The sequence below is a fragment of the Streptomyces sp. NPDC096136 genome (genome assembly GCF_044763325.1).
Lineage (GTDB): Bacteria > Actinomycetota > Actinomycetes > Streptomycetales > Streptomycetaceae > Streptomyces.
The window spans coordinates 223,186-277,997 of sequence record NZ_JBIWFZ010000005.1 but is presented as its reverse complement, the minus strand read 5'-3'; the positions used below and the strand labels follow the sequence as shown (position 1 = coordinate 277,997).

52 protein-coding genes (2 of these 52 only partly in view) are annotated in these 54,812 nt (G+C 74.5%); 23 read left to right on the top strand and 29 right to left on the bottom strand.

All coding sequences use genetic code 11. The features are described from left to right. The 3 genes from ACIRBY_RS13160 to ACIRBY_RS13150 form a co-directional block, all read left to right on the top strand. Positions 1 to 916 carry the 3' portion of a DUF2252 domain-containing protein gene (locus ACIRBY_RS13160; RefSeq protein ID WP_403900121.1) on the top strand. 533 nt of this gene lie to the left of the window's left edge, so 916 of the gene's 1,449 nt are visible here — the last part of the coding sequence; its start codon lies off the left edge, out of view; the stop codon is at positions 914 to 916. 60 nt (positions 917 to 976) lie between these two features. Further along, the gene (locus tag ACIRBY_RS13155; RefSeq protein ID WP_403900119.1) at positions 977 to 1,807 is read left to right on the top strand and encodes a hypothetical protein; all 831 of its coding nucleotides are present in this window, start codon (positions 977 to 979) and stop codon (positions 1,805 to 1,807) included. Positions 1,808 to 1,869: 62 nt separating this feature from the next. Continuing rightward, entirely contained in the window at positions 1,870 to 2,214 is a 345-nt protein-coding gene (locus tag ACIRBY_RS13150; RefSeq protein WP_403900117.1) for a rhodanese-like domain-containing protein, read from the top strand. A gap of 100 nt (positions 2,215 to 2,314) precedes the next feature. Here the strand turns inward: ACIRBY_RS13150 and ACIRBY_RS13145 are convergent, their stop codons facing one another. The 6 genes from ACIRBY_RS13145 to paaA form a co-directional block, all read right to left on the bottom strand. Beyond that, positions 2,315 to 3,457, bottom strand: coding sequence for an acyl-CoA dehydrogenase family protein (locus tag ACIRBY_RS13145; protein WP_403900115.1), 1,143 nt, complete (start codon positions 3,455 to 3,457; stop codon positions 2,315 to 2,317). Positions 3,458 to 3,569: 112 nt separating this feature from the next. After that, the gene (locus ACIRBY_RS13140; RefSeq protein ID WP_403900113.1) at positions 3,570 to 4,673 is read right to left on the bottom strand and encodes a 2Fe-2S iron-sulfur cluster-binding protein; all 1,104 of its coding nucleotides are present in this window, start codon (positions 4,671 to 4,673) and stop codon (positions 3,570 to 3,572) included. Further along, a complete protein-coding gene (gene paaD, locus ACIRBY_RS13135) occupies positions 4,674 to 5,180 on the bottom strand; it encodes a 1,2-phenylacetyl-CoA epoxidase subunit PaaD (RefSeq protein WP_403900111.1) in 507 nt (168 codons plus the stop codon). Beyond that, a complete protein-coding gene (gene paaC / locus ACIRBY_RS13130; protein ID WP_403900109.1) occupies positions 5,174 to 5,908 on the bottom strand; it encodes a 1,2-phenylacetyl-CoA epoxidase subunit PaaC in 735 nt (244 codons plus the stop codon). The genes paaD and paaC overlap by 7 nt, the downstream gene beginning before the upstream one ends. Beyond that, positions 5,905 to 6,189: a 1,2-phenylacetyl-CoA epoxidase subunit PaaB gene (gene paaB, locus ACIRBY_RS13125; protein WP_351877754.1), complete on the bottom strand. Its 285-nt coding sequence runs from the start codon at positions 6,187 to 6,189 to the stop codon at positions 5,905 to 5,907. Before paaB ends, paaC begins: the two co-directional genes overlap by 4 nt. After that, on the bottom strand, positions 6,186 to 7,190 hold the full coding sequence (gene paaA, locus ACIRBY_RS13120) for a 1,2-phenylacetyl-CoA epoxidase subunit PaaA (RefSeq protein ID WP_403900106.1): 1,005 nt from the start codon (positions 7,188 to 7,190) through the stop codon (positions 6,186 to 6,188). The genes paaB and paaA overlap by 4 nt, the downstream gene beginning before the upstream one ends. A 147-nt stretch (positions 7,191 to 7,337) precedes the next feature. Between paaA and ACIRBY_RS13115 the strand changes: the two genes are divergently transcribed. From ACIRBY_RS13115 to ACIRBY_RS13105, 3 genes are read left to right on the top strand one after another with little or no spacing between them, the layout of a single operon-like run. Beyond that, a complete protein-coding gene (locus ACIRBY_RS13115) occupies positions 7,338 to 8,006 on the top strand; it encodes a DUF5819 family protein (protein ID WP_403900104.1) in 669 nt (222 codons plus the stop codon). Then, positions 7,991 to 9,199, top strand: coding sequence for an HTTM domain-containing protein (locus ACIRBY_RS13110; protein ID WP_403900102.1), 1,209 nt, complete (start codon positions 7,991 to 7,993; stop codon positions 9,197 to 9,199). Before ACIRBY_RS13115 ends, ACIRBY_RS13110 begins: the two co-directional genes overlap by 16 nt. Before the next feature lie 26 nt (positions 9,200 to 9,225). Further along, entirely contained in the window at positions 9,226 to 9,963 is a 738-nt protein-coding gene (locus ACIRBY_RS13105; RefSeq protein WP_403900100.1) for a TrmH family RNA methyltransferase, read from the top strand. A gap of 23 nt (positions 9,964 to 9,986) precedes the next feature. Here ACIRBY_RS13105 and paaN read toward each other — a convergent pair whose 3' ends face one another. Next, entirely contained in the window at positions 9,987 to 11,669 is a 1,683-nt protein-coding gene (gene paaN, locus ACIRBY_RS13100; protein WP_403900557.1) for a phenylacetic acid degradation protein PaaN, read from the bottom strand. A gap of 168 nt (positions 11,670 to 11,837) precedes the next feature. On the opposite strand from paaN, the gene ACIRBY_RS13095 reads away from it, so the two are divergent. Beyond that, complete coding sequence (locus tag ACIRBY_RS13095; protein ID WP_403900098.1) at positions 11,838 to 13,379, top strand: 3-hydroxyacyl-CoA dehydrogenase; 1,542 nt, start codon at positions 11,838 to 11,840, stop codon at positions 13,377 to 13,379. Beyond that, positions 13,376 to 13,963: a TetR/AcrR family transcriptional regulator gene (locus ACIRBY_RS13090; protein WP_366454148.1), complete on the top strand. Its 588-nt coding sequence runs from the start codon at positions 13,376 to 13,378 to the stop codon at positions 13,961 to 13,963. The genes ACIRBY_RS13095 and ACIRBY_RS13090 overlap by 4 nt, the downstream gene beginning before the upstream one ends. Before the next feature lie 58 nt (positions 13,964 to 14,021). On the opposite strand, the gene ACIRBY_RS13085 is transcribed toward ACIRBY_RS13090, so the two are convergent. After that, positions 14,022 to 14,504 carry an Lrp/AsnC family transcriptional regulator gene (locus ACIRBY_RS13085; protein ID WP_403900096.1) on the bottom strand — a complete coding sequence of 161 codons (483 nt, stop codon included), beginning with the start codon at positions 14,502 to 14,504 and terminating at the stop codon, positions 14,022 to 14,024. Between the two features lie 293 nt (positions 14,505 to 14,797). On the opposite strand from ACIRBY_RS13085, the gene pdhA (ACIRBY_RS13080) reads away from it, so the two are divergent. From pdhA (ACIRBY_RS13080) to ACIRBY_RS13070, 3 genes are read left to right on the top strand one after another with little or no spacing between them, the layout of a single operon-like run. Next, positions 14,798 to 15,934 (top strand): pyruvate dehydrogenase (acetyl-transferring) E1 component subunit alpha, encoded by a 1,137-nt coding sequence (gene pdhA / locus ACIRBY_RS13080; protein ID WP_403900094.1) that lies wholly within the window; start codon positions 14,798 to 14,800, stop codon positions 15,932 to 15,934. After that, on the top strand, positions 15,931 to 16,938 hold the full coding sequence (locus ACIRBY_RS13075; protein ID WP_366454151.1) for an alpha-ketoacid dehydrogenase subunit beta: 1,008 nt from the start codon (positions 15,931 to 15,933) through the stop codon (positions 16,936 to 16,938). Before pdhA (ACIRBY_RS13080) ends, ACIRBY_RS13075 begins: the two co-directional genes overlap by 4 nt. Further along, a complete protein-coding gene (locus tag ACIRBY_RS13070; protein ID WP_403900091.1) occupies positions 16,938 to 18,272 on the top strand; it encodes a dihydrolipoamide acetyltransferase family protein in 1,335 nt (444 codons plus the stop codon). The genes ACIRBY_RS13075 and ACIRBY_RS13070 overlap by 1 nt, the downstream gene beginning before the upstream one ends. A 438-nt stretch (positions 18,273 to 18,710) precedes the next feature. Here the strand turns inward: ACIRBY_RS13070 and ACIRBY_RS13065 are convergent, their stop codons facing one another. The 10 genes from ACIRBY_RS13065 to ACIRBY_RS13020 all read right to left on the bottom strand — a co-directional run bounded on the left by ACIRBY_RS13065 (position 18,711) and on the right by ACIRBY_RS13020 (position 30,634). Next, complete coding sequence (locus ACIRBY_RS13065) at positions 18,711 to 19,688, bottom strand: NAD(P)H-quinone oxidoreductase (protein WP_403900089.1); 978 nt, start codon at positions 19,686 to 19,688, stop codon at positions 18,711 to 18,713. A gap of 22 nt (positions 19,689 to 19,710) precedes the next feature. After that, on the bottom strand, positions 19,711 to 20,811 hold the full coding sequence (locus ACIRBY_RS13060; RefSeq protein ID WP_403900087.1) for a potassium channel family protein: 1,101 nt from the start codon (positions 20,809 to 20,811) through the stop codon (positions 19,711 to 19,713). Continuing rightward, positions 20,799 to 22,103: a molybdopterin molybdotransferase MoeA gene (locus ACIRBY_RS13055; RefSeq protein WP_403900085.1), complete on the bottom strand. Its 1,305-nt coding sequence runs from the start codon at positions 22,101 to 22,103 to the stop codon at positions 20,799 to 20,801. The genes ACIRBY_RS13060 and ACIRBY_RS13055 overlap by 13 nt, the downstream gene beginning before the upstream one ends. Next, positions 22,100 to 22,990, bottom strand: a complete 891-nt coding sequence (locus ACIRBY_RS13050; protein WP_403900083.1) for an NTP transferase domain-containing protein — start codon at positions 22,988 to 22,990, stop codon at positions 22,100 to 22,102. Before ACIRBY_RS13050 ends, ACIRBY_RS13055 begins: the two co-directional genes overlap by 4 nt. Positions 22,991 to 23,221: 231 nt before the next feature. Then, on the bottom strand, positions 23,222 to 23,761 hold the full coding sequence (locus tag ACIRBY_RS13045) for a bacterial proteasome activator family protein (protein WP_366454159.1): 540 nt from the start codon (positions 23,759 to 23,761) through the stop codon (positions 23,222 to 23,224). Positions 23,762 to 23,843: 82 nt separating this feature from the next. After that, positions 23,844 to 26,603 carry an FtsX-like permease family protein gene (locus ACIRBY_RS13040; protein ID WP_403900555.1) on the bottom strand — a complete coding sequence of 920 codons (2,760 nt, stop codon included), beginning with the start codon at positions 26,601 to 26,603 and terminating at the stop codon, positions 23,844 to 23,846. Between the two features lie 101 nt (positions 26,604 to 26,704). Beyond that, positions 26,705 to 27,514, bottom strand: coding sequence for an ABC transporter ATP-binding protein (locus ACIRBY_RS13035; protein ID WP_403900081.1), 810 nt, complete (start codon positions 27,512 to 27,514; stop codon positions 26,705 to 26,707). A gap of 25 nt (positions 27,515 to 27,539) precedes the next feature. Further along, complete coding sequence (locus ACIRBY_RS13030) at positions 27,540 to 28,205, bottom strand: PadR family transcriptional regulator (RefSeq protein ID WP_403900079.1); 666 nt, start codon at positions 28,203 to 28,205, stop codon at positions 27,540 to 27,542. A gap of 69 nt (positions 28,206 to 28,274) precedes the next feature. Further along, on the bottom strand, positions 28,275 to 28,820 hold the full coding sequence (locus ACIRBY_RS13025; protein WP_403900077.1) for a hypothetical protein: 546 nt from the start codon (positions 28,818 to 28,820) through the stop codon (positions 28,275 to 28,277). Between the two features lie 152 nt (positions 28,821 to 28,972). Next, a complete protein-coding gene (locus tag ACIRBY_RS13020; RefSeq protein ID WP_403900075.1) occupies positions 28,973 to 30,634 on the bottom strand; it encodes a protein kinase in 1,662 nt (553 codons plus the stop codon). Positions 30,635 to 30,860: 226 nt separating this feature from the next. On the opposite strand from ACIRBY_RS13020, the gene ACIRBY_RS13015 reads away from it, so the two are divergent. Beyond that, a complete protein-coding gene (locus ACIRBY_RS13015) occupies positions 30,861 to 32,489 on the top strand; it encodes a protein kinase (RefSeq protein ID WP_403900073.1) in 1,629 nt (542 codons plus the stop codon). A 120-nt stretch (positions 32,490 to 32,609) separates the two neighbouring features. On the opposite strand, the gene ACIRBY_RS13010 is transcribed toward ACIRBY_RS13015, so the two are convergent. Together ACIRBY_RS13010 and ACIRBY_RS13005 are read right to left on the bottom strand one after the other, a co-directional pair. Beyond that, positions 32,610 to 33,029 (bottom strand): pyridoxamine 5'-phosphate oxidase family protein, encoded by a 420-nt coding sequence (locus ACIRBY_RS13010; protein ID WP_403900071.1) that lies wholly within the window; start codon positions 33,027 to 33,029, stop codon positions 32,610 to 32,612. Positions 33,030 to 33,260: 231 nt separating this feature from the next. Continuing rightward, a complete protein-coding gene (locus tag ACIRBY_RS13005) occupies positions 33,261 to 33,920 on the bottom strand; it encodes a response regulator (RefSeq protein WP_403900069.1) in 660 nt (219 codons plus the stop codon). 325 nt (positions 33,921 to 34,245) lie between these two features. Here ACIRBY_RS13005 and pdhA (ACIRBY_RS13000) point away from each other — a divergent pair, with 325 nt between their 5' ends. From pdhA (ACIRBY_RS13000) to ACIRBY_RS12985, 4 genes are all read left to right on the top strand, one after another. Beyond that, the gene (gene pdhA, locus ACIRBY_RS13000) at positions 34,246 to 35,463 is read left to right on the top strand and encodes a pyruvate dehydrogenase (acetyl-transferring) E1 component subunit alpha (protein ID WP_366454168.1); all 1,218 of its coding nucleotides are present in this window, start codon (positions 34,246 to 34,248) and stop codon (positions 35,461 to 35,463) included. After that, the gene (locus tag ACIRBY_RS12995) at positions 35,463 to 36,443 is read left to right on the top strand and encodes an alpha-ketoacid dehydrogenase subunit beta (RefSeq protein WP_403900067.1); all 981 of its coding nucleotides are present in this window, start codon (positions 35,463 to 35,465) and stop codon (positions 36,441 to 36,443) included. Before pdhA (ACIRBY_RS13000) ends, ACIRBY_RS12995 begins: the two co-directional genes overlap by 1 nt. A gap of 13 nt (positions 36,444 to 36,456) precedes the next feature. Continuing rightward, entirely contained in the window at positions 36,457 to 37,923 is a 1,467-nt protein-coding gene (locus ACIRBY_RS12990) for a dihydrolipoamide acetyltransferase family protein (RefSeq protein WP_403900065.1), read from the top strand. A 147-nt stretch (positions 37,924 to 38,070) separates the two neighbouring features. Next, complete coding sequence (locus tag ACIRBY_RS12985) at positions 38,071 to 38,835, top strand: hypothetical protein (protein ID WP_403900063.1); 765 nt, start codon at positions 38,071 to 38,073, stop codon at positions 38,833 to 38,835. Positions 38,836 to 38,860: 25 nt separating this feature from the next. Here the strand turns inward: ACIRBY_RS12985 and ACIRBY_RS12980 are convergent, their stop codons facing one another. Next, positions 38,861 to 39,553, bottom strand: coding sequence for a TetR/AcrR family transcriptional regulator (locus tag ACIRBY_RS12980; RefSeq protein ID WP_403900553.1), 693 nt, complete (start codon positions 39,551 to 39,553; stop codon positions 38,861 to 38,863). Between the two features lie 130 nt (positions 39,554 to 39,683). On the opposite strand from ACIRBY_RS12980, the gene ACIRBY_RS12975 reads away from it, so the two are divergent. After that, on the top strand, positions 39,684 to 41,096 hold the full coding sequence (locus ACIRBY_RS12975; protein WP_403900061.1) for a DHA2 family efflux MFS transporter permease subunit: 1,413 nt from the start codon (positions 39,684 to 39,686) through the stop codon (positions 41,094 to 41,096). Positions 41,097 to 41,143: 47 nt separating this feature from the next. Here ACIRBY_RS12975 and ACIRBY_RS12970 read toward each other — a convergent pair whose 3' ends face one another. The 4 genes from ACIRBY_RS12970 to ACIRBY_RS12955 form a co-directional block, all read right to left on the bottom strand. Beyond that, positions 41,144 to 42,298, bottom strand: a complete 1,155-nt coding sequence (locus ACIRBY_RS12970) for a hypothetical protein (protein ID WP_403900059.1) — start codon at positions 42,296 to 42,298, stop codon at positions 41,144 to 41,146. Between the two features lie 211 nt (positions 42,299 to 42,509). After that, complete coding sequence (locus ACIRBY_RS12965) at positions 42,510 to 42,923, bottom strand: PPOX class F420-dependent oxidoreductase (RefSeq protein ID WP_403900057.1); 414 nt, start codon at positions 42,921 to 42,923, stop codon at positions 42,510 to 42,512. Positions 42,924 to 42,997: 74 nt separating this feature from the next. Then, complete coding sequence (locus ACIRBY_RS12960) at positions 42,998 to 44,203, bottom strand: DUF1266 domain-containing protein (RefSeq protein ID WP_403900055.1); 1,206 nt, start codon at positions 44,201 to 44,203, stop codon at positions 42,998 to 43,000. A gap of 9 nt (positions 44,204 to 44,212) precedes the next feature. Further along, the gene (locus ACIRBY_RS12955) at positions 44,213 to 44,647 is read right to left on the bottom strand and encodes an ATP-binding protein (protein ID WP_403900053.1); all 435 of its coding nucleotides are present in this window, start codon (positions 44,645 to 44,647) and stop codon (positions 44,213 to 44,215) included. A 202-nt stretch (positions 44,648 to 44,849) separates the two neighbouring features. Here ACIRBY_RS12955 and ACIRBY_RS12950 point away from each other — a divergent pair, with 202 nt between their 5' ends. Together ACIRBY_RS12950 and ACIRBY_RS12945 are read left to right on the top strand one after the other, a co-directional pair. Beyond that, positions 44,850 to 45,740 (top strand): helix-turn-helix domain-containing protein, encoded by an 891-nt coding sequence (locus ACIRBY_RS12950; protein ID WP_403900051.1) that lies wholly within the window; start codon positions 44,850 to 44,852, stop codon positions 45,738 to 45,740. Beyond that, the gene (locus ACIRBY_RS12945; RefSeq protein ID WP_403900049.1) at positions 45,737 to 45,919 is read left to right on the top strand and encodes a DUF397 domain-containing protein; all 183 of its coding nucleotides are present in this window, start codon (positions 45,737 to 45,739) and stop codon (positions 45,917 to 45,919) included. Before ACIRBY_RS12950 ends, ACIRBY_RS12945 begins: the two co-directional genes overlap by 4 nt. A gap of 14 nt (positions 45,920 to 45,933) precedes the next feature. On the opposite strand, the gene ACIRBY_RS12940 is transcribed toward ACIRBY_RS12945, so the two are convergent. The 3 genes from ACIRBY_RS12940 to ACIRBY_RS12930 form a co-directional block, all read right to left on the bottom strand. After that, positions 45,934 to 46,602 (bottom strand): hypothetical protein, encoded by a 669-nt coding sequence (locus ACIRBY_RS12940; RefSeq protein ID WP_403900047.1) that lies wholly within the window; start codon positions 46,600 to 46,602, stop codon positions 45,934 to 45,936. A 55-nt stretch (positions 46,603 to 46,657) separates the two neighbouring features. Next, positions 46,658 to 47,902: an MFS transporter gene (locus tag ACIRBY_RS12935; RefSeq protein ID WP_403900045.1), complete on the bottom strand. Its 1,245-nt coding sequence runs from the start codon at positions 47,900 to 47,902 to the stop codon at positions 46,658 to 46,660. Between the two features lie 120 nt (positions 47,903 to 48,022). Beyond that, positions 48,023 to 48,334: a hypothetical protein gene (locus tag ACIRBY_RS12930; RefSeq protein WP_403900043.1), complete on the bottom strand. Its 312-nt coding sequence runs from the start codon at positions 48,332 to 48,334 to the stop codon at positions 48,023 to 48,025. Between the two features lie 178 nt (positions 48,335 to 48,512). On the opposite strand from ACIRBY_RS12930, the gene ACIRBY_RS12925 reads away from it, so the two are divergent. The 3 genes from ACIRBY_RS12925 (at position 48,513) to ACIRBY_RS12915 (ending at position 52,296) form a co-directional block, all read left to right on the top strand. After that, on the top strand, positions 48,513 to 49,727 hold the full coding sequence (locus tag ACIRBY_RS12925; RefSeq protein WP_403900041.1) for an FAD-dependent monooxygenase: 1,215 nt from the start codon (positions 48,513 to 48,515) through the stop codon (positions 49,725 to 49,727). A 356-nt stretch (positions 49,728 to 50,083) separates the two neighbouring features. Beyond that, positions 50,084 to 51,967: a C1 family peptidase gene (locus tag ACIRBY_RS12920; RefSeq protein WP_403900039.1), complete on the top strand. Its 1,884-nt coding sequence runs from the start codon at positions 50,084 to 50,086 to the stop codon at positions 51,965 to 51,967. Continuing rightward, the gene (locus tag ACIRBY_RS12915; RefSeq protein ID WP_403900037.1) at positions 51,964 to 52,296 is read left to right on the top strand and encodes a hypothetical protein; all 333 of its coding nucleotides are present in this window, start codon (positions 51,964 to 51,966) and stop codon (positions 52,294 to 52,296) included. Before ACIRBY_RS12920 ends, ACIRBY_RS12915 begins: the two co-directional genes overlap by 4 nt. Here the strand turns inward: ACIRBY_RS12915 and ACIRBY_RS12910 are convergent. Next, positions 52,280 to 53,455 carry a DUF418 domain-containing protein gene (locus tag ACIRBY_RS12910; protein WP_403900035.1) on the bottom strand — a complete coding sequence of 392 codons (1,176 nt, stop codon included), beginning with the start codon at positions 53,453 to 53,455 and terminating at the stop codon, positions 52,280 to 52,282. The two genes, ACIRBY_RS12915 and ACIRBY_RS12910, sit on opposite strands and share 17 nt — an antisense overlap. Positions 53,456 to 53,636: 181 nt before the next feature. Between ACIRBY_RS12910 and ACIRBY_RS12905 the strand changes: the two genes are divergently transcribed. After that, positions 53,637 to 54,812 carry the 5' portion of a nitrate/nitrite transporter gene (locus tag ACIRBY_RS12905; RefSeq protein WP_403900033.1) on the top strand. The gene runs 174 nt beyond the window's last position, so only the first 1,176 of its 1,350 coding nucleotides appear in the window; its start codon is at positions 53,637 to 53,639; the stop codon falls past the right edge of the window.

The following is a 54,812-nucleotide window of genomic DNA, read 5'->3' as shown; positions in this document are numbered from 1 at the left end:
GGACACCTGCCGGGCGGCGGCGCAGGACGCCGTGGGCGCCTACCGGCGCACCATGCGGCTGCTGGCCAAGCTCCCCGCGCTCGACGCCTGGAACGCCATCGCCGACGAGGAGCTCGTCTCCCACACCGACGCCCGCGACCTGCTGGGCACCCTGGAGCGGGTCTCGGCGAAGGCCCGCAACAACACCTCCGCCCGGTTCGCCGCCAAGTCGACCGAGGCGGTCGAGGACGGCGGCCGCCGCTTCGTGGACGCGCTGCCCGTGCTGCGGCGCGTCGGCGACCAGGAGGCCGCCGCCGTGGCCGCCTCGCTGGGCCCCTACCTGGGGACGCTGTCGGGGGACCGGCTGCCGCTGCTGGCCCGCTACGCGATCCACGACGTGGCCTTCCGCGTCGTCGGCACCGGCAGCGTGGGCACCCGCTCGTACGTGGTGCTGCTGCTGGACCACCGGGGCGAGCCCCTGGTGCTCCAGGTCAAGGAGGCGCGGCCCTCCGTGCTGCTGCCGCACCTGCCCGCGCTGGGCTTCCACTCCCCGGAGGAGGAGCACGAGGGCCGCCGGGTGGTGCTCGGGCAGAAGCGCATGCAGGTGGTCTCCGACATCCTGCTGGGCTGGACGACCGTCGAGGGGCGTCCCTACCAGGTGCGCCAGTTCCGCAACCGCAAGGGCAGCGTGGATCCGGCGGCGCTGACCGCCGACCAGCTCGACGACTACGGGCGGATGACCGGCGCCCTGCTGGCCCGTGCGCACGCCCACAGCGCCGACCCGCGGCTGCTGGCCGGGTACTGCGGCAAGAACGAGGAGCTGGACGAGGCGATGGCCGCCTTCGCCGTCGCCTACGCCGACCGCAGCGAGGCCGACCACGCGGACCTGGTGGCGGCGGTGCGCTCCGGCCGGATCGCCGCCGAGTTCGGGGTCTGAGCGGCGGCCCGCGGGGCCGGGGGAGGAACGGCTCCCCCGGCCGGGCCGTAGGCTGGCCGGGTGAGCGAGCAGAGCGGACAGACAGCCCCCGAAGAGCAGGCCGCCTCCGGTGACGAGCGCCCCGAGGCCCGCCTGGAGCGTGCCGTGCGGGCCGCCGAGCAGGCACTGATCGAGTTCGAGATCGCGGTGGAGACCTTCCGGGTGGAGGTCGAGAACTTCTCCCGGCTCCACCATCAGAAGCTCGGGCCGATGTACTCGCGGCTCGACGAGCTCGACGCGCTGATCGCGGAGGCGAAGGCCGACCGCAGCGGCGATCCCGAGGACCTGCGGCGGGCCCGTGACGCCCGCGCGCTGGTCATGCCGATGCCCGGGGTGGACGAGCTGTTCCACGACTGGCTGGGCTCGGACGGGATCTCCGACGACGCGGCCGCGATGCTCACCGACCGGCCGGTGCGCCCGCCGGAGCGGGTGCGCCCCTCGGAGGAGGTCCGCCGGCTCTACCGCGAGCTGGTCCGCCGGGCCCACCCGGACCTGGCCCAGGACGAGACGGAGCGGGAGCGGCGCGACGCGTTCATCGCCCGGGTCAACGCCGCCTACGGGCGCGGCGAGGAGCAGCTGCTGCGCGAGCTGGCCGAGGAGTGGGACGCGGGCCCGGTGCCGCAGGACGCGGCGCCGAGCGAGAGCGAGGAGCTGTACGCCCGGCTGGAGTGGCTGTCGCAGCGCAAGGAGCTGCTGTCGATGGTGGCCAAGGAGCTGGAGGACAGCGCGATCGGCGCGATGCTGCGGATGGCCCCCGACGACCCGGACCGGCTGCTGGAGGAGATCGCCGAGCAGCTGCTGGCGCAGGTCTCCGAGCGCGAGGCGGAACTGGCGTCCTTCGCGACTCCGTGAGCCCGGGCGCCGGGGTCGGATAGGTTGGCAGGCCAGATCCGTGAAGAGAGAAGGCGACTGTCATGAACTTCGGACCGCTCCCCTCGGTGGAGGCCGCCGCGGTGCCCGCCGAAGGCCTCGTCCTGGACGTCCGTGAGGACGACGAATGGGCGGCCGGTCATGTCGAGGGCGCGCTGCACGTCCCGATGAGCGACTTCGTCGCGCGCTTCGGCGAGGTGACGGAGGCGGTCTCGGACGGCCGCACGGCGTACGTGATGTGCCGCGTGGGCGGGCGCAGCGCCCAGGTCACCCAGTACCTGGTGGGCCAGGGCATCGACGCCGTCAACGTGTCCGGCGGGATGCAGGCCTGGGACGGCGCCGGGCGCCCGATGGTGACGGAGCACGGGAACCCGGCCTTCGTCCTCTAGCCTCCGCCCTCCGGGGCCGGTCGGGCCCGGGGCCGGTCGGGCCCGGGGTGGTCGGGCCCGGGGTGGTCGGGCCCGGGCCGGCTCCGGCACGGCTCCCGGCTCAGCCGAGGGGGTGGGCGGCCAGCAGGTCGCCCAGGGCCTCCTCGTGCGCGGCGGCCGGGCCGAGCTGGAGCTCCAGCTGCTTGGCCCAGGCGTGGTAGCGGTGCAGTGGGTAGTCCGTGTCGGCGCCGAAGCCGCCGTGCAGGTGCTGCGCGGTCTGCACCACCCGGCGTACGCCCTCGGAGGCCCAGATCTTGGCGACGGCCACGTCCCCGGAGGCGGGCAGCGGGCCGCCGGCCGCTGCGGTCGCGGCGTCGAGCCGCCACGCCGCCTGCCAGAGGGTGACCTCCATGGCGCGCAGGTCGATGTAGCGGTCGGCGGCCTGGACCGCGACGGCCTGGAAGGTGGCCACGGGGAAGCCGAACTGCTCGCGCTTGCTCGTGTAGCCGCTGGTCATGGCCAGGACGCGCTCGCCGAGGCCGAGCGCGAGGGCGCAGGTGCCGGTGGTCAGGACCTGGCGCAGCCGCTCCCAGGCGCCGGGGGCGTCGATCACGTGGGCCGCCGGGACCCGGACCCCGTCCAGGGTGAGTTCGGCGAGCTTCTCCCCGCTGGTGGAGTACTGGTCGGCGAGGGCGAGGCCCTCGGTGGCGCGGGGGAGCAGCGCGAGCACGGCGTGGCCGTCGCCGGTGTGCGCGGGGACCGCGATCCAGTCGCTGCAGTGCGCCCAGGGGACGGCGGTCTGCACCCCGTCCAGGGTCCAGGAGCCGTCTTCGCGGCGTGCGGTGACGGCCAGTTCGGCGGGGTCGTGGCCGGTGCGGCCCTGCGCGGCGGCGGTGAGGACGAGCGTGCCGCGCGCGGCGCCGGGCAGCAGGGCGGCGGCCAGTTCGGGGCCGCCGTGGGACTGGACGGCCATGGCGGTCGCGCAGTGCTCCAGCAGCGGCACCCGGGCCAGCGCCCCGGCCGCTTCGCGCAGCACCAGGCAGAGCGCGATGGTGTCCAGGCCCGCCCCGCCGTGCTCCTCGGCGAGCACGAGGCCCAGCAGGTCGGAGCGGGCGAGCGTGGCCCACAGGGGCCGGTCGAACTCCTCGGCGACGGCTCCCGGCGTGAGCGCCGGGCTGGGGACGCCGTCGGGGGCGACGTCGGCGAACACCGCCTTCGCCGCCTCGACGGCCGCCCGCTGTTCCTCGGTGAAGGTGAAGTCCACTGCCTGTCCTCCCGCGCGCACCGGTGCTGTGGTCCAGCGGGCTCGGCCACTGGACCTGACGGGGCGTCAAGATAGAGCAGGAGACGGCAGAAGCACAGCCCGCCGGGGAGGCTCAGCGGTCGAAGTCGATCTCCACTTCCTCCGTCACGGGGTGGGACTGGCAGGCCAGCACGAACCCGGCCTCCGTCTCCTCCTCCTCCAGCGCGAAGTTGCGGTCCATGCGCACCTCGCCCGAGACCACGAACGCCCGGCAGGTGCCGCAGACCCCGCCCTTGCAGGCGTAGGGGGCGTCCGCGCGGTTGCGCAGCACGGCGTCCAGCAGGGACTCCCCGGCCTGCACCGGCCAGGTGCCCGAGCGGCCGTCGAGCCGGGCGGTGACCCGGCCGTGGGCCGCGACCGGTGCCGAGGACCGCACGGGGTCCTGCGGGGCGGTCTCCTCGACGTGGAAGATCTCCTCGTGCACCCGGGTGCGTACGACGCCCAGCGCGCCCAGGGCCCGCTCCGCACCCGTCACCAGCCCGTACGGGCCGCACAGGAACCAGCCCGCGACCTCTGCGACCGGCAGCAGCGCGGGCAGCAGGGACGTGAGGCGGGCCTCGTCGAGGCGCCCGGACGGCAGGCCGGCCTCCTGCTCCTCGCGGGAGAGGACGGTGACCAGCTGGAAGCGGTCCGGGTAGCGGTCCTTGAGGTCGGCCACCTCCTCCAGGAACATCGTGGAGGCCGCCGTGCGGTCGCTGCGCACCAGGCAGAACCGGGCGTCGGGGCGGGCCGCGAGCAGGGTGGCCGCGATCGACAGGACCGGGGTGATGCCGCTGCCGCCGACGATCGCCGCGTAGTGCGCCGAGGCCGGGGCGGCGGCCGGGTCCAGGGTGAACCGCCCGGCCGGGACCATCACGTCCAGTACGTCGCCGGCGCCGACCTCCTTGTGGGCGAAGGTGGAGAACTCGCCGCCCTCCACCAGGCGCACCCCCACGCGCAGCTCGGCCGGGCCCGGGCCGTCGGCGGCCGGGGCGGGGGAGCAGATCGAGTAGGTCCGGCGGACCTCGGCGCCCTCGGCGGGCCTGCGGCGGAGCGTCAGGTGCTGTCCGGGGGCGTGCCGGTACTCGGCGCGCAGCTCCTCGGGCACCGACAGGGTCAGCGCCACCGAGTCGTCCGTGAGCCGGTCGACCGCCGCCACCGTCAGGGGGTGGAACGCGCCGTGGCGGGGTGCGGCCATCTACAGCTCCTTGAAGTGGTCGAACGGTTCGCGGCAGGCGGCGCACCGGCGCAGCGCCTTGCAGGCCGTGGAGGAGAACCGGCTGAGCAGCTCGGTGTCGGTCGAGCCGCAGTTCGGGCAGCGCACCGACAGGGTGAGCGGGACCGGTCCGCCGGCGGAGTGCGGGCGCGGCGGGGCGATGCCGAACTCGGCGAGCTTGCGGCGGCCTTCGGCGCTGATGTCGTCGGTGGACCAGGCGGGGGCGAGCACCGTGGTGACCCGCACCCGGGGTATGCCGTGGTCGGTGAGGACGCGCTCGATGTCGGCGGACATGGCCTCGATGGCCGGGCAGCCGGTGTAGGTGGGGGTCAGGAGCACCTCGGCGTACCCCTCGGCATGCATCCGCACGCCGCGCAGGACGCCCAGCTCGGCGAGGGTCAGGACGGGCAGCTCCGGGTCCGGGACGGTGCCGGCCAGCTCGGCCAGCTCCGCCTCCAGACGGCTCGTCCCGGCCGCGGCGGTCACCACGACGCTCCCGGGTGGCTGCGGTGCAGGTGCTGCATCTCCGCGAGCAGCCGCCCGAAGGACTCGGTGTGCAGGCCCTGGCGGCCGGCTCCGGCGGTCCAGGCGCCCGTGCGCGGGCCCTCGGGCAGGTCGAGTCCGGCCTGCTCCAGGACGCCGCCCAGCGCGGCCAGCCAGCGGGCCTCCAGGGCGGCGGGGTCCACGTCGAGGCCCTCGACGGGGCGGAACATCTCCCCGGTGTACTTCCACAGCCCGTCCAGGGCCGCGCGCATGCGCCGGCGGCTCTCCCCGGTCCCGTCGCCGAGCCGCAGCGTCCACTGCTCGGCGTGGTCGCGGTGGTAGGCGGTCTCCTTGACGGCCTTGGCCGCCAGCGGGGCGAACGGGCCGTCGCCGGAGGCCAGTTCCGCGTACAGCTCGTGCTGGTACAGGGAGAAGTACAGCTGGCGGGCGATGGTGTGGGCGAAGTCCCCGTTGGGCTGCTCGACCAGCTGGAGGTTGCGGAAGGCGCGCTCCTCGCGCAGGAAGGCCAGCTCGTCCTCGTCGCCCGCCATGGAGAGCAGGACGCGGGCCTGCCCGAGCAGGTCGAGCGCGATGTTCGCGAGGGCGACCTCCTCCTCCAGGACGGGGGCGTGGCCGGCCCATTCGCCGAGGCGGTGGGAGAGGATCAGCGCGTCGTCCGCGAGGGCGAGGACGGCGGCCGTGGCCGCCGGCGGGGTGGCGGTGTCGGTGCTCACAGGTGGCGCACCCCCTCGGGGATCTCGTAGAAGGTCGGGTGCCGGTAGGGCTTGTCGGCGGACGGGGCGAAGAACGGGTCCCGCTCGTCCGGGGAGGAGGCCGTGATCTCCGCGGAGGGCACCACCCAGATGGAGACGCCTTCGCTCCGCCGCGTGTAGAGGTCGCGTGCGTTGCGCAGGGCCATCTCGGCGTCGGGGGCGTGCAGGCTGCCCGCGTGCGTGTGCGAGAGGCCGCGGCGCGAGCGCACGAACACCTCCCACAGGGGCCAGTTCTGCGTCATGCCTGTACCTCTCGTCCGGTGCCGGTGTGCTTCTGCGCGTACGCCGTGGCCGCTTCGCGGACCCAGGCGCCTTCCTCGTGGGCCTTGCGCCGCTGGTCGATGCGCTGCTCGTTGCAGGGGCCGTTGCCCTTGAGCACGTCCCAGAACTCGGCCCAGTCGATGGCGCCGAAGTCGTGGTGCCCGCGCTCCTCGTTCCACCGGATGTCCGGGTCGGGCAGGGTCAGGCCCAGGGACTCGGCCTGCGGGACGGCGATGTCGACGAAGCGCTGGCGCAGCTCGTCGTTGGAGTGCCGCTTGATCCGCCAGGCCATCGCCTGGGCGCTGTGGACGGACTCGTCGTCCGGCGGGCCGAACATCATCAGGGAGGGCCACCACCAGCGGTTCACGGCGTCCTGGGCCATGGCGTGCTGGGCCTCGGTGCCCTGGGAGAGGGCGAGGAGCAGCTCGTAGCCCTGGCGCTGGTGGAAGGACTCCTCCTTGCAGATCCGGACCATCGCGCGGGCGTAGGGGCCGTAGGAGCAGCGGCAGATCGGCACCTGGTTGGTGATCGCCGCGCCGTCCACGAGCCAGCCGATGGCGCCGACGTCCGCCCAGGTCAGGGTCGGGTAGTTGAAGATCGAGGAGTACTTCTGCTTGCCGGAGTGGAGCTTGTCGAGCAGCTCGTCGCGGCTGGTCCCGAGGGTTTCGGCGGCGCTGTAGAGGTAGAGGCCGTGCCCCGCCTCGTCCTGGACCTTGGCCATCAGGATCGCCTTGCGGCGCAGCGAGGGCGCGCGGGTGATCCAGTTGGCCTCGGGCTGCATGCCGATGATCTCGGAGTGGGCGTGCTGGGCCATCTGCCGGACCAGGGAGGCGCGGTACTCCTCGGGCATCCAGTCGCGCGGCTCCACGCGCTCCTCCGCCGCGACGGCGGCGTCGAAGTCCGCCCTCAGCTGCGCGCCGAGGCCGGCGGACCCTCCGTCCACCCCGCCCGACGTCCCCGTCTCCGGAGTCACTGCGACCATCACGGCTCCCTGTCCGAATCTGCGTCCGAGTCTGCCGTCCGCCCGACCGACCGATCGTTCGGTTCATCCTCTTCAATGGTGAGACGGCGGCCCGTAGGGTGTCAACCTCTGTGGGCAACCCTGTGGACGCCGGATGATCGGGGCGGGATGGACGCGAACGAGCGCGAGCGCGGGGACGGGCCCGGTGCGGCTCCTGCCCGGGCGCCCGGGATCGCCGGCCTGTCCCTCCCCTACCGGGTCCTCGCGGCGCTGGTCACGGCCGCGCTGGCCGTCGCCGCCGGCCTGCACCTGGGGCTGGTCTTCCTGCACGTCGCCCCCTCCAACACGCTGAGCAAGCGGCACGCGGGCCTGGTCGACGGCTGGGTCTACCCCGAGTTCGAACAGAACTGGAAGCTCTTCGCCCCCAACCCGCTCCAGCAGAACATCGCCGTGGAGGCCCGCGCCCAGGTCCGCACCGCCGCCGGCGCCCTCGTCACCACGGACTGGCGGGACCTGTCCGCCGAGGACGCCGCCGCCATCCGGCACGGCCTGCTGCCGAGCCACACCCGGCAGAACGAGCTCCGCCGCGCCTGGGACTTCTTCACCGGCTCCCACGACGACGAGGACAAGGCGACCGACGCCGAGCGCGGCGAGCTGTCCGAGGCCTATCTGAAGCGGATCGCCGGCGCCCGGCTGGGGGCCGGACTCCCCGGCGGCGACCGGATCGTACGGGTCCAGCTGCGCTCGGCGACGCGCTCCGTGGCCGCGCCGGCCTGGAGCGGGGAGAAGACGGACACCCAGACGTACTACCGGGAGCTGCCGTGGTGGACCGTCTGAGGCGGGCGCTCGCCCAGGTCAGCGGCCAGGCCCTCGGCCCGTACCAGAGCGCCGTCGTACGCATCGGCTTCGCCGGGACCTGGCTGTTCTTCCTGCTGCGCGAGTTCCCGCACCGCCAGGAGCTGTACGGGCCCGACGGGCCGTGGAGCTGGCAGCTCGCCGAGCGGCTGGTCGCCGGGAACCACGCCTTCACGGTGCTGCTGTGGTCCGCGTCCGGGTGGTGGTTCGAACTCGTCTACGGCCTCGCCGCGGCCGCGAGCGCGCTGCTGGCGCTGGGCTGGCGGACGCGGGCGACGTCCGTGCTGTTCATGGTCGGGGTGCTGTCGCTGCAGAACCGCAGCGTGTTCATGGGCGACGGCGGTGACAACGTCATCCACCTGATGGCCGTCTACCTGGTGCTCACGCGCTGCGCGCAGGTCTGGTCGCTGGACGCGCGGCGGGCCAGGCTGCGCGGCAGCGCCGCGGCGGGGCCGGCCGGGCCGGCGCTGTGGGGCGTGCTGGGCGCGGTCCTCGCCTACGGGGCGCTGGCCGGACGGCTGAGCGGCGGCTGGACGGCCGTGTTCGCGGCGCTGTGGGCGGGGGCCGCGCTGTGGTGGGCGGCCGAGCGGTACGAGCCGGAGGGCGAGCGGCGGGCCGCCCTGGACGTACTGGCGAACCTGCTGCACAACGCCGGGATGCTCGTGATCATGGCGGAGGTCTGCCTGATCTACGCCACGGCGGGCTGGTACAAGATCCAGGGCTCGCGCTGGCAGGACGGCACCGCGCTGTACTACCCGCTGCGGCTGGACTACTTCACCCCGTGGCCGGCGCTGTCGGGCGTGCTGGCGGGCAGCGGGGTGACGGTGATGCTGCTGACCTACGGGACCGTGGTGGTGCAGGTCGCGTTCCCGTTCACGCTCTTCAACCGGCGGGTCAAGAACGGGCTGCTGGCGGTGATGATGCTGGAGCACGCGGGGATCGCGGTGCTGCTGGGGCTGCCGTTCTTCTCGCTGGCGATGATCGCCGCCGATGCGGTGTTCCTGCCGACCGGGTTCCTGGTGTGGGTGGGGGCGCGGGCCGGCGCGCTGCTGCCGCTGCGCGGAGCGGCTCCCCGCCCCGCCCTTCCGCCGTTCCCCGGGGCGCGGCCCCGGCCCCCGCTCCCGGGGGCTGCGCCCCCGGACCCCCGGGCCTCGCACGCCGGCGAGGCGGGATAGCCGCCGGCGGGTCGTAGGGTCGGGGCATGAGTGCTGTGGTGCGGGAGTGGGCCGGGATCGCCGGACGGGACGACGTGGTGTTGCTGGACGGGTTCCATGCCCTCAAGCACGCCCTGCGGTTCGGGGCCGAGGTGCTGCTCGTCGTGGCCGAGGAGCCGGACGGCGTACGCTCCCTCGCCGCCGAGCTGGCTCCCGACGTGGAGGAGGAGGTGGCCCGGCTGCTGCGCCGGGGGCCGCTCAAGGAGCTGCTGCCGCGCGTGCACCCCACCGGGGTCGCGGCCCTCGCCGTCCGGCCCGACCGGGACGCCGGGCGGGCCGCCCTGGCGCGCACGCCCCGGCCCGCGCCGATCGTCCTGCTCGACAACCCCCGCAACCTCGGCAACGTCGGCGCCGTCGTCCGCCTCGCCGCGGGCTTCGGCGCCACCGGCGTGGTGACCCGGGGCGACCTCGACCCCTGGCACCCCAACGTGGTCCGCGCCGGGGCCGGGCTGCACTACGCGACCACCGTGGACCGGCTGGAGCTGGAGGAGCTCCCGCCCGGGCCCGTGTACGCGCTGGACCCGGAGGGCGAGGACATCCGCGCCCTCACCCTCCCGGACGACGCCCTGCTGGCCTTCGGCTCCGAGCGCCACGGGATCTCGCCCGGGCTGCGCGCCCGGGCGGACCACCTGGTCTCCCTGCCGATGCGGCCCCAGGTCTCCAGCTACAACCTGGCGACCAGCGTCGCGATGACCCTCTTCCACTGGGGCGGCCCCCGGCCCTGAGGCCCGGGCCCGGGCCCCGGGGGCTACGCCTGGCGGCGGACCTCCACCACGCGGAAGCGGTTGGAGACGAACGCCCCGTCGCACAGTGCGGCGTTCGCCGCCGGGTTGCCGCCCGAGCCGTGGAAGTCGGAGAAGGCGGCGGTCTGGTTCACGTAGACCCCGCCCGTCAGGTTCAGCGACAGCTGCGCCGACTCCTCCAGGCAGACCTCCTCGATCGCCCGCTCGGTGTCCGCCGAGGTGGTGTAGGCGCCCACCGTCATCGCGCCCTTCTCCCGCACCGTGCGGCGCAGCAGCTCCAGGGCGTCGGCGGTGGAGTCCACCGCCACCGCGAAGGAGACCGGGCCGAAGCACTCCGACAGGTACGCCGCCTCCGGGTCCGGCTTGCCGGCGTCCAGCTTCACGATCACCGGGGTGCGCACGACCGCGTCCGGGAACTCGGGGTTGGCCACCTCGCGGGAGGCCAGCGCGACCTCGCCCAGGCCCGCCGCGGCCTCCAGGCGCGCCTTGACGTCCGGGTTGACCAGCGCGCCCAGCAGGGCGTTGGCCCGGGCGTCGTCGCCCAGCAGGCCGCCGACCGAGGCGGCGAGGTCGGCGACGACCTCGTCGTAGGACTTGTGGCCGGCGTCCGTCCCGATGCCCTCGCGCGGGATCAGCAGGTTCTGCGGGGTGGTGCACATCTGGCCGCTGTAGAGGGACAGCGAGAAGGCCAGGTTGGACAGCATGCCCTTGTAGTCGGAGGTCGAGTCGACGACGACCGTGTTGACGCCGGCCTTCTCGGTGTAGACCTGCGCCTGGCGGGCGTTGGCCTCCAGCCAGTCGCCGAACTCCGTCGAGCCCGTGTAGTCGATCAGCTTGATCTCGGGGCGGACCGCGAGGGTCTTGGCGATGCCCTCGCCCGGCCGCTCGACGGCCAGCGCCACCAGGTTCGGGTCGAAGCCGGCCTCGGCGAGCACCTCGCGGGCCACCTTGACGGTCAGCGCCAGCGGGAGGACGGCGCGCGGGTGCGGCTTGACCAGGACGGCGTTGCCGGTGGCCAGGGAGGCGAACAGGCCGGGGTAGCCGTTCCAGGTGGGGAACGTGTTGCAGCCGATCATCAGCGCGATGCCGCGCGGCACCGCCGTGAAGGTCTTGCCGAGCTCCAGCGGGTCGCGCTTGCCCTGCGGCTTGGACCAGTCCGCCTGGCCGGGGACCCGGGTCTGCTCCTCGTACGCGTAGGCGACGGCCTCCAGGCCGCGGTCCTGCGCGTGGGGGCCGCCCGCCTGGAACGCCATCATGAACGCCTGGCCGCTGGTGTGCATCACCGCGTGCGCGAACTCGTGGGTGCGGGCGGAGATGCGGGAGAGGATCTCGACGCAGACCGCGGCGCGGGCCTCGGGCCCGGCGTCGCGCCAGGCGCCCATGCCGGCCTTCATGGCGGGCAGCAGGACGTCCACGTCGGCGTGCGGGTACTCCACGCCCAGCTCCGGGCCGTACGGGGAGACCTCGCCGCCGGTCCAGCCGTCGGTGCCGGGCTGGTCGAGGTCGAAGCGGGTGCCGCGGACGGCCTCGAAGGCGGCGAGCCCGTCGGCCGGGGCGGTCTCCCCGTAGGCCTTGGGGTGCTCGGGGTGCGGGGACCAGTAGGCGCGGCTGCGGATGGCAGCCAGCGCCTGGTCCAGGGTGGGCCGGTGCTTCTCGGTGAGCTGGGAGAGGGTGAGCTCGGCGGCCATCAGGGACCAACTCCTCGTTGAGCCGGGCAGGATCAGGCTGGTTCTCAGCATGAGATCAGGCAGGGGCGGGTGAAGAAGAGCAGACTGGAGTTAGAGTAACCGAACGATCGGTCGGGACAAGAGGGCCCGGCAGGACCTGTGGACAACCCGGTGCGGGAGGATCAGGACATGACAGCAATCGAGCGGTCCCGCACTGTGGCGGTCGTCGGCGCCGGCACCATGGGACAGGGCATCGCCCAGGTGGCCCTCCTCGCGGGCCACCGCGTGCTGATCCACGACATCGACCGCGCCCTCGCCGCCACCGGGGCCGCCCTCGTGCGCGACCGCGTCGAGCGGATGGCCGCCAAGGGCCGCCTCGACCGCGCCGAGGCCGAGGAGGCCGCCGGCCGGATCCGGGCGGCCGACGGCCTGGCCGACCTCGCCGACGCCGCCCTCGTCGTCGAGGCCGTCGTCGAGGACGTCACCGTCAAGCACGCCCTCTTCGCGGCACTCGAAGAGGTGGTTTCGCCGGACGCCCTGCTGGCCACCAACACCTCCTCCCTCTCCGTCACCGAACTCGCCGCCGGCCTCGCGCACCCCGGCCGCTTCCTCGGCCTGCACTTCTTCAACCCGGCCCCGCTGCTCCCCCTCGTCGAGGTGGTGAGCGGCTCCGCCACGGACCCGGCCGCCGCCGAACGCGCGTACCGCACGGTCCTGGGCTGGGGGAAGACCCCGGTCCGCTGCGCCGACACCCCCGGCTTCATCGTCAACCGGATCGCCCGCCCCTTCTACGCGGAAGCCTTCGCCGTGTACGAGGAGCAGGGCGCCGACCCCGCGACCATCGACGCCGTCCTGCGCGAGAGCGGCGGCTTCAAGATGGGCCCGTTCGCCCTGACCGACCTGATCGGCCAGGACGTCAACGAGGCCGTGACCCGCTCGGTGTGGGAGTCCTTCTTCCGCAGCCCCAAGTTCACCCCCTCGCTCGCGCAGCGCCGGCTGGTCCAGTCGGGCCGCCTCGGCCGCAAGTCCGGGCACGGCTGGTACCCGTACGGCGAGGGCGCGCAGCCGCCCGCCCCGCGCACCGCCGAGCCGCAGGAGGCGCCGGAGAAGGTGTCCGTCGTCGGCGACCTCGGACCGGCCGCCGCCCTGGCGGGGCTCATCGAGGAGGCCGGCATCGCGGTGACCTCCACCGCGCACGGCGGCCCGTACATCCAGCTGCCCGGCGAGGGCCAGCTGGTGCTCGCCGACGGGAAGACCGCGGTCGAGTTCACCGACGTCGTCTACTTCGACCTCGCGCTGGACTACCGCCGGGCCACCCGGATCGCCCTGTCGGTCAGCGAGGACACCAGCGAGCGCACCCTCGCCGAGGCCGTCGGCCTCTTCCAGCGGCTCGGCAAGGAGGTCTCCGTCATCGGGGACGTCCCCGGCATGATCGTCGCCCGGACCGTGGCCATGCTGATCGACCTCACCGCCGACGCCGTGGCGCGCGGGGTGGCCTCCGCGGAGGACATCGACACCGCGATGCGGCTCGGCGTCAACTACCCGCTGGGCCCCTCCGAATGGCACGCGCGGGTCGGCCGGGACTGGGCGTACGACCTCCTGCACCACCTCGACGAGCGCTGCCCGGGCGGCCGCTACGCCCCCTCGCTGGCCCTCTTCAAACTGGGCTACGCGGACGACGGCGAACCGGAGGAGGCCGCCGCAGGGGCGGCGGAGGAGGGCACCGGATGACCACGGCCAGGCGGGACACCTACACCCCCGAGACGCTGCTGTCGGTGGCGGTGCAGGTCTTCAACGAGCGCGGCTACGACGGCACCTCCATGGAACACCTCTCCAAGGCCGCCGGCATCTCCAAGTCCTCGATCTACCACCATGTGGCGGGCAAGGAGGAGCTGCTGCACCGGGCCGTCAGCCGGGCGCTGGACGAGCTCTTCGCGGTCCTGGAGGAGCCGGGCGCCCTGCGCGGCCGCGCGGTGGCGCGCGTCGAGTACGTCACCCGCCGCACGGTCGAGGTGCTGGTCGCGGAGCTCCCCTACGTCACCCTCCTGCTGCGGGTGCGCGGCAACACCCGCACCGAGCGCTGGGCGCTGGAGCGCCGCCGCGAGTTCGACCACCAGGTCGCCGAGCTGCTCAAGGCCGCCGCCGCGGACGGGGACCTGCGGGCGGACGTGGACATCCGGCTGGCCACCCGCCTGCTGTTCGGCATGGTCAACTCGCTGGTCGAGTGGTACCGCCCGCACCCGGGCACGACCCCCGACCAGCTCGCCGACGCCGTGGTCAGCATGGCCCTGGACGGCCTGCGCGCGAAGTCCTAGAAGTCCTAGCGGGAGCACCGAGGGGGGAGGGGGCCGGATTCCGGCCCCCTCCCCCCTTTCAGTCCTCCGTGAGCGCCGGGCCGCCGGCCGGGCCGGGGTCCAGCAGGTCCGTCTCCTCGAAGACCAGCAGCGTGCGGGTGGACAGCACCTCCGGGATGGACTGCAGACGGGTCAGCACCAGCTCCCGCAGCGTGCGGTTGTCCGCCGTGTGGACCAGCAGCAGGACGTCGAAATCCCCGCTGACGAGCGCGATGTGGGCGGCTCCCGGCAGCTCGCGCAGCTTCTCGCGCACCGTCCGCCACGAGTTCTGGACGATCTTCAGGGTGATATAGGCGGATGCCCCCTGACCTGCTCGTTCGTGGTTCACCCGGGCAGTGAACCCGCGGATCACCCCGTCGTCGATCAGCCGGTTGATCCGGGCGTACGCGTTCGCGCGCGAGACGTGCACCTGCTCGGCCACCGACCGTATCGACGCACGGCCGTCCGCCTGGAGCAGGCGCATGATCGACCGGTCGATCGGGTCGAGGGGGCGGGGCGGCACGGGCGGCGCCGGCGCCGCCGGCGGGACGGGAACCGGCGGTGCCGCCGGGGCGGCCGGGGCACCTCCCGGTGTAGCCGGTACGGAGCCCGTTCCGGCCATTTGTTCATCCGGCATTGCCCACTGCCTCCCTCTCCTGGACGTCCTGCACCCATCCCAGGGCCCCGTCGCCAGTTTGTCCACAGCCTGAAGGTGCCTGTAGCCAAATTGCGCCGACGACCGAACAATCGGTAGGTGAGGCACCCCACAACCGGGGGCCCGCCCTGCCCGCTTCCCACGAGGAGGTGTACGCCGCCATGACGGTCCAAGAGCTGCCCGGTGCCGGTGCGTCCCACCGAGTCACCCCGCCGCCCGCCTGGAGGCCCCGCACGGAGGCCGCTCCGCTGCTGCCGGACCCGGAGCCCTACCGGGTCCTGGGCACCGCGGCCGCCGAGCACCTCGACCCCGCGCTGATGCGCCGCTACTACGCCGCGCTGGTGCGGGGCCGCCGCTACAACGCCCAGGCCACCGCGCTGACCCGGCAGGGCCGTCTCGCCGTGTACCCCTCCACCGTCGGGCAGGAGGCCGCCGAGATCGCGGCCGCGCTGGTCCTGGAGGAGCAGGACTGGCTCTTCCCGAGCTACCGCGACACCCTCGCGGCCGTGGCGCGCGGACTGGACCCCGTCCAGGCGCTCACCCTGCTGCGCGGCGACTGGCACACCGGCTACGACCCGCGCGAGCTGCGCATAGCCCCGCTGTGCACCCCGCTCGCGACCCAGCTCCCGCACGCGGTCGGCGTGGCGCACGCCGCGCGGCTGCGCGGGGACGAGGTCGTCGCGCTTGCCATGGTCGGCGACGGCGGCACCAGCGAGGGCGACTTCCACGAGGCGCTGAACTTCGCGGCCGTCTGGCAGGCCCCGGTGGTCTTCCTGGTCCAGAACAACGGCTTCGCCATCTCCGTCCCGCTCGCCAAGCAGACGGCCGCCCCGACCCTGGCCCACAAGGCCGTGGGGTACGGGATGCCCGGCCGGCTGGTCGACGGGAACGACGCCGCCGCGCTGCACGAGGTCCTCACCGAGGCCGTGAAGCGGGCGCGCTCGGGCGGCGGCCCGACCCTGATCGAGGCCGTCACCTACCGGATGGAGGCCCACACGAACGCCGACGACGCGACCCGCTACCGGTCCGACTCCGAGGTCGAGGCCTGGAAGGCGCACGACCCGCTGGAGCTGCTGGAGCGCGAGCTCACGGCACGCGGCTGGCTGGACGAGTCCGGCGTCCGGGAGGCGCGCGACGCGGCCGAGGCGATGGCGGCGGACCTCCGCGAGCGGATGAACGCCGAACCCGTACTGGACCCGATGGACCTCTTCGCGCACGTCTACGCCGAGCAGACCGGCCGGCTGCGCGAGCAGGCGGCCATGCTGCGCGCGGAACTGGAAGCGGAAGGTGACGCATGACCACGGTGGCTCAGCAGGGGGTCAAGCCCGCGACGATGGCGCAGGCGCTGACCCGGGCCATGCGGGACGCGATGGCGGAGGACCCGACCGTCCACGTGATGGGCGAGGACGTCGGGACGCTCGGCGGGGTCTTCCGGATCACCGACGGGCTCGCGAAGGAGTTCGGCGAGGACCGTGTCACGGACACCCCGCTCGCGGAGGCCGGGATCCTCGGCACCGCGGTCGGCATGGCCATGTACGGGCTGCGGCCGGTCGTGGAGATGCAGTTCGACGCGTTCGCCTACCCGGCGTTCGAGCAGCTCATCTCGCACGTGGCGAAGATGCGCAACCGCACGCGGGGCGCCATGCCGCTGCCGATCACCATCCGCGTGCCGTACGGCGGCGGCATCGGCGGCGTCGAGCACCACTGCGACTCCTCCGAGGCCTACTACACGGCCACGCCGGGCCTGACGGTCGTCACCCCGGCGACCGTCGAGGACGCGTACGGGCTGCTGCGCGCCTCGATCGCCAGTGACGACCCCGTGGTCTTCCTGGAGCCGAAGCGGCTCTACTGGTCCAAGTCGCCGTGGTCGCCGGAGGCCCCCGCGGCCGTCCCGGGCATCGGCGAGGCCCTGGTCCGCCGGGCCGGTACGAGCGCCACCCTGATCACCTACGGGCCCTCGCTGCCGGTCTGCCTGGAGGCGGCCGAGGCGGCCCGCGAGGAGGGCTGGGACCTGGAGGTCGTGGACCTGCGCTCCCTCGTCCCCTTCGACGAGGAGACGGTGGTCGCCTCCGTGCGCCGCACCGGGCGCGCGGTCGTGGTCCACGAGGCCGGCGGCTTCGGCGGCCCCGGTGCGGAGATCGCGGCCCGGGTGACCGAGCGCTGCTTCCACCACCTGGAGGCGCCGGTGCTGCGCGTGACGGGCTTCGACATCCCGTACCCGCCGCCGATGCTGGAGAAGCACCACCTCCCCGGTGTGGAGCGGATCCTGGACGCGGTGGCCCGCCTGCAGTGGGAGAACTGATGCCGCAGGTCATGGAATTCAAGCTGCCCGACCTCGGCGAGGGCCTCACCGAGGCCGAGATCGTGCGGTGGCTGGTGGCGGTGGGCGACGTCGTCGCCATCGACCAGCCGGTCGTCGAGGTCGAGACGGCCAAGGCGATGGTGGAGGTGCCCTGCCCGTACGGCGGCGTTGTCACCGCCCGGTTCGGCGAGGAGGGCGAGGAGCTGCCGGTCGGCGCCCCGCTGATCACCGTGGCGGTGGGTGCGGAGTCGGCGCCCGCCGGGGCCGCTCAGGTCCCGGTCGCCGAGGCGGATGCCGAAGGCTCCGCCAACGCGCCCCGGCCGCTGATCGGGTACGGCTCGGACCACTCGCGCCCGGCGCGTCGGCGACGGGTGCGACCCGTCACCAGCGCGGTGTCGGCGCCCGTCGCGGTCCCGGCTCCGGTCGCGGCTCCGGTCCCGGTCCCGGCGGCTCCCGCCGGGCCGGTGCCCGTCATCTCGCCGCTGGTGCGCAAGCTGGCCCGGGACAACGGGGTCGACCTGCGGGCGCTGCGCGGGTCCGGGCCGGAGGGCCTGATCCTGCGGTCCGACGTGGAAGCCGTGCTCCGGACCCCCGCGCCCGTGGCCGCTCCCGCGGCGTCGGCCGCTCCCGCGGCGGTGGCCGCGCGGGGCGAGCGCATCCCGCTCAAGGGGCTGCGCGGCGCCGTGGCGGAGAAGCTCTCGCGCAGCCGGCGCGAGATCCCCGAGGCCACCTGCTGGGTCGACGCGGACGCCACCGAGCTGATGGCGGCGCGGGCCGCGATGAACGCGGTGGACGGCCCGAAGATCTCGGTGCTCGCGCTGCTGGCCCGGATCTGCACGGCCGCGCTGGCGCGTTACCCGGAGCTCAACTCCACGGTGGACCTCGCGGCGAACGAGATCGTCCGGCTCCCCGAGGTGCACCTGGGCTTCGCCGCCCAGACCGAGCGCGGGCTGATGGTCCCCGTCGTCCGCGACGCCCACACGCGCAGCCCCGAGTCCCTGTCGGCGGAGTTCGCCCGGCTGACGGAGCTGGCCCGGGCCGGGAAGCTGGCCCCGTCCGACCTGACGGGCGGGACGTTCACCCTGAACAACTACGGGGTCTTCGGGGTGGACGGCTCCACGCCGATCATCAACCACCCGGAGGCGGCCATGCTGGGCGTCGGGCGGATCATCCCGAAGCCGTGGGTGTACCGCGGCGAGCTGGCCGTCCGCCAGGTCGTCCAGCTGTCGCTGACGTTCGACCACCGGGTCTGCGACGGGGGTGCGGCGGGCGGCTTCCTGCGCTACGTCGCGGACTGCGTGGAGAACCCGGCGGTCCTGCTGCGCGGTCTGTAGCCGCGCGGGCGGGCGGCCCCCGTCAGGCCGGGGGCGGGGGCGGCGGGGGCCAGGCCGTCGGACGCAGGACGGCCCGGACGGTGGACCCGGACGGGGGCGGGGCGCAGCGCCGTGTCGCGGGCCGCGACCGCCGGCGGGTGCGTCAGGGCGTGGCCCCTGCGGCCCGCCCGGCGCGCCGCCCGGGCCACGGACCCGGCCCGCGGCCTGCGCACCGCGTCGTGGCGGGCCAGGGCGGGCCCCGCCGGCCCCCGCCGGCCGGCTCTGCCGCCAGGACCACCGCGTCCTCCAGCGCCTGGCACGCGCCCTGGCCCGGGTTCGGGGTCATGGCGTGCGCCGCGTCCCCCAGGGAGGCGCTGGAGGGGCTGGTCGCCTCCGCCGACCGCGCGGGACCCGGGCCGAGGGTTTCCCGTGGAGGCTCCCGGGGACCTCGGGAGGGCCTCAGACCGTCAGGAGGATCTTGCCCACGTGCGCGCTCGACTCCAGGACCCGGTGGGCCTCCGCCGCCTCCGTGATCGGATAGGTGGCGTGGACCACCGGCCGGACGCGGCCCGCGCCGATCAGGGGCCAGACGTGCTCCCGTACCGCCGCGATGATGGCCGCCTTCTCCTCCAACGGGCGGGCGCGCAGCGAGGTCGCCGTGATGGCGCCCCGCTTCGCCAGGAGCTTGCGCAGGTCGAGTTCCGCCGTCACCCCGCCCTGGAAGCCGATCACGGCCAGCCGGCCGTTCATGGCCAGGGCCTCCAGGTTCCGGCCCAGGTACTTCGCGCCCATGATGTCCAGGATCACGTCCGCCCCGGCGCCGTCCGTCGCCGTCCGCAGCTCCTCCACGAAGTCCTGCTCGCGGTAGTCGATCAGGACGTCCGCGCCCAGCTCCGCGCAGCGCTCCAGCTTCTCCTTGCCGCCCGCCGTCACCGCCACCCGCGCGCCCACGGCCTTGCCCAGCTGGATCGCCATGGTGCCGATGCCGCTCGAACCGCCGTGCACGAGCAGGGTCTCGCCCGGCCGCAGCCCCGCGACCATGAACACGTTGGACCACACCGTCGCGACCACCTCCGGCAGCGCGGCCGCCGCCACCAGGTCCACGCCCTGCGGGACCGGCAGCAGCTGGCCCGCCGGAACGGCGACCTTCTGCGCGTACCCGCCGCCCGACAGCAGGGCGCACACCTCGTCGCCCACCGCCCAGCCGGACACCCCCGGCCCCACGGCGGCGATGCGTCCGGAGCACTCCAGGCCGGGATGGGGCGAGGCCCCCGGCGGCGGATCGTAGAAGCCCTGCCGCTGCAGGACGTCGGCGCGGTTCACGGCGCTGGCCGCGACCTCGACGAGCACCTCGCCCTCGCCCGCCACCGGATCGGGTACGTCGGCCCAGACGAGGGCCTCGGGGCCGCCCGGCTGCTCGATGGTGATCGCATGCATGGCCCGGAATCTACCGCGCCGGCTACTCCGCCGGGCCGAGAGTGACCTGAGGGGTCGTCGGCGGGGTGGCCCGCACGATGGTGATCACCCGGTCGGTCAGCCGGAGCGGGCCGGCCTGCGGATCGTCGTAGGCGAGCAGCCGGTGCCCGCGCACCACGCTGACCACCAGGTCACCGGTCTCCCGCACCCCCAGACCGACCTCCGACCGGTTGACGGGCCGTTCGACCAGGTCCAGGCCGCTGCCCTGGTGGATCAGGTCCTCCATCACGGCGCCCGCCCTCGGGCTCAGCACGGACAGCCCCAGCAGCCGCCCGGCGGCGCTCGCGCTGGTGATGACGGCGTCGGCGCCGGACTGCTTCAGCAGCGGTGCGTTCTCCTCCTCACGGACCGCCGTCACGATCCGCGCGCCCCGGTTGAGCTGCCGGGCCGTCAGCGTGACGAGGACCGCGGTGTCGTCCCGCTGCGTGGCGATGATGATCTGACGGGCCTTCTGGAGCTCGGCGCGCAGCAGGACGTCCGAGCGGGTGGCATCGCCGACGACCCCCGTGAACCCCTCCGCGTTGGCCATGTCGACGACCTTGGCGCTGGGGTCGACGATGACGACCTGCTCCTTCTGGAGGCCGGTCGCCAGCAGCGTCTGGAGCGCCGAGCGGCCCTTGGTGCCGAAGCCGACGACGACCGTGTGCTCGCGCAAGTTCTTCCTCCAGCGGTTCAACCGCCACTCTTCCCTGGTGCGTTCGGTCAGGACCTCCAGGGTGGTGCCGACCAGGATGATCAGGAACAGCACGCGCAGCGGGGTGATCAGCAGGATGTTGACCAGCCGCGCGCTGTCGCTGTACGGGACGATGTCGCCGTATCCGGTCGTCGACAGGGTGACCGTCGCGTAGTAGACGCAGTCGAGGAGGTCGACCTGGTCGTTGGCGTTGTCGTGGTAGCCGTCCCGGTCGAGCCAGACGATCAGGACCGTCAGGCAGAGCACGAACAGCGCCATCAGCAGCCGTTTGGCGACCTGGCGCAGCGGCCTTTCCACCACCCGCTTGGGCAGTTTGATGCGGCGTGAGACGAGCCTCTCGTCGGCGCCGCGCGCCATCGCGTCCTGACCGTGGAGTTTCACGTGAAACATCCCCCGGCGGCCCACGGCAGGTCGAGGACCTCCAGTTCCTGCCCGTTCCGCGCGCCGTGCGGCGGTACGACGGCCAGCGCGTCGGCGCCGGCCACCCCGCGCAGCATCGCCGGGCCGTTGTAGCGCAGCGGTACCGCGTGCTCGTCGGTCAGCAGGACCGGCACCAGCCGGGTGTCGTACGGGTGCCCCGGCACCTCGCCCTGGACCGGTACGGCGTAGCGGGGGCGCTGGCGGCGGCCGGCGAGGGCGCGCAGCAGCGGCTCGGCGAGGGTCAGCAGGCCGGACACGGCCGCGAGGGGGTTGCCGGGCAGGCCGACCACGTGGCGGCCCTCCGCGCGGTCGCCGAGGCGGGCCAGCAGCATCGGGTGTCCGGGGCGCACGGCGACCCCGTCCACGAGCAGCTCGGCGCCGGCCCGCTCCAGCACGGGGTGGACGTGGTCGACGGGGCCGGAGGCGGTGCCGCCGGTGGTGACGACCACGTCGGCGGTGGAGCCGGTGATCGCCTCGAAGAGGGCCTCGGCCCCGGCCGGGTCGTCCCCGAGCCGGCGGGTGGAGACCACCTCGGCTCCGATGCGGGTGATCCACGGGCCCAGCATGGGGCTGAGCGCGTCGCGGATCAGCCCGTCGTGCGGGAGGCCCTCCGTGAGCAGCTCGTCCCCGAGGACGAGGACCTCCACGCGCGGCCGGGGCCGGGTGACGAGCTCGTCGTACCCGGCGGCCGCGGCCAGGCCCAGGACGGCGGGGGTGACCAGGGAGCCGGCCGGGAGCAGCGGGTCGCCGGAACGGCACTCCTGGCCGCGCGGGCGGATGTCCTGACCGGTGCCCACGGGGCGGGTGGCGTGCAGCTGGGTGCCCGACTCGCGGGCGTGTTCGCTGCGGATCACGGCGGTGGTGTCGGCGGGGATCCGGGCGCCGGTGGCGATCCGGACGGCCTCGCCGTCGGCGAGGGGCGCGGGCGAGGCGTCCGAGGTCCCCCCGGCCAGGATCCCGTCGCCGGGGCGGATCGCCCAGGGGCCGGGCCCGGCGACGGCCCAGCCGTCCATGGCGGAGGTGTCGAAGGACGGGAGGTCGCCGAGGGCGTCCAGGGAGCCGGTCAGCACCTCGCCGAGCGCGTCCGCGAGGGCCACCCGGTGGCTGCGGGCCCGGATGGTCGTGCCCGCCAGGGCGGCGTTCTCCCGGGCGCGCTGCCAGGCACTGGCGCGGTGCCCGCCACCCCCGCCGTCGGCGGCGGGGGTACGGCTGACCAGGGCGAGCGCCTCGTCCAGGGCGCCGTCGGCGTCGGTACGGGTCATGGAGAGCCGTTCCCCTCGGGGTCGGTGGGCCGGGCGTCGAGGGATTCGGCTTCCGCCGCCCAGCGCAGGGCCAGGGCGGCCGCCTTCCGGGAGGCCTCGGCGACGGCCTCGGCGGGGTCGGCGCCGGCCGCCTCGGCGCGTGCGGCCGCGTAGCCGACCAGGAAGGTCGTCAGCGGGGCCGCGGGCCGGGCGACACCGTGCGCGGCGTCACGGGCGAGGTCGAGCAGGGTCTTGGTGTCGACGTCGACGTCGATGCCGAGCTCGTTCTTGGCGGCGTTGATCCATTGCTCCAGCACGTTCCCATGCTCCCTGATCCGGGCACGGGCCGTCGCCAGGTCCTCCCAGGTGTCGCAGTCGAAGGAGGCGAGTGGCGCAGCGGCCGTGACCCTGGCCAGGTCCAGCTCGGCGGTGAGCGTGCGCAGGGGGAGGCCGTGGAGGGTGCCGTGCTCGGTCGCGAGCAGGGCGATCTCGCGGCGCAGGGGTTCGGCGCGATAGGCGGCGACGAGGGGCTGGTCGCGGCCCTCGGGGTCGCTGAGCAGGGCCCCGTCCCCGGGGCCGGCGGCGGCCGAGGAGAGGAGGGCGCGGACGGTGTCCCGGTCGAGGAAGGGCAGGTCGGCGGAGAGCACGAGGACCAGCCCGGCGGTCGTCCGCCGCAGCCCGGCCTGGAGCGCGGCCACCGGGCCGCCGCCGGGCGGGGCCTCCAGGGTCCAGTCGACCGGGCGGGCGGTGGGCCTGCGGCCGCCGACGACGACGGTCGCGGCGGCGTCCTGGCAGGCCGCCAGGACGCGGTCGAGGAGGGTGCGGCCGCCCACCGGGAGGGTGGGCTTGTCGGCCCCGCCGAGGCGCCGGGCGGCGCCGCCGGCGAGGACGATGGCGTCGTAGCTCATGCCCTTGAGTATGCGCGGGCCAAGCCGACTCCGTGGGGGCGCACTTAACCCCCGCTTACGCTGCGGCCGGCGGCCGGGTGCGGGTGCCGCTGCGCGGAGCCGTCTCCCCGCCCCGCCCTTTCTCCGTTTCCCGGGGCGAGCCCCGGACCCCCGTTCCCCGGGCCTCCGCCCCAGGCCCACCCCGGCCACCGCTCGAACGTCGGCGGGGCTGTGAACGGCCCCGCCGGAGGCCTAGAGGTACGGGCCCGAGCGGATGGCGCCGTGGGGGCCTTCCTCGTCGTCGTCGTGGGGGCCGCCGGGGGGCAAGGCGCGGCGCATCTGCTCCAGTTGGGCCCGCGCCGCCATCTGCTGCGCGAACAGGGCCGTCTGGATGCCGTGGAAGAGGCCTTCCAGCCATCCCACCAACTGCGCCTGGGCGATCCGCAGTTCGGCCTCGGACGGAACGGCCTCCTCCGTGAACGGCAGGGAGAGGCGCTCCAGTTCCTCGACCAGCTCCGGGGCCAGGCCGTCTTCCAGTTCCTTCACCGACGCCGCGTGGATGTCCTTGAGACGGACCCGGCTGGCCTCGTCCAGAGGAGCCGCGCGGACTTCTTCCAGAAGTTGCTTGATCATGCTGCCGATCCGCATGACCTTGGCGGGCTGTTCGACCATCTCCGTCACCGGGACCTCGCGCGACTCGTCATCGGCGCCGCCGACCGCCTTCCCGTCCTGTCCCACGATCAGGACGTGCGGGGGACTGTCCTGCGACCGTTCACTCCTCGGCATCTCCATGCCGCCATTCTCTCGCACACCTTCGTTCTCACACGGTGTGCCCCCGCACGGGCGTGATCCACCCTGTGCGGGGGCGGCAACGTCATCCCGCGGCCCGCCGGGCCAGGGCGCCGCTCGACTTCGTGACCAGTGCGGCCAGTACGGCCGCGCCCAGGGGGACGAGGACCAGGAGGCCGGCCAGGGTGTCCCAGGGGACGGCGATCGGGACGTAGAGGGGCTCGTCCGGGGTGGAGTAGCCCATCTCGACGGCGCGCTGGAGCAGGCTCCGCTGCTCGCGCTCCTGGGTGAGGCGCAGGCCGACCGCGGGCAGGATGCCCGCCGCCGAGCCGAGGACGACGCCCATCAGGGCGACCACCCCGCACTGGAAGCCGCTGAGCGTGCGCCGCACGCGCGGGGCCGCGCCCACCGCCGCCAGGGTCTTCAGATCGGCCTCGGAGTCCGCCTGGGCCAGGCCGGTGGCGATGCCGGCCGCGCCGATGGTGACCAGGCCGGCGAAGACGGCCAGGGCCAGCATCCCGATGGTGCTGTCCTCCTGGTACCCGCGTTCGATCGAGACGCGGACGTCGGCGCCCGTGCGGTCGATCTCCCCGTCCAGCCGCTGCCGCTGCTCGGTGCCCGCGGCCCGCTCCAGGCTGAAGTACGCCCCGACCGGGGCCGTGGCGATCCCGGCGGCCTTCACCGCGGCGGGCGGCAGGACCACCCGCACGCCCCAGGATTCGGTGCCCTCGGGCGCCTGGTGGACGGCGAGGACCTTGTCCTGGCCGGGCAGTTCGGCGTGGACCGCCTCCGCCTTCTGCGCGGCGGCGGGGTCGGTGACGAGCCGGAGGGTGATCTTCCCGTCCTTCACGACGCGGCGGTCGAAGGCGACCGGCCGCCCCGCCTTGAGCGCCGCCACCGAACCCGGGTCCGTGACCTCCAGGACCTGGAGGAGCTTCTCGTCCGCCACGATCGTGTCGAAGGAGGAGCCCATGCGGCGCGGTATGGCGCAGCGGGGGTCCTGGCGCAGCTTCTTCACCTCCTCCTTCGGGAAGTCGGCGGGGCCGTGCTCGGACTCGTAGAGCGGACAGCGCTGTTCCTTCGGGACGATGAGCTCGACCCGTCCGCAGCCCGGGTCCCGGGCGTACGACTCGCAGTTGGGGTTGCCGATCGACAGGCGGTCCACATCGGCGCGCACCGCCACCGGCAGGGTGCGGGTGAGGGTCTCGCGCGCCGTCGGCACGTCCTTGTGGGCGCTGTTGTCGTTGGCGCTGAGCAGGCCGGCGCCGGCGGGCAGTTCGGCGACGTACTCGTGGCGGGCCTGGACGTCCCGGCTGTGCTGGTACGTGGAGACCGCCACGGTTCCGGCGACGGCGGCCAGGACGGCGGCCACGGCCGGGGCCGTGCGCCCCCGGTTGCGGACGGCATCGCGCAGCGCGAGCCGGGGCGAGAGCGGCAGCCACCGCCCCAGCCGCCCGAACAGGCCGACGAGCACCGGGGTGAGGGCGACGACGCCCAGCTCGGCGAGGGCGCTGCCGCCCATGACGACGGTGGGGCTGACCCGGTAGCGGGTCCCGTAGAGGGCCAGCGCGGCGCCCGCGACGATGGCGAGCAGCCCGACCAGGGGCAGGATCCGGTTGGCGCGCCGGATGCCCCGGCGGCCGGTGAGGGAGGCCAGGACGGTCTGCCGGGAGGCGGTGACGGCCGGGACGAACGCGGCCAGCAGGCCGGTCACAACGGCGAGCAGGGCGATGCCGAGGAGCTCCAGGGGGCGGAAGTCGAGGGCGCCGAAGCGGCTGCCGATCTTCTCCTCCAGGAGCGGCCGCAGCCCGATGGTGAGGCCCACGCCCAGGGCGCAGCCGAGGACGGCGGACACGGCGCCGATGACCAGGCCGCCCGAGAGGACGATGGCCCGGATGTGCCGGCGGTCGCCGCCGTTGGCCCCGACCAGGCCGAGCTGGCGGCGCGAGCGCCGGGCGCCGACCGCGAAGGCCGGTCCGGCGAGCAGGCAGACCTCCAGGAGGGCCAGGCCCACGACGGTGGCCGCGACGGCCTTCTCGGTGATCCGGCCGCCGTCCGGGCCCGGCCTGTCGAAGCGCTGGTCGGGTTCCTGGGCGTAGAACGGCACCGCGGAGTCGGCGGGCGGGTGCTCGGCCACGGCGCGGGAGCGGACGAGCCCGCCCTTGGCGTTGGCCTCCTTGACCATGTTCCACGTGAAACCATCGCCGCCGACCTTCACGAGGAAGGAGTCGTCGACGTTCAGCCCGGGTGCCCCCGCGGCCGTGAGGGCCTTGTCGAGCGGCAGGAGCAGGGTGCCCGGCAGGGCCAGCAGCTCGTCCCGGGCCAGCTCGGAGGGCAGTTCGTAGGCCCCCGTGATCCGGTACGGGGCCTTCGAGCCGCGCGGGGTCACGGAGGAGCCGACGTACAGCCCGGAGTGCTCCAGGAAGGCGGCGGTGGCCATGACCTCGCCCGGTCCCTGGGGCAGCCGGCCGCGGAGGGGGGTGAACAGGCCCCGGGTGAGCGGGTGGTGGACGTCCAGTTCGCGCAGCGGGGTGTCGAGCAGGCCGTGCCGGGTGTGCACCTTGACGCTGGAGCGGCTGTCCTGGACGGCTTCGGCGCCGGCCGGGACGGCGTTCTTGAGCGGGGCGCGCTCCTTGTCCGGGTCGGGCCGGTACTTCTCGTAGCCGCCGACGGGCGCGTAGCGCCTCGCGTCGGGGCTCTGGAGGATCGGGCTGTCCAGGTGGGGCGATTCGAGCAGGGCGTCGGCGACTCCGACCTGGCGGGACAGCGTCTGCCCCGGGGTGAGTTCGGCGCTGCGCAGGGTGAGGTCGACGGCGCTGACCCCGACGACCGGCAGGGCGATCATCGAGAGGACCAGGGCGCTGCGGCCCTTGGCGCGCCAGGCGTCGCGGCGGGCGATGCGCAGGGCAGCGATCCAGGAGTGGTACCAGGAGGCGAGCGGGGAGGTCACAGGCCGGCCGCCCGCCCGGAGAGCAGCGAGTCGGCGTGGCTGCGCAGGGTCTCGTCGACGACGCTGCCGTCGCGCAGGAACACCACCCGGTCCGCCCAGGCGGCGAAGCGGGGCTCGTGCGTGACCAGGATCCCCGCGGCGCCGGCGTCGCAGCGCAGCCGCAGCAGGGCGAGCACGGACTCCCCGGTCTCGGAGTCGAGGGCGCCGGTGGGTTCGTCGGCCAGGACCAGGCGGCGCTCGCCCACGAGGGCGCGGGCGATGGCCACGCGCTGCTGCTGGCCGCCGGACATCTCGTCGGGGAAGCGGTCGGCGAGGGCGCGCAGGCCGATCTCCTCCAGGGCGGCGAGGGCGGCGGTGCGGGCCCTGCGGGCGGAGGTCCCGTCGAGTTCGAGGGGCAGGGCCACGTTCTCGGCCGCGGTGAGGGCCGGTATGAGGTTGTAGTCCTGGAAGACGTAGCCGATGCTGCGGCGGCGCAGCGCGGCCAGCTTGCGGCGCCCGGCGGTGGTGAGGTCGACGCCCTCGACGACGACCCGGCCGGAGGTCGGGGTGTCGAGTCCGCCCGCGAGGGTGAGGAGGGTGGACTTCCCGGAGCCGGAAGGGCCCATCACGGCGACGAGTTCGCCGGGGTGCACGGCGAGGTCGATCCCGCGCAGGGCGTGCACCTCGGTGGCGCCGCTGCCGTGCGTGCGGACGAGGTTCTCCAGCCGGAGCACGGGTGCGGCGGGCCGGGCGGCGCGCCCCGCGTGGTTCGCCTGGCTCGCAGGGTTCGGGTGGTTCGGGTGGGAGCTGTGCTGCTGGTCGGGCATGAAGGGTCCCCCTTGGAAGGGCTGTTCAGCCCCGCCGCGTGCGGGCGGCGGGGCCGGTGGTGCCGGAGGTCGGGCCGGTGGCGGCCGCCGGGGGCGGCGTGGCGTTGCCGGCGGCCGGGGCGGCCGGTGCGCCGCCGGTGGTGCCGAGCGCGGCCAGCCGGACCAGGCGGGCCTCGGAGTGGTCGAGCCAGCGGGCCTCGGCCTCGGTCTGGAAGATCAGCTGCTCCAGGACCAGCAGCCAGGCCACGTCGTCGCGTTCGTGCGCCTGCCCGGTCTCGATGGCGGACAGGGCCTGGGCCTTGAGCCGGGTGTAGTCCTGCATCGCCCGGACCGTGGCGTGCCGCTGGGACTGGATGACGGCGCGGATGTCCACGCCGGGGGCCCCGACGGCCATGGCGAGCTTGATGGCCAGCTCGTCGCGGGGCGGGTTGGCCCGGTCCACGGGGCGCTCGTACCAGTCGCGCAGCTCGCCGCGCCCGGTGTCGGTGATGGCGTAGAGGGTGTGCCCGGCGGCGTCCTCCCCGCCGGGCGCGACGAGCCCGTCGCGCTCCAGGCGGGCCAGGGTCGTGTACACCTGCCCGACGTTGAGGGGCCAGGTGGAGCCGGTGCGGGATTCGAACTCGGTGCGCAGCTGGGAGCCGTAGCGGGGGCCCCGTTCCAGCAGCGCGAGAAGGCCGTGACGGATCGACATACTCAGTATGTATACACGGGCATACTCGGTATGTATACCGAGTATGCCCGCCTGGACGCCCGTCCTCCGCTAGCGGCCGCGCCGCAGCCGCACGCCCATGTACCCCAGTCCGACGCCCATCAGGGCCAGCCCGGTGCCCAGCGGCAGCAGGTGCGCGGCCAGGTCGGCGATCCGCTCGTTCGGCTCCGTGCCCAGTGCCGAGGCCGGGGTGGAGCGGCTCGGGGCGGGGCTGGGCGCGGGGCTCGCCGGGGTGGTGGGCCGCTGGCCGGCGGGGCGCTCCCGGCGCTCCGGCCGCTCCGGCCGCGGGGCCGGGCGGACCGGGTGCAGGGGGCGGGAGGCGGTGGTGACCTCGGGGTCGGCGGGGGCGTTCGCGGGCCGCCCCGGGTGCTCCCGCCCGACGCCCGCGGCGCTTCCCGCGAGCTCCTCGTACGCCTCTTCGGGCACCTCTTCGTCCACGGCCGGAAGCTGTCCCGGGGCCCCCGGGCCGGGGCTCTCGCGCACCGCGGCGGCGGGGATGCGGGCGGAGGTCGCGCAGGCGGGCGCGGTGGCCAGCAGGGCGGCGGCCGCCAGTGCGGCTCCGGCCGTCCAGTGCGGGGCGCGGAGGCGTTGGACCACGGGTGCCCCTCCCGTTCCGTGCGGCCTGGACGCCGGGGGTCGAGGCGCCGCACTCAGGTTGGCACAGGGGGATAAAACGGGCATCCCGGGACACCCGTCAGGGTGCCCCGGGATGCCCGGGCGTCAGTCCGCGGTCCGCGGCCGGCGGTCCGCTACGACGGATTTCCGGTCGAGACGATCAGCGTGAACTCCGTGCCCTCCTTGGGCACGTCGGCCCCGGCCTCGGGCAGCTGTTCCAGCACCGTGTCCTGGCCGTAGACGGTCTCGTCGCGTTCCGTGATCTTGTACCTCCAGCCGGCCGCCTGGATGCACTGCTTGATCGACATCAGGTTCTTGTACCGGAAGTCCGGAGCCATGACCTTCGTCGAGTCCTTGTAGGACTTCGTCGGGCTCTTGCACTTGTCCGCGTCGATCGTGCGCGAGATGTCCGGGCCCTTGTGCCCCGCCTTGGCCGAGGCCGAGGCGGCCGTCGACGCGGCGGGGCTCGCGGTGGTGTCCTTGCCCGGGTCCTCGTCGTCCATGTTCAGCACGGCGATCAGCCCGCCGATGGCCAGCAGGGCCACCACGATCGCGCCGACCACCACCGGCGCGTTCTTCTTCCCGCCGCCCGAGGGGGCCGGAGCGGGCGCCGGGTTCGGGGAGATGGTGAACGGCGGCGGGGTCTGCGGCGCGTACTGCTGCTGCGGCGCCTGGGCCGTGTGCGGGTACGCGTAGCCGCCGGGCTGCTGCTGCGTCGGGGCCGGCTGCGCGTACGGGCCCGGCGGCGGGGTCTGCGGGGCCTGGTACGGCTGCTGGAGCGAGTGCGCCGGCGGCGGCTGGAAGCCCGCGTCCACCGGCGGGAACACCGTCGAGCCCACGCCCGCGCCGCTGCCGCCCGTGGCCGCGCCCGGGACGATGGCCGGGGCGCCGGTGTGGCCGGCCGACATGATCCGCATGATCTCGTCCCGCATGGCCGCGGCCGTCGGGAAGCGCTCGTTCGGGTTCTTCTTCAGCGCCCGCGCCACCAGCGCGTCCATCGCCGGCGTGATCGACCGGTTGATGGAGGACGGGGCCACCGGCTCCTCCTGGACGTGCGCGTACGCGATCGCCAGCGGGGAGTCGGCGTCGAACGGGATGCGGCCCGTCAGCAGCTGGAACAGCATGATGCCGACCGAGTACAGGTCGGAGCGGGCGTCCACGCCGCGCCCCAGCGCCTGCTCGGGGGACAGGTACTGCGGCGTGCCGACCACCATGCCGGTCTGCGTCATCGAGGTGACCCCCGACTGCATGGCCCGGGCGATGCCGAAGTCCATGACCTTGACCACGCCGCGCTTGGTCATCATCACGTTGCCGGGCTTGATGTCGCGGTGGACCAGCCCCATCTCGTGGCTGGTCTCCAGCGCGGCCAGCACGTCGGCCGTCACCTTCAGGGCCTTGTCCGCCGGCATCGCCCCGTACTGGTGCACGTCCGTGTCGAGGACCGAGCCCAGGGGCTGGCCCTCCACGTACTCCATGACGATGTACGGCATGACCGCCTCGTCGCCGCCGCCGGCGCCGAAGGTGACGGTTCCCTCGCCCGTGTCGAAGACCGAGACGATGTTGGTGTGCGACAGTTTCGCAACAGCCTGCGCCTCGCGGCGGAAGCGCTCGCGGAAGGACGCCTCGCGGCCCAGTTCGCTGTGGAGCGTCTTGATGGCGACCTGGCGGTCGAGCGCGGAGTCGTACGCGAGGTAGACCGAGGCCATGCCCCCCTCGCCCAGCAAATCCCTTAGCTGGTAACGGCCACCGGCCAGGGAGCCGCCTGCGTACCGGCCCTGTGTGCCGTCCTGGCTCATGACTGTTGCTTCCCCTCGGGCTGTGTTGCTACGCGTCTGGCTGAGCGCATGTCGCGCCCAGTCTGCCGGAGGGCAAGCACACGTCAAGCCGGTGCCCGCTGCGTGACCACGGGCCTACGGGGTGTCTGTAGCCGAACGGTGACGGGTTCAGAGGCTGTAGCGTTCACCGGAGCACCCGAAGAGGCCCCACCGCTAGAGCGGACGAGAGAGACGACGGCGAGGACTGATGGCACCCGAACCCGAGGGAAACGGAGCCGGGATGGCCGACGGTCCTGAGCACTGGGGCGCGGGCGGCCTCGTGGGGGACGGCCGTTACCGGCTGACCCACCGCCTGGGCCGCGGCGGCATGGCCGAGGTCTTCGCGGCCGAGGACGTCCGGCTGGGCCGCACCGTGGCCGTGAAGCTGCTGCGCCCCGACCTGGCCGAGGACCCGGTGTCCAAGGCCCGCTTCACCCGTGAGGCACAGTCGGTCGCCGGCCTCAACCACCACGCCGTCGTCGCCGTGTACGACTCCGGCGAGGACCGGGTGGGCCCGAGCGTGGTCCCGTACATCGTGATGGAGCTGGTCGAGGGCCGCACCATCCGCGACCTGCTGATCAGCGCCGAGGCCCCCGGGCCCGAGCAGGCGCTCATCATCGTGTCGGGCGTCCTGGAGGCGCTGGCCTACTCGCACCAGCACGGCATCGTGCACCGCGACATCAAGCCCGCCAACGTCATCATCACCAACACCGGCGCGGTGAAGGTGATGGACTTCGGCATCGCCCGCGCCCTGCACGGCGCCCAGTCCACGATGACCCAGACCGGCATGGTCATGGGCACCCCGCAGTACCTGTCGCCGGAACAGGCCCTCGGCAAGGCCGTGGACCACCGCAGCGACCTGTACGCCACCGGCTGCCTGCTCTACGAACTGCTCGCGCTGCGGCCCCCCTTCACCGGCGAGACCCCGCTGTCGGTGGTCTACCAGCACGTCCAGGACGCCCCGGTGCCGCCCTCGCAGCTGCCCGAGGGCCACCACATCCCGCAGGAACTCGACGGCCTCGTCATGCGGTCGCTCGCCAAGGACCCGGACGACCGGTTCCAGAGCGCCGAGGAGATGCGCGGGCTCGTCCAGTACGCCCTCCAGATGCTCCAGGACCAGGGCCCGAACACCGGCACCTGGAACACCGGCCCCGTCGTCATGGCGCTCCCGCACGGCCACCCCGGCGGCGCGCCGACCTCGCAGATGCCCGCGAACGGCAACGGCGGCCCCCGGCCCCCGTACAACGCGCACGCCACCACCTCGCAGTTCCAGCAGCCGATGGTGCCCCCGCTGAACCCGGACGACGGCACGGCCTTCCCCGGCGGCGGCCACGGCCACGGCCACGGCGGCGGCCCGGGCGGCCACGGCGGGTACGACGGCTACGACGGCTACGACGGGTACGACAACCGCTCCGGCGGCGGGAAGTGGAAGGTCTGGCTCTTCGCGCTGCTCGCGGTGCTGGCCATCGCCGGCGGTGTCGCGTACGCGGTCAAGAACGGCGGTCTCGGCGCCGGCGGCGGTGCCAAGCCGAAGACCAGCGTGAGCACGCCCGGTACGGCGCAGAGCAGCGGCGGCACCCAGGAGACCCCGTCGACCTCGTCGAGCCCCGAGACGGGCCGCTCGCACGAGGACGACACCTTCACGCCCGCCCCGAGCCGCAGCAAGTACACGCCGAGCACCATCCCGTCGGCCTCGTCGGGCAGCTCGACGACGCCGGAGACCAAGAACCCGACGACCCCGCCGCCGAAGACCACTCCGGTGGAGCCGCCGACCACGAAGCCGACGCCGCCCAGTGGCGGCGGTGGCAGCCCGGCCGGCGCCGAGGCCGCCGACTAGCCGGGGCCGCCGACCAGCCGGGGCGGCCGCCCCGGCCGACCGGCAGCGCATACGGGTGGAGGCCCGGCGGAATTCCCATTCCGCCGGGCCTCTTTCGTACGCATTCCGGCTTTCCCCGCGTCACAGCGCGTGCCGGCGGCGGCGGTCGGTGTTTTCCGGCCCGAGGGTGTGCACCGTGACGAACTGCGGATCGATGCGCATGTAGACCGGGTCGAAGACCTCGCCGTCCACGAAATGCGGTCCCGGGCCGAATAGTTCCAGTTCGGCGGTGGTCGGTTCGGCGAGCTCCGCCATGCCCGTGACCTGCACGGACCACAACCGCGAGGCACCGGAATTCAAGTTGTCGGCCCCGTAGGAGACCACGCTGCCGTTGCAGGCGTGGTGATGTCCGAATCCGGCGTGCATTCTCAGTCCGATCCGGCCGCCCACCACGATGTGGCGGGCGACGGCGAGGAAGGGAAGGGCGCGCATGCTGGTGGCGATCCGGCCGTACGGAACGCCGCGCAGCATGGCGACGGCGTGCATCTCCTCCGGTGACATGCGACCACTCTCGGGCCCCCGCCGCCGGTTGGGAAAGGGGATCCCGCCCCCCACGGCGGGGGACGTTGGTCCCGAATCGGACGGCGCGTCCCGGGGCGCCGCCCGCCCTCCGCCGGAGGTCCCGTCGACGTCCACTCGGCTCCCCCTCGGGACGCGCTCGAACGGGGTTGCGTACCGCTCGGTCGCGGGTGGAGTGCGCCCGGGGCGCACTCGGCGCGGGGTCGAGCGCGGCTAGCGCCTCTGCGCCTGGAGCCGGGCGACGTAAGCGGCGGCCTGGGAGCGGCGCTCCATGCCCAGCTTCGACAGCAGGCTGGAGACGTAGTTCTTGATGGTCTTCTCGGCGAGGTGCAGCCGCTCGCCGATGACCCGGTTCGTCAGGCCCTCGCCGATCAGGTCGAGGATCTTGCGCTCCTGCTCGGTGAGGTTCGCGAGGCGGTCGTCGCCCCTGCCGTTCTTGCCGTCGCGCAGCCGCTCCAGCACCCGCGCGGTCGCCACCGGGTCCAGCAGCGACTTGCCGGCCGCCACGTCGCGCACCGCGCTGAGCAGCTCGTTCCCCCGGATGGCCTTCAGGACGTAGCCCGAGGCACCCGCCATGATGGCGTCGAACAGCGCCTCGTCGTCGGCGAACGAGGTGAGCATCAGGCACTTGACGTCCTCGTCCAGGGAGCGGACCTCGCGGCACACCTCGACACCGCTGCCGTCGGGCAGGCGCACGTCGAGGACGGCGACGTCGGGGCGGGTCGCCGGGATGCGCACCAGGGCGTCCGCGGCGGTACCGGCCTCGCCGACGATCTCGATGTCCTCTTCGACCGACAAAAGCTCATGAACGCCCCGACGTACTACTTCGTGGTCGTCCAGGAGAAATACTTTGATTTTTCCGTTTTCGCGCACAAGCTCATCTTCACACACTCGCCTCTTCCCTGGCGGAGTTACCCGGGATAACGTGCCGTTGTTCCGGCCCCCTGCAAGGCTGTGACCAGTGGATGTTCCCGCTGCGGCCGATTTACTTGGATATCCAAGCAAAATCGCAGGTCAAACGGGGTTTCGCAGTTATGCGTCGCACTGGGTAACGTGCTGTGCGCAGGGCACTCGCCGGGGCACCTGTCACGCCTGAATCCGTTACGCGCCGTGCACCCACCCCGTGTGCGGGTACGGATACAGGTGAGCCGCACTGGTCCCCGGAGAACCCGGGTGCCGGACCGACGGAGGAGCACACGTGACCGTGGAGAGCACTGCCGCGCGCAAGCCGCGACGCAGCAGCGGCACCAAGCGGGCGGCAGGCGCGGCGAGCGCCCGCAAGACCGCCGCTGCCACCGCACAGCCGCACGACGCCGAGCCTCAGCTCGTACAACTGCTGACGCCCGAGGGTGAACGGGTCGAGGCCGAGGGCCACCCCGACGTCGCGGAGATCGCGGCGTTCGTCGCCGACATCACCACCGAGGACCTGCGCGGTCTCTACCGCGACATGGTGCTGACCCGCCGCTTCGACGGCGAGGCGACCGCGCTCCAGCGCCAGGGCGAGCTGGGCCTGTGGGCCTCGCTGCTGGGCCAGGAGGCCGCCCAGATCGGCTCCGGCCGGGCGCTCCGCGACGACGACTACGTCTTCCCGACCTACCGCGAGCACGGCGTGGCCTGGTGCCGCGGGGTCGACCCGACGAACCTGCTCGGCATGTTCCGCGGCGTGAACCACGGCGGCTGGGACCCGAACACCAACAACTTCCACCTCTACACGATCGTCATCGGCTCGCAGACGCTGCACGCGACCGGTTACGCCATGGGTGTGGCCAAGGACGGCGCCGACTCCGCCGTCATCGCCTACTTCGGCGACGGCGCGTCCAGCCAGGGCGACGTGATGGAGGCCTTCAACTTCTCCGCCGTCTACAACTCCCCCGTGGTGTTCTTCTGCCAGAACAACCAGTGGGCGATCTCCGAGCCGACCGAGCGCCAGATGCGCGTGCCGCTGTACCAGCGCGCCCAGGGCTTCGGCTTCCCGGGCATCCGCGTCGACGGCAACGACGTCCTCGCCTGCCTCGCGGTCACCCGCTGGGCCCTGGACCGCGCCCGCCGCGGCGAGGGTCCGGCCCTGATCGAGGCGTTCACGTACCGCATGGGCGCCCACACGACCTCGGACGACCCGACGAAGTACCGCGCGGACGAGGAGACGGCCGCCTGGGAGGCGAAGGACCCGATCCTGCGCCTGAAGGCCCACCTGCTGGCCTCCGGGGGCGCCGACGAGGCGTTCTTCGAGGAGCTGGAGGCGGAGAGCGAGGCCCTCGGCAAGCGGGTCCGCGAGGTCGTGCGCGCGATGCCCGACCCCGACACCATGGCGATCTTCGAGAACGTCTACGCGGACGGGCACGCGCTCGTCGACGAGGAGCGCGCGCAGTTCGCCGCCTACCTCGCTTCCTTCGAGCCGGCCGAGGAGGGTCACTGATGGCTGTCGAGAAGATGTCGATCGCGAAGGCGCTCAACGAGTCGCTCCGCAAGGCCATGGAGACCGACCCCAAGGTCCTGATCATGGGCGAGGACGTCGGCAAGCTGGGCGGTGTCTTCCGCATCACCGACGGGCTCCAGAAGGACTTCGGCGAGGAGCGGGTCATCGACACCCCGCTCGCCGAGTCGGGCATCGTCGGCACCGCCATCGGCCTGGCCCTGCGCGGCTACCGGCCGGTCGTGGAGATCCAGTTCGACGGGTTCGTCTTCCCCGCGTACGACCAGATCGTCACGCAGCTCGCGAAGATGCACGCGCGCGCCCTCGGCAAGATCAAGCTGCCGGTCGTCGTCCGCATCCCCTACGGCGGCGCGATCGGCGCGGTCGAGCACCACAGCGAGTCCCCCGAGGCGCTCTTCGCGCACGTCCCGGGCCTGAAGGTGGTCTCCCCGTCCAACGCCAGCGACGCGTACTGGATGCTCCAGCAGGCGATCCTGAGCGACGACCCGGTGATCTTCTTCGAGCCGAAGCGCCGCTACTGGGACAAGGGCGAGGTCGACACCGACGCCATCCCCGGCGAGCTGCACAAGGCGCGGGTGGTCCGCGAGGGCGCCGACCTCACCCTGGCCGCCTACGGCCCGATGGTGAAGGTCTGCCTGGAGGCGGCCGCCGCGGCCGCCGAGGAGGGCAAGTCGGTCGAGGTCCTGGACCTGCGCTCGATGTCCCCGATCGACTTCGACGGCATCCAGGCGTCGGTGGAGAAGACCCGCCGCCTGGTCGTGGTCCACGAGGCCCCGGTCTTCCTCGGCACGGGCGCCGAGATCGCCGCCCGCATCACGGAGCGGTGCTTCTACCACCTGGAGGCCCCGGTGCTGCGCGTCGGCGGCTTCCACGCCCCGTACCCGCCGGCCCGCCTGGAGGACGAGTACCTGCCCGGCCTGGACCGGGTGCTCGACGCCGTCGACCGCTCGCTGGCGTTCTGAGGAGACCCGCGCCATGACGATCCGCGAATTCAAGATGCCCGACGTGGGCGAGGGCCTGACCGAGGCCGAGATCCTCAAGTGGTACGTCCAGCCGGGTGACACGGTCACCGACGGGCAGGTCGTCTGCGAGGTGGAGACGGCGAAGGCGGCCGTCGAGCTGCCGATCCCCTTCGACGGCGTGGTGCACGCGCTGCTCTTCGAAGAGGGCGTGACGGTCGACGTCGGCCAGGTGATCATCTCCGTGGAGACCGCCGGCGCCGCCGGCGCCGAGGCCCCCGCGGCCGCCTCCGCTGCCGCCCCGGCGGCCCCGGAGGCCGCCGAGGAGCCCGCGCCCGAGGGCCGCCAGCCCGTGCTGGTGGGCTACGGCGTCTCCCAGTCCTCCACGAAGCGCCGCCCGCGCAAGGCCCCGGCCGCCGCGGCCGCCGCCCCGGTCGCCGCGGCCGTCGTGCCGGCGCCCGCCGCGCCCGTTCCGGCGGCGCAGAACGGCACCGCGTACGCCAACGGCAACGCAGGCGGCGATGCCGCGGCCCCGGCCGACCGGCCGCTGGCCAAGCCGCCGGTGCGCAAGCTCGCCAAGGACCTCGGCATCGACCTGGCCTCGGTGGTCCCCACCGGCGACGGCGGTGTCGTGACCCGCGAGGACGTGCACGCCGCCGCCGCGGCCGCGCTGCCCCCGCAGGCCCCCGTCCAGGTCCCGGCCCCCGCCGAGGCCCCCGCGCCCGTCCAGGCCCTCGTACCGGCCCCCGCCGCGGCGGCCGCGGCCGCCCCGGCGGCGGGTGCGCGGGAGACCCGCATCCCGGTCAAGGGCGTCCGCAAGGTCACCGCCCAGGCCATGGTCGGCTCCGCCTTCACCGCGCCGCACGTCACCGAGTTCATCACCCTCGACGTGACCCGCACGATGAAGCTGGTCCAGGAGCTCAAGGAGGACCCGGACCTCGCCGGCCTCCGGATCAACCCGCTGCTCCTGATCGCCAAGGCGGTCCTCGTCGCCATCCGCCGCAACCCGGACGTCAACGCGTCCTGGGACGAGGCGGCCCAGGAGATCGTGCTCAAGCACTACGTCAACCTGGGCATCGCGGCGGCCACCCCGCGCGGCCTGATCGTCCCGAACATCAAGGACGCCCACGCCAAGACCCTGGCGGAGCTGTCGACCTCGCTGTCGGACCTGGTGGGCACCGCCCGCGAGGGCAAGACCTCCCCGGCCGACATGCAGAACGGCACCATCACCATCACCAACGTCGGCGTCTTCGGCGTCGACACCGGTACGCCCATCCTGAACCCCGGCGAGTCCGCGATCCTCGCGGTCGGCGCGATCAAGCTCCAGCCGTGGGTCCACAAGGGCAAGGTGAAGCCCCGCCAGGTCACCACCCTGGCCCTGTCGTTCGACCACCGCCTGATCGACGGCGAGCTGGGCTCGAAGTTCCTCGCCGACATCGCGGCGGTCCTGGAGCACCCGCGCCGGCTGGTCACCTGGTCGTAGCGGCCCGGCAGCCGACACCCGCCGACGGCCGGCCCCCTTCCACGGGGGGCCGGCCGTCGGCGTTCCCCGGGGCGGCCGCCGGGTCGTCGGGATCCGCCGCGTCCGGGAAGTCCCCGCCCGGTTCCCGGGGCGGGTAGCCTCCCGGCCATGCCGATCGCCGAGTTGCAGGTGTATGCCGTGGAGGAGGCCGACGTCGCCGGCGGGGTGTGCCTCGTGCGGTGCGTCGGCGGGACGGCCCGGTCCGGGCAGGTGTACGCGGCGGGGGAGTCGCGGGTCTGGCTGCGGGGGATGGAGCGGTACGGGCGCGCGGTGGACTCCTTCGGCGCCGGCCACACCGCCCGGGTCCGCCTCGCGGGGGCGGTGGTCGCGCTGCTCAGCCGGGGCCAGGTGCTGACCTCCGTACCGCCCGAGGGGCACGGCCTGGCGGAACTGGAGGCTTGGCTGGCCACCGGCCCCCCGCTCGCGGACGAACCCCCGCCGCGCACCCTGCGCTCCCTGGCCGTCGGCGGGATGCAGGACGAGCGGCTGCCGGACGGGGTGCGGCTGCGCTGGGGCCGGGTCGCGCTGGAGGCGGCGTACCGCTGCGCGGCGGCCGAGGGGGCGTCGGACCTGGTGAGGGGGATCGAGCTGGCCTTCGTACGGGGCTACCTGGTCCGGGAGTTCGGGCCCGGGCGGGGCGGGGACCCGGCCGCCCTGTGCCGGGAGGCGCTCGCGCTGATCGACCTCACCCCGGCGGAGGCGGCCGAGCGGGCCCGGGACTGGCGCGAGCTGCCCCGGGAGCGGATCGTGCACCTGAGGCTGATCAGGAACCTCCTGCGGTGGACCGGCGCGGCCCGGCCGTACCTGGCGCCGGGGGACCCGTCGGCTGAGGCGCTGGAGGCCTGGCGGCGGGTGGTCCCGCGGCTGCCCTGAGGCCGCCGGGGCCCGCCGAGGTGCCTCAGCGGGCCCGGTAGGCGCGCAGGAAGGCCGCGGCGCCGCCCCGGACGACGCGGTCGGTCTGCGCCTGCGACAGGGGCAGGACCCCGTAGTGGGAGAGCTGGGCGACGGAGGTGGAGGTCAGCGCCGTGAACTGGGCGCCGGCCAGCTCCGCGTCGCCGTGCAGGTCGAGCAGTCCGGCCCGCTCCAGGCCCGCCAGGGCGCCGGCGAGGGCGTCGGCGACCGGGCCGGGCCCCGCGGCCTTCCAGGCCGCCAGCACCTCGGGCGGCACGTGGTCGGCCTCGGCGTGGATGTGGCGCACGAGCGCGAAGTGGTCGGGGTGCTCCAGCATCACGTCGATCAGCGCCCGGGCGAGGGCGGCCAGCTCCCGTTCCAGGTCGTCCGCGCGCGGCGGGCGCGCGGGGTCCAGCCGGCCGCGCACGGTGGCCACGTGGGCGTCGCGGACCTCGCCCGAGCTCCAGGTGACGACGGCCCGGAACAGCTCCGACTTGCCCCCGGGGAAGTGGTTGTAGAGCGTCCGCGTCGAGACTCCGGCCGCGGCGGCCAGGGCGTCGACGGAGGCGCGCGCGTACCCCTCGCGGCCGAACACCGCGCAGGTCGCGCGGGCGAGGGCGATCCGCTTGGCCAGCTTCCGGGGCGGGAGCGGCACGTCCGGCTTCCCCTCCGGTACGCGGCCCGCGTCGTCCCCCTCCATCACGCCTCCAGCGTCTCTCCGGTCGCTCTCCACGACGGCCGTTGTGCGGATTACAACGGTCGTTGTACTTTACCGGAAGACCGCCAAAACCAACCATCCGGTCCGGTTCTCCGGGGAGGGACGTGGCACGATGCCGACCGCACCCACCGCCGAGGACACCCCGGCGGCGTTAGGGACGGCGCCCGGGCAGCTGGGGCGCATCCTCACCGTCGTGATCACCGGCGCCGTCATGACCGTCCTCGACATGACGATCGTCAACGTGGCGCTCGACCGGCTCTCGGCGTCCTTCGGCGCGCCGCTGGAGACCATCCAGTGGACCGCCACCGCCTACACCCTGGCCCTCGCCGCCGTGATCCCGGCGGCGGCCTGGGCGATGGGCCGGATCGGCGCCAAGCGCACCTACCTCACGGCCCTGACCCTCTTCACCCTCGGCTCCCTGCTCGCCGCCTGCGCGTGGAGCGCCGGCAGCCTGATCGCCTTCCGCGCCGTCCAGGGGCTCGGCGGCGGCCTGCTGATGCCGGTCGGCATGACGATGGTGATGCGGGCCGCCGACCGCGGCCGGCTGGGGCGGGCGATGGCCCTGCTGGGGCTGCCCGTGCTCGTCGGGCCGGTGGCCGGGCCGATGCTGGGCGGCTGGCTGATCGACACCGCCTCCTGGCGGTGGATCTTCCTCGTCAACCTGCCCGTCGGAGCGGCCGCCCTGATACTCGCGGCGAAGCTGCTGCGCCCGGATTCCCCCCCGGGCGCGGCGGCTTCGCCGCGGCTCGACCTCCCGGGGCTGCTGAGCCTCTCCCCGGGCCTCGCGCTGCTCCTGTACGGGCTCTCCCGGGGCGGGGAGCGCGGCGCGTTCCTCTCCCCCGGCGTGCTGCTGCCCCTGCTGGGCGGCGCCGTCCTCGTCGCGGCCTTCGTCCGGCGGGCGCTGCGGGTCCCGGAGCCGCTGCTCGACCTGCGGCTGCTCGGCGACCGCACCTTCGCCGCCGCCATCGGCACCCTCGCTCCCTTCACCTGCGGCTACTTCGGCTCGATGCTGCTCGCCCCGGTGTACTGGCAGCAGGCGCGCGGGCTGAGCGCGAGCATGGCGGGGCTGCTGGTGGCGCCCGTCGGCCTCGCGGTCGGGGTGACCATGCAGATCGCCTCCCGGCGCGTGGACGAGGTCGCCCCGCGCCGGCTGATCCCCGCCGGGGTGGCGGTGGCGGCCCTCGGGATGCTGCTCACGGGACTGCGGACCGGCGCCGAGGGGGTGCCGGGCTGGCAGGTCGTGGGTTCGCTGATGCTGATGGGCGTCGGCGCCGGGACGGTGCTGATGCCGACGATGACCACCGCCGGCCGGGACCTGCCCGCCGCGCGCATGGCGGCGGCGAGCACGGCCCTCAGCATCAACTCCCAGCTGTGCGCCTCGGTCGGGACGGCCCTGACCTCCGTGGTCCTGGGCGCGTCGGGCACCACCCCGGCCGGCTTCCGCACCGCGTACGCGGTCGCGGCGGGCCTGATCGCCCTCTCGCTGGTCGCGGCCCTGCGCCTGCCGGGGCGGAAGCGGGCGTAGGCCGGGCCTTGCGGCCTTGCGGCCTTGCGGCCTTGCGGCCTCGCGGCCTAGCGGAGGCGGGAGCGGAGCAGCCGCTCCAGGCCGGGTGCCAGGCGGGGCGGGCGGTGGCCGGCGGGTGCCCGGCGGGCGGCGGGCGCCGGGAGCGTCGTGTGCCGAGGGGGCGCCGGGAGCGTCGTGTGCCCGGTCCCGCGTCCCGGACGGGCCTGGACGCGGCCGACGGCACCGGCCAGCAGCTCCGTGAACCAGATGTTCCGGTCGGGGCCGGCCGTGATGTTGAAGGGCACCTTGCCCGCCCCGCCCGGCACCGCGTACTCGGTGACGGCCCCGTCGCGCCCGATCCGGCCGATGCGGCCGGACTGCTCGGCGTACCACATGTGCCCGTCCGGACCGCGGGTGATGTCGTAGACCTGGTAGTCGGGGACGGGCACGGGGAAGAGCTCGATCCGGCCCCGCGGGCCGATGCGCCCGACCGCGTTCAGCCCGCCCGCGGTGAACCACATCCCGCCGGGTCCGGCCGCGATCCCCGAGGGGAACGCGGAGTCGTTGGCCAGCGGGTACTCGGTGATCCGGCCGTCGAGGCCGATCCGGCCGATCTTCCCGCCGTACAGCTCGGTGAACCACAGGGAGCCGTCGGGCGCGGCGGCGATGTAGTACGGGACGCTGTCCGGCGTGGGGACGGGGTACTCGGTCACCCTGCCGTCGGCCGTCATCCGCCCGATCGTGTTCGTCCCCGGCTCGGTGAACCACAGGGCGCGGTCGCCGCCGACCGCGATCCCCACGGGGAAGCGGTCAGGCCCGGGCAGCGGGAACTCGGTGATCCGGCCCCGGGTCGTGATCCGGCCGATCCTGTCCCCGGTCCCCTCGGTGAACCAGAGCGCCCGGCCGGGGCCCTGGGTGATGCCCTGGGGGAAGCTGTCGGCGGTCGGCAGCGGGTACTCGGTGACGGCTCCGGCGGTCGTGACCCGGGCGATCCGGTTGACCCCGGACTCGGCGACCCACAGGGCCCGGTCCGGGCCGGCCGTGATGCCGGCGGGGTAGCTGTCGGGGGTCGTGAGCGGGTACTCCGTCACCTCTCCGACCTGTCCCGTACCGGCCCGGGGCGCAGCGGTGGCGGTGGTGGCGGTGGTGACGGCGAGGAGTGCGCCCAGGGCGGCGGTGAGCACCCCGCGCAGGCGTCGTCGGATCTTCGGCGTGTGCGGCATGGACCGGGCCCCTCTCGGTGGGCGGCAGGCGGGCGCCACATGACGGAATATCAGCTTCCGCCCGGCCCCGCCCCGACCGCGCGCCCGGGGCGCCGCCGAACCGCCCGCCTGCCGTACCCCGGGGCCCGCCCGTACCCCCGGCTGCCGTAGCGCGCCGCCGCCCCCGGGCCGGCGGGCCCGGGGGCGGCGGGAAGGGCGCGGGGGCGTCGGCTCAGGCCTTGGCGGCGTTGCCGAGCACCTTGGACGGGGTGATGCGCACGACGACCCGTACCGCCCCGTCGGAGGCGTCCGCGTACTCCTTGCCGGCGCCCGGCCCGAGGTACTGCTCGGCGATCCGCACGGCGACGGCCCGGCCGGCGTCCTCGCTGACGGTGGCGGTGCCGCGGACCTCGGCGTACAGGTAGGGGTTGGACAGGTCGAACACGGTCAGCCCGACCCGCGCGTCCCGGGCCAGGTTCCGCTCCTTGCGGCGGCCGCGCTCGGTGGAGACCAGCAGGTCGTCACCATCGCGGATCACCCAGACCACGGAACTCTGCGGACTTCCGTCCGGGTTGAGGGTGGAGAGCACGGCGGGGTGGGGGGAGTCGAACAGCTGTCGCACGGTGTCGTTCAGTGCAATCGTCATACGGGCGAGGCTAGTTGTGCATCGGCGCGGACGCAGGTGGAATGTGCCGCCGCTCGGTGACTAGCCGAAGTCGCTCACTCCCAGGGGATGTTGAGGAAGGGGCTGGCCGGATCGGTGGTCAGCGTGAGGTGGGTGGCGAGGGAGGAGGCGTACCAGCTGCCGAACTCCTCCTCGTCGAAGTGCAGGCACCGGGCGAGGCAGTACCCGGCGGAGAAGTCCGTCCACGAGCGGTACGCCCCGCGGGCCTTCTCGCCCGCGCGGATCACGGCCCGCTCGGCGTCCTGGAGGGTGCCGTAGCGGGTGGCGACGCCCCAGCGGGCCATCTGGGAGGCCCGCCCGTAGTCCCACGCCTCGACCGAGCGCACCCAGCCCCCGTCGGGCAGCAGCCCGTCGGCGCGGAAGCGCTGCTCGTAGCGGGTGATCCGGCCGATGAGCCGCCGTACCCCGGCGATCTCGCCCTCGACCTCGGCGGCGGGGCGCGGCTGGGCGACGGTGACCCCGTCGGGGGTCAGCCGCGGCTCGGCGGCCCGCTCGGCGCTGCGGCGCAGCCCGGACTCGGCGGCGTGGCGCCAGTGCTCGACGTCGACCGGGCCGGCGAAGTCGGAGGCGAGGACGCGGCGCACCCGGAGCGCGAACTCCCAGACGGGGCTGACGACGTCGGCCTCCAGCATCCGCTGGAGCACGCCGAACCAGCCGGCGGTGTCGGTGATCTCCCACATCGTGCGCAGGCGCTCGCGCTCGCGGGTGTAGCCGTCGCCGTGGTAGGCGAGGGCGTTCCAGAGCTCTCCGTTGGCGACGGCCAGATGGGCCCCGACGGCCAGCCCGCGGGCCACCCGCCCGTGCAGCGGGCCGCCGGAGTACAGGGCGTGCACGGCGCCGGGGGCCAGGCCCCAGGAGGGCGCGGCCTCCCAGTGGGCCCGCCAGCGGGCGAGGTCGGCGGGGGTGGTGGTGAGGTACGCCTCGACGGGGCTGCCGGGGTTCACGGCCAGGTGGGAGGGGTCCCGGGCGTCCCAGGCGTTGGCGAACCAGGCGAGGCTCTGGCGCAGGTAGACGGTGTGGGCGTCGGGGGCGGGCAGCATGCCCCGGGTGTAGACCGCGAGGGTGCCGTTCCCGGCCGGGTGGAACCGGGCCGAGCGCGGGTCGGCGTCGATCTGGGCGCGGTGCTGCGGCAGGAACAGCTCGGCCCGGGCGAGGGCGCCCAGGTAGCCGTCCCAGTCCCCGCGCGCCTTCGCCTCGTACAGCTCGCGCTCGATCGCACTCGGCGCCGTCCACTCGTCCACACGGGGACCCTATACGGGGTCCGGGCCCGCCCGGTCGGGCCCCGGGAGGGCGCACTCGGCCCACACGGTCTTGCCCACCACCAGCCGCGACGCCCCCCACCGCCGCGCGACGGCGTTCACCACGGCCAGCCCCCGCCCGTACTGCTCCTCCTCGCCGGCCTCCCGCACCTCGGGCCACCGCTCTCCCTTCGGATCGGTGACCGCGATGCGGATCACCGCTCCGTCGAGCCGCACCTCGACCCGCAGGTACCGGTCCCGCACGGCTCCGTGGAGCAGCGCGTTCGTGAAGAGCTCACTGGTCACGAGCGCCACGTCGGCGGCGACCCGGGGCTCCCCCCAGGCCACGGCCATCCACGCGGCCCACCGCCGCGCGGCGGGGACGGAGTCCTGGCGGGGCGGGTAGTTCCGTACGCCGTGGCGGACGAGGGTGTGCTCGGTGTTCATGGCACCTCCGGTGCGGGCGGTGGCATGCCGGGGCACTGCCGTGCGGCAGCCCGGTGCGCTTCCGCCAACTGATGCTGCGCGGTGAGCAGTTCGTCACCGAAGGTAGGGGTGGCCGGATGTCGGAGCAAGCTATTCGGGGAATATATTCCCCGTACGGATGAGGCTGTCGACGCCGGCGCACGCGGGCGGGAGACTGTGCCGGGTGAACCGTGGAACACGCGAGGGCCAGGGCAACAGGACGTCGACGGTGCTGGGCCGCCGGCTGGGCGGCGAGCTGCACGCGCTGCGCACGGCGGCGGGCAAGACCCAGCTACAGGCGGCGAGGGAACTCAGCGCCACCGCGACGAAGATCGTGAAGATGGAGAGCGGCTGGGTCCCGATGCGGGATCCGGACATCCGGGTGCTGTGCGAGTTCTACGGCGTGACGGACGGCGAGGTCGTGGCCGGGCTGCTGGCCCTGGCCCGGCTGGACCGCGACCGGCGCAAGGCGAAGGGCTGGTGGCAGCAGGTCCCGTCGGTCGGCAACCTGGCGGAGTACGTCGCGATGGAGGATGTGGCCACCCGCATCCGCACCTGGCAGCTCGCGCTGGTGCCGGGCCTGCTCCAGACCGCCGACTACATCCGGGCGCTGGGGGTCAGCTCCGATTCGTGGACGCACCCGGACGAGATCGAGGAGATGGTCGCGACCCGCACCAAGAGGCAGGCACGGCTGTGGGGCGACAAGCCCCTGGAGTTCCACGCGGTGATCTGGGAAGCGGCGCTCCGCCAGGAGATCGGTGGCCGCGACGTCATGCGCGCCCAGCTGGACCACCTCGTGGCGATGGCCGAGCTGCCCAACGTCCACGTGCAGGTCCTGCCGTTCCGCGTCGGTGCCAACCACGGCGTGTCGGGAGCCTTCAACCTGGTGTCGTTCGCTGAACCCGGGGCAGTGGACGTCGGCTACTCGGAGGGCATCGCATCTATGGTGTGGGTGGAAGGCGCGGAAGGATCCAGGCTGTTCACGCAGGCGTTCGACCGCGTGTCCCGCATGAGTCTCGCACCGCACGACTCCGTGAAACTGATCGAGGCCATCGGCAAGGGATTTCAGGCATGAGCGAGTTCGAATTCGTGAAGTCCAGCTACAGCAACAACACGAACAACACCGACTGCGTCGAGGTGGCCACGAACGTGACGGGCACGGTCGCCATCCGGGACAGCAAGTGGCGGCGGCCCGACGCCCCCGTCATCCGGGTCACCGACACCGCGTGGGCGGAGTTCGCGAGGACGCGCTGAGCGTCCGCGCCGGGTCAGCGGCCCAGGGTCGTGCACCACGCCAGGGTCGCGGCGAGTTCGGCGCTGAACGCCTCGCAGAGCGCGAGCGCCTCGCGGCCGGCGGCCGTGTCGGGGAGGTCCGAGCCCGGTGGCAGGCCCGCGACGAGGGTGTCGCAGGCGGCCTCGACGGCCCGGTTGCGGGCGGCGTGGTAGCCGGTGGCTGCCTCGGCAGCCGTCGCGAGGTACCGGGCGTGGGCGTGCCGGGCCGGGTGGTCCCACAGCGAGTCCGCGGCGACGAGGTCGACGGATCGGGAGAGGGCCCGGCAGAGGCCGACGATGCGCTCGGCGTCCTCCGGGGCCGGCCCGCCCGTCGCCCGCCACCGCGCCAGTTCCACCAGGACCTCCATCTGGGTCTCCGCGGCGGTGCCGTCCGGCTCCCCCTCCTGGGGGTCGGCGAAGAACGGGGCCGCGGTCAGTTCGGCGACCGCCTGGGCGCAGGTGTCGCCCGGGGTGGGGAGCAGCGCGCGGAAGACGGCGTCCACCAGCGTGCGGTGCGTCCCCCACGCGGGATCGAGGCCGAGCATCAGCAGCGGCGCGCGCAGGCGCCACAGCGCCAGCACGGCCGTGTGGCGGCGCTGGTCGGCGGTCATGCCGGCACACCGCTCCGCGAGCGCGGCATCGTCCCGCCCGTCGCATCCGTCCATGATTCCCACCTGCTCGCCCGTTCCTGCCCCGCCACACCCTAGGGCGGCCGTCCCGCTACCGGGACTCGGCCTGCGGTGTGCGCCGGTTGACGCGGTGGACGTCCGGGACGCACAGGTTGAGGGCGGCCGCGGCGGCGATCAGCGCCGCGCAGGCCAGGAGCGTCGTCCGGGTGTCCCACGCGTGCGCCGCGAGGGCGGTGACGAGGTAGCCCAGCGGGATGGCGAGGCGTTCGCCGAGGCCGTTGAAGGCGCTCATGCGGCCCTGTTCCGCCTGCGGCACGTGCTGCTGAAACGCGGTGCTCCAGGCGACGATCGCCACGTCGAGCCCCACCCCCGCCAGCAGGGACGCCGCCAGCACCAGGGGCAGCGGCAGGGCGGCGGCCATCGCGGCCAGGGGGAGGGCGAGGGCGCCGGACGCGGCCACCGCGACCGCGAGCAGCCGGTACGGCTTCCACCGCAGGCACACGAGGGTTCCGGCGAGCAGGCCGCAGGAGAACGCCGCCTGGACCAGGCCCCAGTCGCGCGCCCCGGCGTACTGCCGGGCGGCGACGAGGGGGCCGAGGAGCTGGAAGCCCGCCAGCCAGGCCGCGACCAGGACCGTGCCCGCGGCCGTGTACGTCCACAGCCAGGTGCGGGCCCGGAAGCCCGCCCAGCCGGCCCGCAGGCCGGCCAGGACGCCCTCGGCCGGGGCCGGCGGGGCCGCCAGGGGCAGGCCGAGGAGGAGGAAGGCCGCCACCGCGAAGGTGAGGGCGTCCCAGGCCAGCGCCCAGGCGGCGCCGCTCGCGGCGACGACGAACCCGCCGGCGACCGGGGCCAGCACCTTGACCGCGTTGCCCGGGAGCCTGAGCAGGGCGTTGGCCTCCTGGAGGTGCTCCTCGGGGACGATCTGGGCGACGGCGCCCTGGACGGCCGGGACGATGAACGCGGCCGCCGTGCCGGAGACGAGGCCGCAGGCGGCGATGGACGCCGTCGTCGCGTGTCCCGTGGCCACGGTGACGGCCAGCACCCCCTGCGCGGCGGCCGCGAGGAGGTTGCCGAGGAAGAGGATCCGGCTCCGGGACAGCCGGTCGGCGTAGACGCCGCCCACGAGGAGGAACACGATCGTGGGGAGGGTGTTCGTGGCCAGGACCAGGCCGAGGGAGCCGGCGCCCCCGCCCCGCTCGATGACGGAGTAGGCCAGGGCGAGGGGGGCCATCGCGGACCCGGCGGCCGAGACGAGGTGGGCCGAGACGAACCGCCGGAAGGCGGCGATCCTCCACGGCGTACGGATGCTGTCCAGCGGCTGGTCGGCGACCTTCATGATCTCCCTCGGGTTCGGCGCGGCGGGCAGCCTAGTGCCCGCCGGGTGCCGGTGGCCCGGGGTTTTCGCGCCGTACCGCGGGGAGGGGTGAAGGGCTCGGCGCCGAGCCCTTCACGGGGGTCAGACCGGGCCCACCTGGGCGGTGAGGTGGACCGCGACCTCGAAGACCGCCAGGGTGGGCTTGGAGCCCACGTCGCGGAAGAGGCGGGGGGCCGGGGCGCCGCCCGGGGCGGCCCGTACGGCGTCCAGGGAGGCGTGGTCGCGCCACAGGGACTGGATGCGCCAGTGCCCGTCCTCTCCGGCCAGCAGCTCCGTGCGCACCAGCCCGTCGGGCAGCGGGTGGGTCAGGAGCTCGCGGTAGGCCGCGACGAGATCGGCCTCGCGCTCGGCCGCCACGACCCCGCTGACCTCGCTCAACACCGGTCCGGACATGGTCCTCACCTCCTTGCCCCTCCCCACGCTACGCGCGCTGCGGCCGGTCGGCCCTCCGGACCCGGCGGCCCGGGGGTCCCGAGGGGCGGGCGGCCGGATCCGTCGCGTCGCCCCGGCGCGGGCCGTCCGCGTCAGTAGGCTGGCCGGTCAGTCAACTGGGCGACGGGTGGAGGCGGTTGTGCGCGGTGGATCGGTCGCGGTGGTCGGGGGGAGCATCGCCGGGTGTGCGTTCGCCTCGGCCGCGGTGCGGGCGGGGGCCGGGGAGGTCGTCGTGCTGGAGCGTACGGGCGGGCGGCTCGCGGACCGGGGGGTCGGGCTGTGCGTCCACGACGACCGGGCCGCGGAGCTGGTGGCCGCCGGGGCGCTGCCCCCGGGGATCCCGGCGCACCGGCTGGAGCGGCGGCGGTGGGTGGTGCGGGACGCCTCGGCGGGGGTCGGCGGGCGGCTCATCTGGGAGCAGCCGTTCCCCTTCCACTCCTACCACTGGGGGCTGCTGTGGCGCGGGCTGCGGGAGGCGGTGCCGGGGACGGTGGACTACCGGCAGGGGGTGGCCGTCGAGGGCGTGGACGGGCGCGGGGACGGGGCCGGCGTGCGGCTCGGGGGCGGGGGCGCCGAGCGGTTCGACCTCGTCGTCGGGGCCGACGGGTACCGGTCGGTGGTGCGGGAGGCGGTGAGCCCGGGGGCGAGCCCGCACTACGCCGGGTACGTGTGCTGGCGGGGGAACGTCGACGCCGCGCTGCTGGAGGGGCTGGAGGGGGCGCCGTCGCATCCCGGGGCCGTCACCACCGTCTGCTTCCCCGGGGGCAGTTGCGTGATCTACCGGATCCCCGGGCCGGAGGGGCCGCGGGTGAACTGGGTGCTGTACGCGGCGCCGCCGCAGGGCGCGGGGCTGCGGTTCGACGATCCGACCAGCTTCCCGCCGGGGGCGCTGGGCGGGGAACTCGCCGGTCACCTGCGGGCGTTGTTGGAGCGGGAGTTCCCGGAGTACTGGGGGCGGGCGCTGGCGCTGACCGCGCCCGAGGACACGTTCGTGCAGCCCATCTACGACCTGGTGACCGAACCCGCCGCGGCGGGACGGCTGGTGCTGGCCGGGGACGCGGCGAGCGTGGTGCGCCCGCACAACACCAGCGGGGCGGCGAAGGCCCTCCAGGACGCCACCGCCTTCGGCACCGCCTGGGCGCGGGCGGGGTCCTGGGAGGACCTCGTCGCCGGCTACCAGGCGGCGCGGGGGGCGGCCGGGCGGGAACTGGTCGCGCTGGCGCGGCGGCTCGGACGGGCGCAGGTGGAGGAGACGCCCGTGTGGGCGCGGATGAGCGCCGCCGACGTCGCCGGCTGGTGGCAGGCGCAGCTGGCGGGGGCCGCCGGGATCGGGGGGCAGGCCCTGTCCTCGTAGGGACGGTTCCGGGTGCGCGCGGCCGACGGGTTGTAGGGGCTGCTGGTGTGTCCGCGTGACTGTGGCCGTGGGGGTGGGCCGGGGGTGTGCGGCCGGGGGGCTGGCGTGTCCGCGTGGCCGTGGTCGTACGGGTGGGCCGGGGTGTGCGGCCGGGGGCCGTAGGGGCTGCTCGTGTGGCCGTGGCCGTGGCCGTGGCCGTGGTCGTGGTCGTGGTCGTGGGGGTGGGTCGGGGGTGCGTGGCCGGGGGGACCGTACGACCCCCCGTGCGTCCGCGCGACCGCGCGGCCCCCCTTGACGGGGTCCGGCGGCGGGGAGACGCTCCGGGGCTCACGACGGAGTGCAGCTGGGGGGCCGGGATGCCGGAGGAGTCTGTCCAGACGGTGGGGGAGCTGCGGGCGCAGCTCGTGGCGCGGGGGGCGCGGTGGTCGGTCGTCGAGCACCTCGCCGACCCGGACCCCGTACCGAGGCCCTCCCTGGGTCTGGAGCCGGGGCCGAACCTGACGCCCGCCGCCGAGGCGGGGACGGTCGACCTGCGGGCGCTCGTGGGGAGGGAGAGCGGGAACCCGCACCTCAGCCGGCGCAGGGCCGCCCACGGGCTGCTGCCGGGGACGGCCGCGGGCGCCGGGCGGCCCGTGGCCGTGGACTGGCGCAGCCGGTGGGGGTGGCCCTGGCTGACCAAGGTCAAGGACCAGAACCCCTGCGGCTCCTGCTGGGCGTTCGGGGCGGCCGGGCTGGTCGAGTCGATGGCCCGGATCGAGCACGACGTGTGGGCGGAGCGCTCCGAGGGCGACGTCCACGACGGGCTCAAGTGCACCTGCGGACAGACCGGCAACCCCGAGACCGCCCTCGACTGGATCAAGGACAACGGCGGCCTCGCCGACCCCGGCTGCTGGCCGTACACCACCCCGCCCCCCGGCCTGCCCGCCGAGCGGCGCGACGCCTGGCGGGCCGAGTACACGCCCAGCTGGGACCGTTCGGGGCGGACCGTGCGGATCACCGACTACGTGCGCCTCGGCGACGTCGAGCAGCAGAAGGTCTGGCTGGACACGGTCGGGCCGCTCACCGCCTGCTTCGACGTGTACGACGACTTCTTCGGCCTGGGCGCGGGCGTCTACCACCGCACCAGCGACCGGCTCGCCGGCGGGCACTGCGTGCTGGTCGTCGGCTACGACGACGCGGCCGGCTGCTGGCTGTTCAAGAACTCCTGGGGCGCCGGCTACCACGTCGGCGGCTACGGCCGGATCGCCTACGGCGAGGTCAACATCGACTACTGGGCCAAGTGCGGCCTGCGCGGCACCAACATCGACCCCTGGAGCAAGCGCCGCCTGCACGCGGGCAGCGTCTACGAGAGCGGCAACGGCCGGGCCCACCGCAACTTCGAGATGGCCGCGACCGCCGGCGGCGGCCACCTCCAGCACTGGTGGCGCGAGGGCGACTCCCCGTTCGCCTGGGCCCGCGCCGGGACCTTCGCCGGGGACGCCTCAGGCCAGCCCGCCTTCACCGGCAGCACCTACAACCGGAACATGGAGTCCCTGCACGTCACCACCGGCGGCCGGCTCCGCCACTGGTACTACGAGCAGGCCGTCGGCGTCTGGCGCGACGGCGGCGCCTTCGGGCCCGGCGACGCCGCGATCGGCTCGACGCCCGCGTTCATCCAGAGCGACTACGGCCGGCCGGGCAACTTCGAGGTGGTCGTCCGCACCGCCGACGGCCGCCTCAACCACTGGTGGCGGATCAACGGCGCCCCCTGGACCTGGAACGACGGCGGCCGCTTCGGCTCCGGCATCGCCCACTACGGACCGGCCCTCGTCCAGACCCGCGCCCGCACCCTCGAGCTGGTCGCCGCCCGCACCGACGGCCGGATGCAGCTGTGGTGGCGCGACGACCCGAACGGCTTCGCCTGGAAGGCCGGGGAGGTCTTCGGCGGCGGGGCCACCTCCGCGCCCTGCCTGATCGAGGGGCAGTACGGGGCCCTCGACGAGGACACCGCCGGGAACTACGAGCTGTGCGTGGCGGTCGCCGACGGGCGGATCGAGCACTGGTGGCGGGGCAACGCCGCCGGCGCCCCCTGGACCCGCGGCGCCGTCTTCGGGCACGACGCGCTGACCGTCACCGGGATGCTCCAGGGCAGCTTCGGGTTCAACCTGGAAGTCGTCGTCCTGCGCACCGACCGCCTGCTCCAGCACTACTGGCGCGACGGCGCGGGCTGGCACGAGGGGGACGTCATCGGCCCGGCGTGAACCAGGAGGTCCCGCGGGTGGAGGTGCGCAGCGTGGTCCTCGGCGCCGGTGAGTCGTACGAGCTGCGGCTGACCGGGCGCGGCGCGCGCGGGTACGTGTGGACCTGGCAGGTCTCCGGGGACGCCGACGCCGTCTCCGTGGGCGAGACCGCGCCCGGGCGGGCGGCGCGGGCCCTGCCCGGGGAGACGGTGGAGCGGACGTACGTGGTCCGGGGCCGCCGCCCGGGCGGGCGGGCCAGGATCCGGTTCGCGCAGGTCCGGCCGCCCTACCCGCAGGAGGCCCCGTACGACGAGTTCCTGCTGGACGTGGAGGTCACCGGCGGGGCCTGAGCACCCGGTGCTGCACCGCCTCCAGCGGGCCCCGCTCGAAGCGGCGCAGCCACAGCCCCGACGCGGCGACGAGGAACAGGGCGACCGCCGCCCACAGGCCCATCACCCACCAGGGGCCGGACCCGGCCATCCGGTCGGCCAGGCCGAGCCCGAACCCGTAGCAGAGCAGGACGCACAGCAGGTTCTGGCCGACGTAGCAGGACAGGGCGGTGCGTCCGACGGAGCCGAGGGCGCCGGCCCCGGGGAGGGCGGAGCGGTCCAGGGCCCGGCCGATCAGCCCGGCGTACCCGAGGGCGATCAGCGGGGCGACGGCGTAGCGGCCGAGGAGGAAGAAGTCGGGGCCGCCGAGCGCGGCGGCGACGCCCAGCGGCAGGCCGAGGCCGAGCCCCCAGGAGGCCATCCGGACCCGGATCCGGCGCCCGGCGGCGGTCGGGGTGAAGGCGCCGGCGCGGTGGAGGCGGACACCGAGGAGGAAGAGGAAGAGCAGCAGCCCGAAGGAGAAGACGGGCTCGATGCGCAGCGCGAGGGCGTGGTCGAGCCGGAAGGCGATCTGATCGGCCCAGCTGCCGTGCGCGTACAGCCGGACGGTCTGCGGGTCGGGCGAGGCGGGACCGGAGCCGGGGGTGACCAGCTGTCCCAGCGTCACCAGGGCGATCAGGGACAGGTGCAGACCGCCCGCGACCCACATCACCACCCGCCGCACCCGCTCGGAGCGGGCCAGCAGCCAGGCCGTCAGCAGGGCGGTGACGGCGTACCCCATCAGCACGTCCCAGGCGAAGAGGAGGACGAAGTGGACGGTCCCCTCCAGGAAGAGGAACGCTGCCCGCCGCGGGTAGCGGCCGGGCCACCGCTCGCCCCGGCCGGCGGCGGAGTCGTACTGGATGGCCAGGCCCACCCCGAACAGGACCGTGAGCAGGGAGAGGAACTTCCCGTCGGAGAGGAAGCGGAAGACGGCCTCGGCCACGGTGGCGGCGGACGGGTCGGCCAGCGGGTCGGGCAGCCGGAGCGAGCCCTGGAGCACGCTCCACTCCGAGCCGGGGGAGGTGAAGATCCAGACGTTGGTCATCAGCGTGCCGAGGATCGCGGCGCCGCGCAGGACGTCGAGGAGCGGGAGGCGGGTCGCGGTCACCCCGGGGGCGACGAGGGTGGTGTGGGCCATGTCCCCAGGCTCGCGGCGGTCCGGGCCCGGTACGTCCTGCCGGTGGACGAAGCCGCGGTACATCCTTCGGCGCAGTCCGGGGCGGGCCGGGTCCACATCGCGGACGGAGGAAACAGATGTATGACCCAGGTATTTATCCTGTGCGCATGCAGACCGAGGCGCTGGTGCGGGGGACGGACCGATGAGCCCGGCCGCCGCGCCCCCGGCCCTCCAGGACCCGCCCGGCGGACGGCGGGCCGTGGCCGTCTGGTCCATCGGCGTCGCCGTCTACTTCGTCGCCGTGATCTTCCGGACCAGCCTGGGCGTGGCCGGCCTGGAGGCCGCCGACCGCTTCCACGTCAACGCCTCCGCCCTGTCGACGTTCTCCCTCCTCCAGCTCCTCGTCTACGCCGGCATGCAGGTCCCGGTCGGGCTGATGGTGGACCGGCTGGGCACCAAGAAGGTGCTGACGCTCGGCGCCGTCCTCTTCACCGCCGGCCAGATCGGCTTCGCCCTCTCGCCGACCTACGCGATGGCGCTGGCCGCCCGCGCCCTGCTGGGCTGCGGCGACGCGATGACCTTCATCTCCGTCCTGCGCCTGGGCACCCGCTGGTTCCCCGCCCGGCGCGGACCGCTCATGGCGCAGCTGGCCGGGCTGGTCGGCATGGCCGGCAACCTGGTCTCGACCCTGGTCCTGGCCCCCGTCCTGCACGGCGCCGGCTGGGTGCCGGCCTTCGCGGGCAGCGCGCTCGCGGGGCTCATCGTCCTGGTCCCGCTCACGCTGTTCCTGCGCGACCACCCCCCGGGCCACGCCCTGCCGCCCGCGGCCTCCGGCGGGGGCGGGTTCGTCCGCCGCCAGATACGCGACTCCTGGCGGGAGCCCGGCACCCGCCTGGGGCTGTGGGTGCACTTCACGACGCAGTTCCCGGCGATGGTGTTCCTGCTGCTGTGGGGCATGCCGTTCCTGGTCGAGGCGCAGGGGCTGGACCGGACCACCGCCGCCGGCCTGCTCACCCTGATCGTCGCCGCGAACATGGGCTGGGGCCTGGCCTACGGCCAGATCATCGGCCGCCGCCCGGCCGCGCGGCTGCCGCTGGCCCTCGGCACGGTCGCGGTCACCGCGCTGCTGTGGGCCGCGGTCCTGCTCTACCCGGGCGAGCACGCCCCGATGTGGCTGCTGGGCACGCTGTGCGTGGTGCTGGGCACCTGCGGCCCCGCCTCGATGATCGGCTTCGACTTCGCCCGCCCCGCCAACCCCGCCGAACGGCAGGGCACCGCGTCCGGGATCACCAACATGGGCGGGTTCCTCGCCTCGATGACCACCCTGCTGTCGGTCGGCGTCCTGCTGGACGCCACCGGGGACGACTACAGGATCGCC

What these genes read in the sequence shown, in the direction of transcription:
- ACIRBY_RS12935 (WP_403900045.1), bottom strand. Translation starts at nt 47,902, where the DNA reads ATGAAGGTCGCCGACCAGCCGCTGGACAGCATCCGTACGCCGTGGAGG.
- ACIRBY_RS13095 (WP_403900098.1), top strand. Translation starts at nt 11,838, where the DNA reads ATGACAGCAATCGAGCGGTCCCGCACTGTGGCGGTCGTCGGCGCCGGC.
- ACIRBY_RS12920 (WP_403900039.1), top strand. Translation starts at nt 50,084, where the DNA reads ATGCCGGAGGAGTCTGTCCAGACGGTGGGGGAGCTGCGGGCGCAGCTC.
- ACIRBY_RS13035 (WP_403900081.1), bottom strand. Translation starts at nt 27,514, where the DNA reads ATGCCCGACCAGCAGCACAGCTCCCACCCGAACCACCCGAACCCTGCG.
- ACIRBY_RS12990 (WP_403900065.1), top strand. Translation starts at nt 36,457, where the DNA reads ATGACGATCCGCGAATTCAAGATGCCCGACGTGGGCGAGGGCCTGACC.
- ACIRBY_RS13105 (WP_403900100.1), top strand. Translation starts at nt 9,226, where the DNA reads ATGAGTGCTGTGGTGCGGGAGTGGGCCGGGATCGCCGGACGGGACGAC.
- ACIRBY_RS12965 (WP_403900057.1), bottom strand. Translation starts at nt 42,923, where the DNA reads ATGACGATTGCACTGAACGACACCGTGCGACAGCTGTTCGACTCCCCC.
- ACIRBY_RS12940 (WP_403900047.1), bottom strand. Translation starts at nt 46,602, where the DNA reads ATGGACGGATGCGACGGGCGGGACGATGCCGCGCTCGCGGAGCGGTGT.
- ACIRBY_RS12995 (WP_403900067.1), top strand. Translation starts at nt 35,463, where the DNA reads ATGGCTGTCGAGAAGATGTCGATCGCGAAGGCGCTCAACGAGTCGCTC.
- ACIRBY_RS13090 (WP_366454148.1), top strand. Translation starts at nt 13,376, where the DNA reads ATGACCACGGCCAGGCGGGACACCTACACCCCCGAGACGCTGCTGTCG.
- ACIRBY_RS12970 (WP_403900059.1), bottom strand. Translation starts at nt 42,298, where the DNA reads ATGCCGCACACGCCGAAGATCCGACGACGCCTGCGCGGGGTGCTCACC.
- ACIRBY_RS12975 (WP_403900061.1), top strand. Translation starts at nt 39,684, where the DNA reads ATGCCGACCGCACCCACCGCCGAGGACACCCCGGCGGCGTTAGGGACG.
- ACIRBY_RS12930 (WP_403900043.1), bottom strand. Translation starts at nt 48,334, where the DNA reads ATGTCCGGACCGGTGTTGAGCGAGGTCAGCGGGGTCGTGGCGGCCGAG.
- ACIRBY_RS12980 (WP_403900553.1), bottom strand. Translation starts at nt 39,553, where the DNA reads ATGGAGGGGGACGACGCGGGCCGCGTACCGGAGGGGAAGCCGGACGTG.
- ACIRBY_RS13060 (WP_403900087.1), bottom strand. Translation starts at nt 20,811, where the DNA reads ATGTTTCACGTGAAACTCCACGGTCAGGACGCGATGGCGCGCGGCGCC.
- ACIRBY_RS12985 (WP_403900063.1), top strand. Translation starts at nt 38,071, where the DNA reads ATGCCGATCGCCGAGTTGCAGGTGTATGCCGTGGAGGAGGCCGACGTC.
- ACIRBY_RS13140 (WP_403900113.1), bottom strand. Translation starts at nt 4,673, where the DNA reads ATGGCCGCACCCCGCCACGGCGCGTTCCACCCCCTGACGGTGGCGGCG.
- ACIRBY_RS13040 (WP_403900555.1), bottom strand. Translation starts at nt 26,603, where the DNA reads ATGATCGCCCTGCCGGTCGTCGGGGTCAGCGCCGTCGACCTCACCCTG.
- ACIRBY_RS13070 (WP_403900091.1), top strand. Translation starts at nt 16,938, where the DNA reads ATGCCGCAGGTCATGGAATTCAAGCTGCCCGACCTCGGCGAGGGCCTC.
- ACIRBY_RS12910 (WP_403900035.1), bottom strand. Translation starts at nt 53,455, where the DNA reads ATGGCCCACACCACCCTCGTCGCCCCCGGGGTGACCGCGACCCGCCTC.
- ACIRBY_RS13010 (WP_403900071.1), bottom strand. Translation starts at nt 33,029, where the DNA reads ATGTCACCGGAGGAGATGCACGCCGTCGCCATGCTGCGCGGCGTTCCG.
- ACIRBY_RS13065 (WP_403900089.1), bottom strand. Translation starts at nt 19,688, where the DNA reads ATGCATGCGATCACCATCGAGCAGCCGGGCGGCCCCGAGGCCCTCGTC.
- pdhA (WP_403900094.1), top strand. Translation starts at nt 14,798, where the DNA reads ATGACGGTCCAAGAGCTGCCCGGTGCCGGTGCGTCCCACCGAGTCACC.
- ACIRBY_RS13150 (WP_403900117.1), top strand. Translation starts at nt 1,870, where the DNA reads ATGAACTTCGGACCGCTCCCCTCGGTGGAGGCCGCCGCGGTGCCCGCC.
- ACIRBY_RS13015 (WP_403900073.1), top strand. Translation starts at nt 30,861, where the DNA reads ATGGCACCCGAACCCGAGGGAAACGGAGCCGGGATGGCCGACGGTCCT.
- ACIRBY_RS13075 (WP_366454151.1), top strand. Translation starts at nt 15,931, where the DNA reads ATGACCACGGTGGCTCAGCAGGGGGTCAAGCCCGCGACGATGGCGCAG.
- ACIRBY_RS13050 (WP_403900083.1), bottom strand. Translation starts at nt 22,990, where the DNA reads ATGAGCTACGACGCCATCGTCCTCGCCGGCGGCGCCGCCCGGCGCCTC.
- ACIRBY_RS13115 (WP_403900104.1), top strand. Translation starts at nt 7,338, where the DNA reads ATGGACGCGAACGAGCGCGAGCGCGGGGACGGGCCCGGTGCGGCTCCT.
- ACIRBY_RS13020 (WP_403900075.1), bottom strand. Translation starts at nt 30,634, where the DNA reads ATGAGCCAGGACGGCACACAGGGCCGGTACGCAGGCGGCTCCCTGGCC.
- paaA (WP_403900106.1), bottom strand. Translation starts at nt 7,190, where the DNA reads ATGGTCGCAGTGACTCCGGAGACGGGGACGTCGGGCGGGGTGGACGGA.
- ACIRBY_RS13030 (WP_403900079.1), bottom strand. Translation starts at nt 28,205, where the DNA reads ATGTCGATCCGTCACGGCCTTCTCGCGCTGCTGGAACGGGGCCCCCGC.
- ACIRBY_RS13045 (WP_366454159.1), bottom strand. Translation starts at nt 23,761, where the DNA reads ATGGAGATGCCGAGGAGTGAACGGTCGCAGGACAGTCCCCCGCACGTC.
- paaN (WP_403900557.1), bottom strand. Translation starts at nt 11,669, where the DNA reads ATGGCCGCCGAGCTCACCCTCTCCCAGCTCACCGAGAAGCACCGGCCC.
- ACIRBY_RS12955 (WP_403900053.1), bottom strand. Translation starts at nt 44,647, where the DNA reads ATGAACACCGAGCACACCCTCGTCCGCCACGGCGTACGGAACTACCCG.
- paaB (WP_351877754.1), bottom strand. Translation starts at nt 6,189, where the DNA reads ATGACGCAGAACTGGCCCCTGTGGGAGGTGTTCGTGCGCTCGCGCCGC.
- ACIRBY_RS12945 (WP_403900049.1), top strand. Translation starts at nt 45,737, where the DNA reads ATGAGCGAGTTCGAATTCGTGAAGTCCAGCTACAGCAACAACACGAAC.
- ACIRBY_RS13055 (WP_403900085.1), bottom strand. Translation starts at nt 22,103, where the DNA reads ATGACCCGTACCGACGCCGACGGCGCCCTGGACGAGGCGCTCGCCCTG.